The 57,671-nt window shown below is 71.6% G+C and carries 37 protein-coding genes (2 of these 37 only partly in view); 26 read left to right on the forward strand and 11 right to left on the reverse strand.

Annotated features, from left to right (window positions below; all coding sequences use genetic code 11):
• From ABGB17_RS11110 to ABGB17_RS11125, 4 genes are all read left to right on the forward strand, one after another.
• A protein-coding gene (locus ABGB17_RS11110; RefSeq protein ID WP_347628163.1) for a hypothetical protein crosses the window boundary here: on the forward strand, window positions 1-235 show its 3' portion. 947 nt of this gene lie to the left of the window's left edge; 235 of the gene's 1,182 nt are visible here — the last part of the coding sequence; its start codon lies off the left edge, out of view; its stop codon occupies window positions 233-235.
• A gap of 42 nt (window positions 236-277) precedes the next feature.
• Entirely contained in the window at window positions 278-1,183 is a 906-nt protein-coding gene (locus ABGB17_RS11115) for an SMP-30/gluconolactonase/LRE family protein (protein WP_347628165.1), read from the forward strand.
• Window positions 1,184-1,226: 43 nt separating this feature from the next.
• Window positions 1,227-2,192, forward strand: a complete 966-nt coding sequence (locus ABGB17_RS11120) for an alcohol dehydrogenase catalytic domain-containing protein (RefSeq protein WP_347628167.1) — start codon at window positions 1,227-1,229, stop codon at window positions 2,190-2,192.
• A gap of 78 nt (window positions 2,193-2,270) precedes the next feature.
• Window positions 2,271-2,651, forward strand: coding sequence for a DUF488 family protein (locus ABGB17_RS11125; RefSeq protein ID WP_347628169.1), 381 nt, complete (start codon window positions 2,271-2,273; stop codon window positions 2,649-2,651).
• Between the two features lie 19 nt (window positions 2,652-2,670).
• Here the strand turns inward: ABGB17_RS11125 and ABGB17_RS11130 are convergent, their stop codons facing one another.
• On the reverse strand, window positions 2,671-5,193 hold the full coding sequence (locus ABGB17_RS11130; protein WP_347628171.1) for a GH116 family glycosyl-hydrolase: 2,523 nt from the start codon (window positions 5,191-5,193) through the stop codon (window positions 2,671-2,673).
• Between the two features lie 100 nt (window positions 5,194-5,293).
• Here ABGB17_RS11130 and ABGB17_RS11135 point away from each other — a divergent pair, with 100 nt between their 5' ends.
• From ABGB17_RS11135 to ABGB17_RS11175, 9 genes are all read left to right on the forward strand, one after another.
• Entirely contained in the window at window positions 5,294-6,280 is a 987-nt protein-coding gene (locus tag ABGB17_RS11135) for a LacI family DNA-binding transcriptional regulator (protein ID WP_347628173.1), read from the forward strand.
• A gap of 129 nt (window positions 6,281-6,409) precedes the next feature.
• A complete protein-coding gene (locus ABGB17_RS11140; protein ID WP_347628175.1) occupies window positions 6,410-7,738 on the forward strand; it encodes a sugar ABC transporter substrate-binding protein in 1,329 nt (442 codons plus the stop codon).
• Between the two features lie 8 nt (window positions 7,739-7,746).
• Window positions 7,747-8,694 (forward strand): sugar ABC transporter permease, encoded by a 948-nt coding sequence (locus tag ABGB17_RS11145; RefSeq protein ID WP_347628177.1) that lies wholly within the window; start codon window positions 7,747-7,749, stop codon window positions 8,692-8,694.
• Entirely contained in the window at window positions 8,691-9,530 is an 840-nt protein-coding gene (locus ABGB17_RS11150; RefSeq protein WP_347628179.1) for a carbohydrate ABC transporter permease, read from the forward strand. The genes ABGB17_RS11145 and ABGB17_RS11150 overlap by 4 nt, the downstream gene beginning before the upstream one ends.
• A complete protein-coding gene (locus ABGB17_RS11155; RefSeq protein ID WP_347628181.1) occupies window positions 9,530-10,177 on the forward strand; it encodes a hypothetical protein in 648 nt (215 codons plus the stop codon). The genes ABGB17_RS11150 and ABGB17_RS11155 overlap by 1 nt, the downstream gene beginning before the upstream one ends.
• Window positions 10,178-10,200: 23 nt before the next feature.
• Window positions 10,201-11,175: a LacI family DNA-binding transcriptional regulator gene (locus ABGB17_RS11160; RefSeq protein WP_347628183.1), complete on the forward strand. Its 975-nt coding sequence runs from the start codon at window positions 10,201-10,203 to the stop codon at window positions 11,173-11,175.
• Window positions 11,172-12,644 carry an FGGY-family carbohydrate kinase gene (locus tag ABGB17_RS11165; protein ID WP_347628185.1) on the forward strand — a complete coding sequence of 491 codons (1,473 nt, stop codon included), beginning with the start codon at window positions 11,172-11,174 and terminating at the stop codon, window positions 12,642-12,644. The genes ABGB17_RS11160 and ABGB17_RS11165 overlap by 4 nt, the downstream gene beginning before the upstream one ends.
• 21 nt (window positions 12,645-12,665) lie before the next feature.
• Window positions 12,666-14,306, forward strand: a complete 1,641-nt coding sequence (locus ABGB17_RS11170; RefSeq protein ID WP_347628187.1) for a hypothetical protein — start codon at window positions 12,666-12,668, stop codon at window positions 14,304-14,306.
• Window positions 14,307-14,395: 89 nt separating this feature from the next.
• Window positions 14,396-14,905 carry a DUF6194 family protein gene (locus tag ABGB17_RS11175; protein WP_347628189.1) on the forward strand — a complete coding sequence of 170 codons (510 nt, stop codon included), beginning with the start codon at window positions 14,396-14,398 and terminating at the stop codon, window positions 14,903-14,905.
• On the opposite strand, the gene ABGB17_RS11180 is transcribed toward ABGB17_RS11175, so the two are convergent.
• Window positions 14,902-15,600, reverse strand: a complete 699-nt coding sequence (locus ABGB17_RS11180; RefSeq protein WP_347628191.1) for a DUF4386 domain-containing protein — start codon at window positions 15,598-15,600, stop codon at window positions 14,902-14,904. The two genes, ABGB17_RS11175 and ABGB17_RS11180, sit on opposite strands and share 4 nt — an antisense overlap.
• A gap of 153 nt (window positions 15,601-15,753) precedes the next feature.
• Window positions 15,754-16,596 (reverse strand): SDR family oxidoreductase, encoded by an 843-nt coding sequence (locus ABGB17_RS11185; RefSeq protein ID WP_347628193.1) that lies wholly within the window; start codon window positions 16,594-16,596, stop codon window positions 15,754-15,756.
• 104 nt (window positions 16,597-16,700) lie between these two features.
• Here ABGB17_RS11185 and ABGB17_RS11190 point away from each other — a divergent pair, with 104 nt between their 5' ends.
• Window positions 16,701-17,279, forward strand: coding sequence for a TetR family transcriptional regulator (locus tag ABGB17_RS11190; protein ID WP_347628195.1), 579 nt, complete (start codon window positions 16,701-16,703; stop codon window positions 17,277-17,279).
• Between the two features lie 29 nt (window positions 17,280-17,308).
• Here the strand turns inward: ABGB17_RS11190 and ABGB17_RS11195 are convergent, their stop codons facing one another.
• Both ABGB17_RS11195 and ABGB17_RS11200 read right to left on the reverse strand, forming a co-directional pair.
• Window positions 17,309-17,911, reverse strand: coding sequence for an anti-sigma factor (locus ABGB17_RS11195; protein WP_347628197.1), 603 nt, complete (start codon window positions 17,909-17,911; stop codon window positions 17,309-17,311).
• A gap of 70 nt (window positions 17,912-17,981) precedes the next feature.
• Window positions 17,982-18,563: a sigma-70 family RNA polymerase sigma factor gene (locus ABGB17_RS11200; protein WP_347628199.1), complete on the reverse strand. Its 582-nt coding sequence runs from the start codon at window positions 18,561-18,563 to the stop codon at window positions 17,982-17,984.
• Window positions 18,564-18,843: 280 nt separating this feature from the next.
• On the opposite strand from ABGB17_RS11200, the gene ABGB17_RS11205 reads away from it, so the two are divergent.
• Entirely contained in the window at window positions 18,844-19,308 is a 465-nt protein-coding gene (locus ABGB17_RS11205; protein ID WP_347628201.1) for a transcriptional regulator, read from the forward strand.
• Window positions 19,309-19,314: 6 nt separating this feature from the next.
• Here the strand turns inward: ABGB17_RS11205 and ABGB17_RS11210 are convergent, their stop codons facing one another.
• Window positions 19,315-20,175: a hypothetical protein gene (locus ABGB17_RS11210; protein WP_347628203.1), complete on the reverse strand. Its 861-nt coding sequence runs from the start codon at window positions 20,173-20,175 to the stop codon at window positions 19,315-19,317.
• 189 nt (window positions 20,176-20,364) lie between these two features.
• Between ABGB17_RS11210 and ABGB17_RS11215 the strand changes: the two genes are divergently transcribed.
• The 4 genes from ABGB17_RS11215 to ABGB17_RS11230 all read left to right on the forward strand — a co-directional run bounded on the left by ABGB17_RS11215 (window position 20,365) and on the right by ABGB17_RS11230 (window position 26,548).
• Window positions 20,365-21,918, forward strand: coding sequence for a S8 family serine peptidase (locus tag ABGB17_RS11215; protein ID WP_347628205.1), 1,554 nt, complete (start codon window positions 20,365-20,367; stop codon window positions 21,916-21,918).
• A gap of 61 nt (window positions 21,919-21,979) precedes the next feature.
• Complete coding sequence (locus ABGB17_RS11220) at window positions 21,980-24,064, forward strand: hypothetical protein (protein ID WP_347628207.1); 2,085 nt, start codon at window positions 21,980-21,982, stop codon at window positions 24,062-24,064.
• Between the two features lie 277 nt (window positions 24,065-24,341).
• Window positions 24,342-26,231 (forward strand): hypothetical protein, encoded by a 1,890-nt coding sequence (locus ABGB17_RS11225; RefSeq protein WP_347628209.1) that lies wholly within the window; start codon window positions 24,342-24,344, stop codon window positions 26,229-26,231.
• Window positions 26,232-26,344: 113 nt separating this feature from the next.
• Complete coding sequence (locus tag ABGB17_RS11230) at window positions 26,345-26,548, forward strand: group II intron maturase-specific domain-containing protein (protein ID WP_347628211.1); 204 nt, start codon at window positions 26,345-26,347, stop codon at window positions 26,546-26,548.
• Between the two features lie 81 nt (window positions 26,549-26,629).
• On the opposite strand, the gene ABGB17_RS11235 is transcribed toward ABGB17_RS11230, so the two are convergent.
• The 3 genes from ABGB17_RS11235 to ABGB17_RS11245 form a co-directional block, all read right to left on the reverse strand.
• Window positions 26,630-33,865, reverse strand: a complete 7,236-nt coding sequence (locus ABGB17_RS11235; protein ID WP_347628213.1) for an RHS repeat-associated core domain-containing protein — start codon at window positions 33,863-33,865, stop codon at window positions 26,630-26,632.
• A 564-nt stretch (window positions 33,866-34,429) separates the two neighbouring features.
• Complete coding sequence (locus tag ABGB17_RS11240) at window positions 34,430-34,936, reverse strand: hypothetical protein (protein ID WP_347628215.1); 507 nt, start codon at window positions 34,934-34,936, stop codon at window positions 34,430-34,432.
• A gap of 5 nt (window positions 34,937-34,941) precedes the next feature.
• Window positions 34,942-35,523: a DUF4352 domain-containing protein gene (locus ABGB17_RS11245; protein WP_347628217.1), complete on the reverse strand. Its 582-nt coding sequence runs from the start codon at window positions 35,521-35,523 to the stop codon at window positions 34,942-34,944.
• 299 nt (window positions 35,524-35,822) lie between these two features.
• On the opposite strand from ABGB17_RS11245, the gene ABGB17_RS11250 reads away from it, so the two are divergent.
• The 7 genes from ABGB17_RS11250 to ABGB17_RS11280 all read left to right on the forward strand — a co-directional run bounded on the left by ABGB17_RS11250 (window position 35,823) and on the right by ABGB17_RS11280 (window position 56,986).
• The gene (locus ABGB17_RS11250) at window positions 35,823-36,377 is read left to right on the forward strand and encodes a hypothetical protein (RefSeq protein WP_347628219.1); all 555 of its coding nucleotides are present in this window, start codon (window positions 35,823-35,825) and stop codon (window positions 36,375-36,377) included.
• 69 nt (window positions 36,378-36,446) lie between these two features.
• Complete coding sequence (locus ABGB17_RS11255; protein ID WP_347628221.1) at window positions 36,447-37,478, forward strand: Glu/Leu/Phe/Val dehydrogenase dimerization domain-containing protein; 1,032 nt, start codon at window positions 36,447-36,449, stop codon at window positions 37,476-37,478.
• Between the two features lie 92 nt (window positions 37,479-37,570).
• Window positions 37,571-37,786, forward strand: a complete 216-nt coding sequence (locus ABGB17_RS11260) for a hypothetical protein (protein WP_347628223.1) — start codon at window positions 37,571-37,573, stop codon at window positions 37,784-37,786.
• A gap of 50 nt (window positions 37,787-37,836) precedes the next feature.
• Window positions 37,837-40,749 (forward strand): AAA family ATPase, encoded by a 2,913-nt coding sequence (locus tag ABGB17_RS11265; RefSeq protein ID WP_347628225.1) that lies wholly within the window; start codon window positions 37,837-37,839, stop codon window positions 40,747-40,749.
• A gap of 135 nt (window positions 40,750-40,884) precedes the next feature.
• Window positions 40,885-41,925, forward strand: a complete 1,041-nt coding sequence (locus ABGB17_RS11270; RefSeq protein ID WP_347628227.1) for a class I SAM-dependent methyltransferase — start codon at window positions 40,885-40,887, stop codon at window positions 41,923-41,925.
• Window positions 41,926-42,241: 316 nt separating this feature from the next.
• Window positions 42,242-49,717, forward strand: a complete 7,476-nt coding sequence (locus ABGB17_RS11275) for an RHS repeat-associated core domain-containing protein (RefSeq protein WP_347628229.1) — start codon at window positions 42,242-42,244, stop codon at window positions 49,715-49,717.
• A 117-nt stretch (window positions 49,718-49,834) separates the two neighbouring features.
• Window positions 49,835-56,986 carry an RHS repeat-associated core domain-containing protein gene (locus tag ABGB17_RS11280; protein WP_347628231.1) on the forward strand — a complete coding sequence of 2,384 codons (7,152 nt, stop codon included), beginning with the start codon at window positions 49,835-49,837 and terminating at the stop codon, window positions 56,984-56,986.
• Between the two features lie 116 nt (window positions 56,987-57,102).
• Here the strand turns inward: ABGB17_RS11280 and ABGB17_RS11285 are convergent, their stop codons facing one another.
• Together ABGB17_RS11285 and ABGB17_RS11290 are read right to left on the reverse strand one after the other, a co-directional pair.
• Window positions 57,103-57,621 (reverse strand): DUF6529 family protein, encoded by a 519-nt coding sequence (locus ABGB17_RS11285; RefSeq protein WP_347628233.1) that lies wholly within the window; start codon window positions 57,619-57,621, stop codon window positions 57,103-57,105.
• Between the two features lie 47 nt (window positions 57,622-57,668).
• Window positions 57,669-57,671, reverse strand: the final stretch of a protein-coding gene (locus ABGB17_RS11290) for a hypothetical protein (protein WP_347628235.1). 696 nt of this gene lie beyond the right edge of the window; the window shows 3 of its 699 coding nt (coding positions 697-699); its start codon lies beyond the right edge, outside the window; it ends in the stop codon at window positions 57,669-57,671.

A 57,671-nucleotide genomic window follows, 5' to 3' on the forward strand; every position in this document is an offset into this window, starting at 1 on the left:
CGCCGACGTGGTCGTCACCCCGGCCGGCACCCTCATCCTGCACGCCGAGGACGGCGTCTACCGCAGCGAGGACGGTGGCCGGACGTTCAGCAAGACCGCCGGCGGCCCCACGCCCGGCACGGTGACCTGGACACCGATCGGCTACGTGTGGTCCCACGACGGGGGGCCGGGCGAGTACAAGGTCTCCCTGGACGGCCTCACCTGGCACACCTTCGTCCTCGGCGGCTCCGGCTGACGCTCTTCTCCAACCGATCATCCGACGCCTAATATGTGGCGAATGTCCCCTCATGACGTAATAGACGCCGTCCCGCGATGGCCCGCCGCGGTCGCCTCCGCCGAGGTCTTCGGCCTCGGTGAGGGCCCCGTCTGGGACCCGGCACGCGACCGCGTGCTGTGGGTGGACATCGACGCGGGCACCGTCCACGAGGGCCGCCTCGACGGCGACCGCATCGTGTGCACCGGCTCCCACCACGTGGACCGGACGGCCGGCGCGGTCGCCGTCGCACCGTCCGGGGACCTGCTCGTCGCCGGCACGCACGCCCTGGTCACCGTGACCACGGAGGGCGCCCGCGTCTCCGGCCCGGTGATCCTGCCGCCCGGCTCCGGCCGCCGCCTCAACGACGGCGCCTGCGACCCCGCGGGCGCCTTCCTCGTCGGCAGCATGACCCTGGACGAGGAGGCCGCCGGCACCACCGAGGTGCTCGTGCGTGTGGAAAGGGACGGACGCGTCACCGTGCTCGACGACGACCTCGCCCTGTCCAACGGCCTCGCGTGGAGCGCCGACGGCACTGTGCTGTACAGCGTCGACACCCTGCCCGGCCGTGTCTGGGCCCGCCCGTACGACGCCGCCACCGGCGCCGTCGGCCCCCGCCGCGAGTGGCTCCACCTCGCCGGCGGCCTGCCCGACGGCCTGTGCGTGGACGCCGAGGACCACGTCTGGGTCGCCGTCTGGGGCGGCGGCCAGGTCCGCAGGTACACCCCGGACGGCGTGCTCGCCGGGGTCGTGGACGTGCCCGCCCCCCACACCACCAGCATGGCGTTCGTCGGCGACCGGCTGCTCATCACCACCGCCGCCTTCGGCCTCACCGAGGAGCAACGGGCCGAGTACCCCGACTCCGGCCGCCTCTTCCTCGCCGACCCCGGCACCACGGGCCTGCCGCCCCGCCAGTGGTCCGGCGGCTAGCGTGCGCGCCTTCGTCGTCACCGCGCCCCGCCGGGGTGCCGTCATGGACGTGCCGGCGCCCGTCCCGCCGCGCGGGGAGGTGGTGGTGGACGTCGAGCGGGTGGGGTTGTGCGGCACGGACGCCGAGTTCTTCTCCGGCGCGATGTCCTACCTGCACACCGGCCAGGCCCGCTACCCGCTGCGCATCGGCCACGAGTGGTGCGGCGTGGTGAGCGCGCTCGGCGAGGGTGTGGATCCGTCGTGGCTCGGCCGCCGTGTCACCGGAGACACGATGCTCGGCTGCGGACGTTGCGGGCGCTGCGCCGCGGGGCGTCACCACGTCTGCGCCGACCGGTACGAGATCGGCATCAGGAACGGCCGCCCCGGCGCCCTGGCCGAGCGGCTCCCCGTCCCGGTGACGGCCCTGCACGCGCTGCCCGCCGCGGTGGACGCGACGCTCGGCGCGCTGGTCGAACCCGGCGCCAACGCCCTGCGCGCCGTCCGCGCCGCCGCCCTGGCGCCGGGGGAGCGCCTGCTGGTGCTGGGCCCCGGCACCATCGGCCTGCTGGCCGCCCAGACGGCCGCCGCGCGGGGCGCCGAGGTGCACCTGCTCGGCGCCACCGAGCCGTCCCTGGCCTTCGCCCGCTCCCTCGGTTTCCGGCACGTGTGGACCCGGGACACGCTGCCGTCCCTGCGCTGGGACGCCGTGGTCGACGCCTCCAACGCCCCGGGCCTGCCCGCCCTCGCCGCCGACCTGGTCGAGCCGGGTCGCCGCGTGGTCTACATCGGCCTGTCCGCGGACCCCAGCCTGCTCGACACCCGTGCCATCGTCCTGAAGGACGTCACGGCCGTCGGCGTCCTCAGCGGCTCCGGCGCCCTCGCCGACACCATCGCCCTGTACGCCTCCGGCGCCGTGGACCCCCGCCCCCTCGTCGCCGCCACGGTCCCCCTCGCGCAGACCGCCGCCGTCCTGTCCGGCGACCGCCCGCCCACCGGCGCCCCCAAGATCCACGTGGACCCCCGCCGCTGACGCGTCACGTCGACCCCCCGTCGAAAGCGCCGGTGTGGCGCCACCTACCCCCGGGTACGGCCGGTCGCGAGGTGAGACATGTCAGGTACGGATCCCGGCGCCGAGACGCCCTGGCCGACCAAGCATGTCTACGACCCTCCTGCCCCGGAGGACGGCCATCGCGTGCTGGTGGACCGCCTCTGGCCCCGCGGCCTGACCAAGGAGAAGGCCCAGGTGGACCTCTGGCTGAAGGACATCGCCCCCAGCACCGCCCTCCGCCAGTGGTTCGCCCACCGCTCCGACCGTTTTGAGGAGTTCGCTCGGAAATACACCGCCGAACTCGACGACAACCCCGCCGTGGCCTCCCTCCTCCGCCTGGCCGCCGAACACCCGAGAATCACGCTCCTCCACGCCGCCAAGCACCCCACCATGAACAACGCCACCGTGCTCTCCCACTACCTGACGACCTCACCCCGCTGACCGCCGCACCCGGCCCGCGTCAGGGCAGCCAGGCGGATTCGACGGTCAGGTCCGCGGGCAGTTCGCCGCCGAGGACCTCGATGGTGGCCGTGCCGTCTTCGGTCACCGTGACGGTGCCCCAGGCGGTGCCGGCGACGAAGGGGTGGCGGCCGGGGCGGTGCGCGACGGTGACGCGGCGGGTGGGGGCGTCGTAGGTGAAGCCGGTGTAGGCGTTCAGCAGGGACCAGCCGGACATGGCTCTCACGTAGTGGTCGCCGCATTCGATCTCGTTGAACGGGTTGCGGCGGGTGCCGTCGTGGCGGGCCTGGATGGCCTCGACGATGCGCAGGGCCTCGGTGGTCAGGCCCTCGTAGAGGCAGTGGGCGGCCACCTGGTACTCGACGCCGGTCCAGACCTCGTCGCAGTAGCGCAGGGGGACGGCGGGGCGGCCGCCGTGAGGCCAGGCGCAGACGACCAGGCCGGTCTCCGTGCCGTCGGCGAAGACGCGGTAGCCGTGTTCGGTGAAGCCGGTGCGGAGGTTGTGGCGGACGATCGAGGCGAGGGCGGTGCGGACGCGGTCCGGGGGGAGGATGTGGCCGAGGCCGAGCTGGTGGGCCCACCACTGGCCGAGGAGCTGGTCGGACAGGCAGCCCTGGCCGAAGTCGTGCGGCTCGTCGGTGACGGGCTGGGCGTAGTACTCGCCGTTCCAGAGCAGTTTGTCGTAGGTGTCGCGGGCGGTGGCGAAGCGGGCGGCGTAGGACGGCGCCGCGGGCGGGTCCACCAGCTCGGCCATCGCGCGCATCGCCTGGAGCGCGGCCAGCCACAGGCCGCCGACGAACATGTTGGGGCCGTGCAGGCTGATGTCGTACGTGACGGGCTGGTCGCCCTGGAGCACACCGTCGCCGTCGGGGTCCCAGGTCGTGGTGATGTGGTCCATGAGGCGGAGCAGCGCGGGCCAGTGGCCACGCAGCCAGCCCGGGCCGGCGCCGTCGAGCACCGAGCGGTAGGTCTTGAGCACCGCGCCGAGCATGCCGTCCAGGGCGGGCCGCTCGGGGCCGCCGATCGCGACGTCGTGCAACTGGGGCAGGTACAGCGGCAGCACCACCCGGTGCGGCAGCGAGCCGTCGGGGGCCTGCACCGAGAACTCGGTGTCCCGCATGTCGCGGCCGAGCTCGGGGAAGACCCGGGCGAGCGCCTGCTCGTAGTTGAACACATGGTTGCAGTTCAGCGGGCACGAGCCGCCGGCGTCGCCGTTCCAGTTGCGGGTGGACGCCCCGAGTGTGCCCTCGAAGCCGAACGTGTGCCCGTCGGCGGTGCGGAACAGGCTGGGGGAGCGCACGAGGGCGCCCTGCGCGGAGATCGCGTCCCGGATCGGCTCCGGCAGGTCGCTGCCGGCCACCGCGTCGGCCCACGTCCGCGACGCGCCGTCCAGGTACTCCCGGTCGGCGAGATAGGTGTCGAGCACGTCGAGCGCGCCGCCGAACCGGCGGGCGTAGTGGTTGCCCACCCAGAACCGGCTGCGGCCGTACGACCGGGCCGGGCCGAACCGGTCGAAGTCCGCGTACCTGTTGGGGAACCACCAGGTGTGCACGAAATCGATCGTCGTCGTCTCCCCGGGGGCCAGCGCGAACGCGACCGCGACGGCGGCGTCCCAGGTGTGCCCGGGAAGGCTCGGCCCCGAGGGTGCCCGCATCGGCGACACCCCGTCGGCGACCGCAGCGCGCAGGGCGGCCTCGCTGAAGTCGCCGAGTTGCACCGGGGTCACCAGCTTCGCGGTCTCCACGAAGCGCAGCATCGCCTCGGTGCCGGCCGCCCGGGGCAGCGCGGCGGCCGGGCCGTCGGTCCACAGCAGCATCTCGCCGTACGCCGGGTCGTCCTCGGTGAGGCCCGGGTTGTCCATGAGCACACCGGTCTGGCCGGGCCGCCGCAGCAGGCGGTTGACGTTGCCGCCGTAGCCCGCGCCGCGCGTGCCCTCGATCGGGGTGACGCCGTCCCAGCCGACCGCGTTCTGCAGCGTGCCGAGCAGCCAGCCGTGGCGGAACTCGCCGCCGGTGTTGGTCACGGTGAAGCGGTAGCGCACCAGGGGCAGGGAGCTGGCGTCCGCGTCGAGCGGCACGAACGGGGTGAACGCCGACAGCGACACGGCGACGGGAAGCTCTTCGTCCAGGTACGTCACCTCGGCGAACGGGTACGCGGCGCGGAACTCGGTGGTGGTCACCGGCGGCCATGACGGCAGGTGCCCGGCGTCCGGCACCTCGGCGTCGGAGACGTTCGGCGCCGGGCGCTCGTGCGGCGGCAGCGGGGCCGAGCGCAGCAGCCGGACGGTGTCCGCCGGCGGCTCGGTCGAGGAGACCCGCAGCGCGAAGAAGCTGTCGGGCAGGAACCCGAGGTGGTTGGCCACCCCGGAGAGCTGCCACTGGCGCAGCGCGCCGTCGCCGCCGAGAGCCACGTGTCCGGTGCCGAAACCGCCGAGCGGGAACGCGACCGCGCGCCGTGCCTCTCCGGTGTACCGCCTCACCGACGCCTGCCCTTCACGGGGAGCACCCCGCCTGATCTTGATCATGAAATCGATTTCACACAAGCTAGACCGAGGTCACAGGTGGTGTCAAGCGCGAGCTCCGCCGGCCGGGACGGTTCGTCCGGGGCCGGTAAAGTTGGGGGTCATGGCCACGATCTACGAGGTAGCGGCGCTCGCGGGGGTCTCACCCGCGACCGTCTCGCGCGTCTTCAACGGGCAAACGGTTTCAGCGGAGAAGCAGCGCCTCGTCCGCGACGCCGCCGCGCGCCTGGCCTTCACGCCGAACAAGACGGCCCGCAGGCTGCGCAAGCAGAGCTCGGAGATCATCGCCCTGCTCATCCCCGACATCGAGAACCCGTTCTTCACCGCCCTCGCCCGGGGCGTGGAGGACCGCGCCCAGGAGTCCGGCTTCTCGGTCGTGTTGTGCAACACCGACGACGACCCCGCCAAGGAGCTGCGCTACCTGGAGATCGCCGCGTCCGAGCAGATGGCGGGCGTCATCCTGTCGCCGGCCTCCGACGAGGTGGACCTCGGCGCCATCGTGTCCCTCGGCCGCCCGGTGGTCGCGGTGGACCGCACGACGCCGTACCCGGTGGACGCCGTCAAGATCGACAATCGCGCCGCCGGCATCGCGGCCACCAACGCCCTGTTCGACGCCGGGTACCGCAGGATCGCCTGCATCGCCGGCCCGGCCGGCATCGAGAACACCGAGGACCGTTTCCTCGGCTGGCGCCAGGTGGTCTCCGCCCGCGGCGCCGGCGTCCACGAGGGCTATCTCAGGCACGCCAACTTCCGGGTGGACGGCGGCCACGCGGCGATGCGGGCCCTGCTCGCCCTCGGCACCCCGCCCGACGCCGTCGTGACCACCAACAACCTCATGGCCATCGGGGCGCTGCGTGCCCTGGTGGAGGCCCGCGTCCCGCTGGAGACCTTCGGCGTCGCCGTCGTCGGCGAGCTGCCCTTCATGCCGCTGGACCCCGCCTCCGTGGTGCAGGTGCGCCTGCCGGCCCGCCATCTCGGCAGGACCGCCGCCTCGATGTTGCTCGAACGCATCGCGGGTGACGCGCAGCCGCTGCGCACCGTCGTGCTGCGCGCCGAGGTCAGCAGGCCAGGCGAGGACTTAGCCCTGTAATCGATGCCACCAGGACATCCCCCTGATCAGAGCGGGGCGGTAACGGCTGGGTTGCGGCTATTGACGAAATCGATTTCTTAGACTTCACTGTGGCGCACCCCACAGCCGTATGGAGAGGGATGCAGGCCTATGAACGTCCCCAACCGCAAGGTCGCGCTGGCCTGCGCGACCGCCGCGTTGGCGGTGACCGCCCTTGCGGGTTGCTCAAGCGACGCCGCCCCGTCAGGGTCGTCGGCGTCCGGTGACAAGTCGCTGGAAATCGTCTACTGGAACTACGGCCCCGCCGCCGAGAGCGGCAACAAGGCCACCGCGGACGCCTTCATGGCGGCCCACCCCGATGTGAAGGTCACCCTCACCCCGGTCACCGGGGAGAACTGGGGCACCTACTACGCGAACGCGGCGACGCTCATCGCCTCGGGCAAGCACCCCGACCTCATGGTGATCTCGGGGGAGGGTGCCCAGTTCGTGCACTCCAACAACCTCGTGCAGCCGATCAACGCCTACCTCGGCAAGGACCCCGAGGCCAAGGCGATCGTCGACGACATCGCCCCCGGCCTGATCAACGGCTTCACCGTCAAGGGCGACGTCCTCACGCTGACGTACGGCTGGAACGACATGGTCGTCTACTACAACACCGACGTCTTCGAGAAGGCCGGCATCGAGCCGCCGGCCGCCGACTGGACCTGGGACGACTTCAAGGCCACCGCCAAGAAGCTGTCCAAGGACACCGACGGCGACGGCAAGCCCGACCAGTACGGCTTCACCTGGGCCAGCAACGAGATCTTCCCCGGCATCATGCCCTGGGTGGCGAACGCCGGCGGCAACCTCACCAGCGACGACGTCTGCACGGCCACCGCGGACACCCCGCAGGTCACCAAGGCCGTCTCGTTCCTCAAGGGCCTGATCGACGAGGGCATCTCCCCGGCGCCCATGCCGATGAGCGACGTCTTCACCCGCTTCCAGAACGGCCAGGTCGCGATGTTCGGCGCGGGTCGCTGGCCAATCGCGACATTCCTCCCAGCAGGTTTCAAAGCCTTCGATATCCAGCTCTACCCTAAGGGCGACACCTACAAGACGGTGTTCGGCGGCGCCGGGTACCCGATCCTCAAATCGTCGGAGAACCCCGACCTCGCCTGGGAGTACCAGAAGTTCACCGTGAGCAACGAGATCGAGAAGCAGTACGTCGGCACGCCCGGCAAGCCGGGCGACTCGATCCCGTCCCGCCGCTCGGTGGCCGAGACGATCTCCAAGGTCGGTGTTCCCCCCGCCAACTCCGACCTCTACTACAACAGCATCGACAAGTACCCGACCCTCGTGCCGTACCCCGCGCCCGCGAAGTACAGCACGTTCGAGTCGACCGTCCTCCGCCACCTGCAGCAGATCTTCGCCTCCGAGACCTCCGTGCCGGACGGCCTCAAGAGCTTGCAGGGTGAGCTGGGCGGCATCGTCACCTGCTAAGGCGGACCATGACCACCAGTAGCACGCTACGGCCCGAGGCCGGTGACCGAACGGTCACCGGCCCCGGGCCGGCGGCCCCGCGGCCCCGGGGTGACGGGGCGGCCGCGCTCGCGTTCCTCACGCCCGCGATCATCACGTTCCTCGTCTTCGTCCTCGCCCCGACGGCCGGCGTGCTCGTGCTGAGCTTCTTCAACTGGAACCTGCTCAGCGACGGCACGTTCGTCGGCCTCGACAACTTCGCCCGGCTGTTCAAGGACGGCCGCCTGCTCGGGGTCTACGGCTCCACGACGTACATGGCGCTCGCCATCCTCGCCGTCAACGTCGTCCTCGGGCTCCTGCTGGCGGTGCTGCTCGAATCGCGCATGCCGAGCTGGCTGCGCGGCTTCTTCCGCCTGTCGTTCCTGTTCCCGTTCGTCGTGTCGGCGTCGGCGGTGGCCCTGATCTGGCGGTTCCTGCTCAACAAGGACCTCGGCCTGGTCAACTACCTGCTCGGCCTCGCCGGGGTGGACCGCGTCGACTGGCTCGGGTCGTCGGCGTTCGCGCCGATCTCGGTGATCATGGTCAACTCCTGGAAGACGATCGGGTTCTCGATCCTCGTCTACATCGCCGGCCTGCAGTCGATCCCCAAGGAGATGCGGGAGGCCGCCATCGTGGACGGCGCCGGCGCCTGGACACGGTTCTGGCGCATCACGTTCCCGCTGCTCTCGCCGACCATCTTCTTCCTCGTCGTCATCAACACGATCAACTCGTTCCAGATCTTCGCCGAGCCGCGCGTGCTCACCCAGGGCGGCCCGGGAGACTCCAGCCGCACGATCGTGGAGTACCTCTACGACCGGGCGTTCGGGGACTTCGACCTCGGCTACGCCTCCGCGATCGGCATCACCTTCGCGCTCGTCCTCGTCGTGCTGACCGCCGTCCAGTTCTGGTTCTCGCGCAGATGGACCTTCTACTCATGAGCCCCGCGATCTCCCGTGCCGCCGCACGCGTCGTCACCTTCCTGGTGCTGGCCGTCGCCGCCCTCGCCATCACCGCGCCGTTCCTGTGGATCTTCCGCGGCGCGTTCTCCGGCTCGGACGCCGAGCTGTACCGCCTGCCGCCGACCCTCCAGCTCGGCAACCTCACGGTGGACAACTTCGGCCGCGTCGCCGAGCAGGTGCCGTACTTCCGGTTCTTCCTCAACTCGATCATCGTGTCGACCGTCGTCACCGCGGCGCAGCTCGTCACCTGCTCGACCGCCGGGTACGCCTTCGCGCGCCTGCACTTCCGCGGCAAGAACGCGATGTTCGCGGTCGTCATCGGCTCGCTCATGATCCCGATCCAGGTCACGATCGTGCCGTTGTTCCTGGTCATGTCGAAGATCGGCCTCACCAACACGTTGTGGGCGCTCATCCTGCCGGGCGTGTTCAGCGCGTTCGGCATCTTCCTGCTCCGCCAGCACTTCCTCGGGCTGCCGCGCGAGCTGGAGGAGGCCGCCAAGATCGACGGCGCGGGGCGGCTGCGCACGTTCGCGGGGGTCATCCTGCCGCTCTCCGGACCGTCCATCGCGACGCTCGGCATCCTGTGCTTCACCTACTGGTGGAACGACCTGCTGCTGCCCCTGGTGATGATCAGCGACACCGAGCGCCAGACGCTGCCGGTCGGCCTCGTGCTGCTCGCCGGCCGCTTCTCCACCGGGTCGCTCGGCACCATCGCGGCGGGCATCGCGATGGCCATCGTGCCGGTCCTGATCGTGTTCGTGCTGGCGCAGCGCTACATCGTGCAGTCCATCGCCTCCAGCGGGCTGAAGCTCTGATGTCTGCCCGGCCCAGCACCGCCGCCGCGGCGTCGCCGTGGCTCGCCTGGCGCGGTGTGCGCGCGTTCTGGCGTGAGCTGCCCCGCGGGCTCGCCGCCGGGGTGTGCGGCCTCGCGGCGGCGGTCCCGCTCACGGCGGCGCTGCTCTTCGCGGCCCCGGGGTGGATGCGGGTCATCGCGACGGTGCCGCCGGCCCTCGCGCTGACCGGTCTCGCCCGGTTCGCCGCCGCGACCGCCCGTGGTGACGGCCCGCGCCTCGCCCTGCTGCGCCGCATCGACCCCGTGCTCGCGCTGCTGCTCGCGGCCGGCGCGTCCCTCGCCGGGCTCGCCCTGGCCGCCGGCGGCGCCGCCACCGTGGCCGGTGCCGCAGGAGCCGCCGCGCTGATGCTGGTCTTCCCGTACGCCCTGGTCTACGGCGCGCTGCGGGACCGGCGCGGCGTGCACGCCCTGCGGGGCGGGGCGATCCTCGTCGCGTTCCGGCCGTCGCAGGCGCTCACGCTCGTCGCGCTGTACTGGCTCGGCGGCTTCGCGGTCGCCGCGTCCACCGGTGTGCTCGCACCCGTGGTGGCGCCGCTGCTGCTCGCCGTCACGGCGTCGATGACGATCGGCCTCCTCGACGAGATCGACGCGTTGCAGGGCCGCGCATGACCGGCGCCGCCAAAGGCGCGAACGTGACGATCTACCAGGTGGCCGCCCGCGCCGGCGTCTCCCCGGCCACCGTGAGCCGGGTCATGAACGGGGCGCGCGTGTCCGCCGAGTCGGAACGCCTGGTGCGGGCCGCCGCCGCGGAGCTGGCCTTCACCCCCAACCGCACCGCACGGCGGCTGCGCCGCAACCACTCCGAGGTCATCGCCCTGATCATCCCGGACATCGAGAACCCCTTCTTCACCGCGCTCGCCCGCGGGGTGGAGAACCGGGCCAGCGCGGGCGGCTACTCGGTGGTGTTGTGCAACACCGACGACGACCCGGCCCGCGAGTCGACGTACATCGGCATCGCGCTCGCCGAGCACATGGCCGGCGTCATCCTCGCCCCCGCGGGCGACGCCAGCGACGTCGGCCGCCTCGTCGCGTACGGCCGTCCCGTCGTCGCCGTGGACCGGAGCCTCGCCCGGCCCGGCGTGGACGCCGTCACCGTCGACAACCGGGCCGGGGGGCAGTCCGCCGCGGAGTCGCTGTTCGCCGCCGGGTACACCCGGGTGGCCTGCATCACCGGGCCGAGCACCGTCGAGACCGCGCAACTGCGCGTGGAGGGATGGCGGCAGGCCCGCGACCGCCACGGCACCGGCGGCGACGAGCTGCTGCGGTACGCCGACTACCGCGTGGACGGCGGCCGCGCCGCGATGGCGGACCTGCTCGCGCTCGGCGAGCCGCCGGACGCCGCGGTCGTCGCCAACAACCTCATGGCCGCGGGCGCGCTGGACGCGTTGCGCGACGCCGGGCTCACCCCGCCCGGCTTCGGACTCGCCGTCTTCGGCGACCTGCCGTTCGCGTCGTTCACCCGCCAGGGCATCCGCGTCGTGGACCTGCCCGCCCGCGAGCTCGGCGAGGCCGCGGCGGACCTGCTGCTCGGCCGCATCGCGGGCGACGACGGCCCGGCGCGCACGGTCGTCCTGCGCACCGACCGCTCACCGAGGGAGAAGAAGTGACCCCCAAGGCCTTCCTGGGCGTGGACATCGGCACCTCCAGCAGCAAGGGCGTGCTGGTGGACGCCGCCGGCCGCCTGCTGGCGTCCGCCGTGCGTGAGCACGAGCCCGCCCGCCCGCGCCCCGGCCACGTCGAGATGGACGGCGAGCTGTGGTGGACGGAGTTCCGTGACCTCGCCGCGGAACTGACCGCCGGTGTGGACGTCGCGGCGGTCGGCGTGAGCGGCATGGGCCCCTGCGTGCTGCTGACCGACGAGCACGACCGGCCGTCGCGCCCCGCCATCCTGTACGGCGTCGACACCCGCGCGGCCACGCAGATCGAGGAGCTCACCGCCGAGCTCGGCGGCCCGGAGGCGATCCTGGCCCGCTGCGGCTCGCTGTTGTCCTCGCAGGCCGCCGGCCCGAAGCTGCGCTGGGTCGCCGAGCACGAGCCGGACGTCTGGCGCCGCGCCCGCCGCCTGTACATGCCCGCTTCCTGGCTCGTCCGCCGCCTCACCGGCGCGTACACCCTGGACCACCACTCGGCGAGCCAGTGCACCCCGATGTACGACACCGAGGCCCTCGACTGGTACCTGCCGTGGGCGGGCCGCGTCGCGGACGGGCTGGAACTGCCGGCCCTGGCCTGGTCCGACGAGGTCGCGGGCACCACACGGGAGCCGGTCGCGGGCATCCCGGCGGGCACCCCGGTCGTCACCGGCTCCATCGACGCGTGGACCGAGGCCGTCAGCGTGGACGCCCACAACCCCGGCGACCTCATGCTGATGTACGGCACCACGATGTTCCTGATCGCGACCGTCGACCGGCCGCTCCGCACGCCGTCCATGTGGGGCACCGTCGGCACCTACCGCGGCTCACGCAACCTTGCGGGCGGCATGGCCACCTCGGGCGCCCTCACCGGTTGGCTGCGTGACCTCGCCGGCGCACCGGACTACGGCACGCTGCTCGCCGAGGCCGAGGCGTCCGGGCCGGGGGCCCACGGCCTGCTCGTGCTGCCGTACTTCGCGGGGGAGCGCACGCCGCTGCGGGACCCGGACGCCCGCGGCGTCGTCGCCGGCCTGACGCTCAGCCACACCCGGGGCGACCTCTACCGCGCCCTGCTGGAGGCCACCGCCCTCGGGGTGCGGCACAACGTCGAGGCCCTGCGCGCCGCCGGCGCGTCCGTGCGGCGTGTCGTCGCGGCCGGCGGCGGCACCCGCGGCGGCCTGTGGACACAGATCGTCAGCGACGTCACCGGCCTGCCCCAGCTCATCCCCGCCATCACCGTCGGCGCGGCGTACGGCGCGGCCTACCTCGCCGCGCGCACCACCGTCGCCGCCGGCATCGCCGGATGGAACCCGCCCGCGCGGACCGTCACGCCGGACCCCGCGCTCCGCCCCGCCTACGACGAGCTCTACACGCTGTACCGCGAGCTCTACCCGGCCACCCGAACCATCTCCCACACCCTCGCCGCCCGGCAACGGGCCCTCGCCTGACCATCGCGAAAGGACATGTCCATGACCGGCTACGCCTTCCCCGCCCCGCCGAGCCGCCCGGCCGCGCCGCCCAGGACCGCCTACCTGATCGCCAGCGGTGACCTGCGGCCCGCGGCCAACCTCGCCGGCTGGCCCACACAGGTGAGGATGGAGGCCGACGTCACCGCCGCCTTCGCCGAGCTCGGCTGGACCGTGGTGCGGGCCCACCCGCTGGACCCCGCCACCGGCCACGGCTTCATCTCCAGCCAGCGCATGGGCCTGGAGGTCTTCAAGACCATCCCCGCCGACGCGCCGCTCATCGTCGCCGAGGCCGTCTGGCAGTACAGCCACCACGTCCTCGCCGGCCTGCGCACCCACCGCGGCCCCATCCTCACCGTGGCGAACTTCGCGGGCGACTGGCCGGGGCTGGTCGGCCTGCTCGGCCTGAACGCCGGGATGGCCAAGATGGGGGTGCCGTACTCGACCATCTGGAGCGTCGACTTCACCGACGACTGGTTCAGGGCGGGCATCAAGAGCTGGGTCGAGACCGGCGCCATCGAGCACGACGGGTCCCACGTGCGTGACCTGCCCGAGCTGCCGGAGAGCCCGGAACGCGACCTCGGGCAGGCGCTCGCCCGGCAGCTCCTCGCCGACAAGGCCATCATCGGCGTCTTCGACGAGGGCTGCATGGGCATGTACAACGCGATCATCGACGACGAGCTGCTCAACCCGATCGGCGTCTACAAGGAACGCCTCTCGCAGAGCGCGTTGTGGGCGGAGATGCAGAAGGTGCCCGACGAGGAGGCCGACGCGGTCGGCGACTGGCTCGTCGCCAAGGGCATGACGTTCCGCCTCGGGGTCGACGAGGCCACCGAGCTCACCGCGGCGCAGTTGCGCTGGCAGTACAAGATGTACATCGCGGCGCTGCGCATCAGCGACGACTTCGGCCTGGACGCCGTGGGCATCCAGTACCAGCAGGGCCTCAAGGACCTGTCCCCGGCGTCCGACCTGGCCGAAGGCATACTCAACAACGCCGACCGCCCCCCGGTCACCTCGCGCGACGGCTCCCGTGTGTTGTGGGAGGGGCGGCCGCTGCCGCACTTCAACGAGGCCGACGAGGGTGTCGCCGTGGACGCGCTCGTCACCAACCGCCTGTGGACCGCCATGGGCCTGGACCCGGCGACCACCCTGCACGACGTTCGCTGGGGCGAGGAGTACGACGGCCGGTTCGTCTGGGTCTTCGAGATCTCCGGCTCGGTGCCGCCGTCCCACTTCGCGCGCGGCTACGCCGACGCGGTCGGCCGGCGGCAGGACCCGGTGTACTTCCCGCTCGGCGGCTCCACCATCAAGGGTGTCTGCAAGCCCGGCGAGATCGTCTGGAGCCGCGTGTTCGTGCAGGGCGGCCGGCTGCACGTGGACCTCGGCCGTGCCTCCGCCGTCTCCCTGCCCGACGAGGAGACCGAGCGCCGCTCCAAGGCCACCACCCCCGCCTGGCCCATCATGCACGCCGTACTCCACGGCGTCACCCGCGACCAGTTCATGGCCCGCCACAAGGCCAACCACCTCAACGTCGCCTACGCACCCGACGCCGAGACGGCCGGCAAGGCCCTCGTCGCCAAGGCGGCATTCTTCGCCGGCCTCGGCGTCGAGGTCCACCTGTGCGGGGACACGAGTATCGCATGAGCATGTCCCCGCGTTGAAAGTTCCGCCGAGTTCGTCTGGTCAGATCCGGCGGAAGTCTCACTGGGTGATGCAATGAAACAATCGAAGGTATGGATTCTCCCGCACACCGGTCCACGGCCGGGCCCGCCGTCGGCCTGACCGAGGCCGACGTCATCGCCGTCGCGTGCGGCCTTCCCGGCGTGACCGCGTTCACCGCCGGGAAGGCCGACGGCGCCCCCGAGATCGCGTGGGGCGACACGTTCATCTACTACGAGCCGGACGGGCGGACGGCGACCAGCCGCCACATGCCGTTCGCCACGATCGTCACCAAGGACTACCCGGGCTTCGACACCACCTCGGACCTCGACCGCCCCGGCGTCTTCCGCGTGAACGTCAACGCCGGCCGGGCGGCGTTCGAGCAGCTCGTCGGCTACCCGCCCGCCGCCCACGCCGACCGGCACGGCGACTGGGACTACACCGCCCTGGACCGGCTGCTCCCGCACCCCGTCTACGCCCCCCAGTCGTGGGTCAGCGTGCTGAACCCCGGCGAGGCGACGGCCGAGCACCTGCGTTCGGTGCTCACCGCCGCCCACGCCCGGGCCGTCCGGCGATACCGCTAGGCGGACAGCGCCGTCACGCTCTCCTCCCGAGGACCGGGCACCCGCGCCCTGAACCCCTTGAACACCATCCACCCCGCGAAACCCAGCTCCCAGGCGAACACCGGGACCGCCGTCAGCACCCCCCAGCCCGAGACCTGCTCGTACACCCCGAACAACACCGCCACGGCCGACCCGAACACCAGCGGCCCGCCGACCAGCCCCAGCACCGGGATCACCCGCGGCACCAGCCGCGAGCGGTACATCAGGTACGCCATCAGCACCGTGTTCACCCCGAGCACGAAGTTGGGCCCCAGCAGGAACGTCCAGTCGTGCACCGCCACCAGGGCCGCCCCCACGGCGACGAGCCCGTCCGCCCCCGCCGCCTCCTGCCGCAGCGTCACCACCGAGAGCAGCGCGACGATCCCCACGACGATGACCCCCGCCTCCAGCACCCGCAGCCCCACGTACCCCAGCGCGATCCCCTCGTTCACCCTCTTCGCCACCGGGAACAACGCGACCGCCGTCCCGACGACGGCGACCGCGGTGACCACTTCGAGCAGCGCCCCCCAGAAGATCTGGGCGTCGGCCCCACCCCCGGTGACGTACCCGCGGTCGCCCAGCACCGGCCCGTACAGCACGAGCCCCGCTATAGAAGCGACGTGCGTGACGAAGTACAGAATCCCCGCCGCCGTCGCGTTGCCCCTGTCAGCACCCACCGTGATCTCCCCTTGCCGCCGACCGGTTCTCTCCATGCACCGATCGTCGCGATCCGGCCCGTCCCCCCTCATCGCCAGAAGGGCCCGCTTCCGATCAGCCGATCGGCCGATGACAAGCGGGCCCCGCTGTCCCGTGACGACGGGTCGCGAACGCTACGCGGCGGCGAAGTCCGTGGAGAACGCGGTGTCCCTGGCGGCTTCCAGTTCCCTGAGGCGGCCGGTCAGCGCGGAGTGCACGTACCGGTAGGCGTCGCTGCCCAGGGTCAACCGGCGAGGGGCCGGTGTGACGTCCGCCGAGGCCACGATGGCGGCGGCGATGCGGTCAGGGTCGCCGGGGCCGCCGGCGGTGACGCCCCCGGGGCTCTCCATGTGCCGGCGCGCCTCCCCTACCGGCGTCGCGGCGTAGACGTCGAGGCCCGGTGCGATGTCCATCGAGGTGCCGAACGCGGTGCGCGCGACTCCCGGCTCGACCAGCGTGACCTCGATGCCGAACGCACCCACCTCCTGGGCGACGGCGTCGAAGAACCCCTCGACCCCCCACTTCGTGGCGTGGTAGAGACTGCCGCCGGGGAACGCCGCCTGGCCGGCCGCGCTGGACAACTGGATGATCCGCCCGCCGCCCTGTGCCCGCAACGGCGGCAGCACCGCGCGCAGAAGCTGGATGGGCGCGCTGAGGTTCGTGGCGATCTGCCGGTCGATGGCCTCGTCGCTGAACTCCTCGGCCGCGCCGAACGCCCCGTACCCGGCGTTCGACACGACCACGTCGATCCGCCCGAGCCCGGCGAACGCCCTCCCGACCACTTCCCGCAGCCGCGCGGTGTCGGTGACGTCGACCTCCGCCGCCCACAGGCGGTCGCCGTACACCGAGACGAGGTCACTCAGCCGGTCCGGCCGCCGGACCGCCGCGGCCACACGATCCCCGCGCTCCAGCAGCAGTTCGGCCATGGCACGCCCGAACCCGGAGGTGGCGCCGGTGATGAACCAGGTCTTGCCCATTGTCGTTCCCTTCATATCCAACCGTTTGGTTTAGTCGGTGAGGCAGTTCTACACCACCCCGGCCGAAGATTCAACCAGACGTTTGGATTGCTATCGTGGTCCCCATGCCGTACGACTCAGCCGCCACCCGCGCCCGCCTGCTGGACGCGGCGTTCAGCGAGTTCTCCGAACGCGGCCTGGCCGGCGCCCGCGTCGATCGCGTCGCCGCCGCCGCGTCCGCTAACAAACAGGCCATCTATGCCTACTTCGGCTCCAAGGAGGCCCTGTTCGACGCGGTGCTCGAAACGCGGCTGCGTGTTCTCGCCGACGCGGTCCCGTTCACCCCGGACGACCTGCCCTCCTACGCCGGCGCCCTCTTCGACGCCCTCCAGCAGACCCCCGAGCTCGTCCGTCTCTCCCAATGGCGCTGGCTGGAACGCGGGGACGCCTCCCCCGGGGAGGTTGCCTCCCACCGTGACAAGGCCAGGGAACTGGCAGGCGCGATGGCAGGCGCGGTGTCGGAGTCGCGCGCCATGGACATCTTGCAACTGGTCGTCGCCCTGTGCACCACCTGGTGCACCACCTCCCCCGGCCTCCGCGCCATCGGCGGCCTCGCCCCGGCGGCCCGCACCCGATCCCACCGCGCCGCCGTGGTCACGGCGGTGAGGGCCGTCGTCACCAGCCTCTCCGGCCTGGGTGACTGAGCCGCACACCGAGGGCAGCCGGTGCGGCGTCAGGGGGTGAGTGCGGCGGTCGCCACGACCTTTCCCGAGGAGGCGGGGCCTTTGCCCTCCTGCTGCAAGGTGATGGTCATCAGGGGGTACCCCTGGACGTCGACGCCCGCCCAAAGGACGACGGGTTCGCGGGAATCGCGCAGGTGGAAGGTGCCGATGGTGACCGTTCCCGCGGTGCCTTTCACCCAGCCCTGGTAGTACCGGCCGCGGCCCGCGGGGGGAAGCCCGGCCACCTCCAAGATGATCTCCACTCCCGAGGGTGTCTCGCGCACCAGGACCTGACCCGAGACGCGGGGGGCGAGATCCGTGCCCGCGAGCGCGACCGTCTTCGTGCCGCCGGGTACGGTGTCGCGTGCCGACAGCAGTCCGAGGCCGTAACCGGCCGCCATGGCCAGGGTCGCGGCGGCGAGGGTCGTGACGACCGCGCGGCGCCGGCGCGTGCCGGGCGGCGCCGGGGGCGGCCCGGGGGCGTGCAGGGTGGCGTCGAGGACGCGGCGCCGCAGGTCGTCCGGAGGAGGAGCCCACATGGCGTCACTGGCAAGCGCGTCGCGCAGCCGCCGGTCCAACGGGGGAGGCTCGTCGGCGTGAGCGCGGTCCTTCACAGGTCCCCCACGGCCGTCACCGACAACCTTGCTTCGCTGGTCACATACATACTACGCACCCGGGTGGTATTCAGTTTCGAGTGGCGGACGGTGAGTCCCCGGCCGTGAGGAAATCGGCGCCGAGGGTGTTCAGGAGTCGTTTCTGTGCGCGGGAGACGCGGCTTTTCACGGTACCGATCGGGATCCCCAGCCGCTGCGCGATCTCGTTCTGGGTCAGGGACTCGAAGTACGCGAGGTAGAGCACTGTGCGGTCGTCCGGCGACATGCGCTCCAGCGCCTCCCTGACGCACCATACCGTCCAGAGGCGCTCCAGGCTCTGCTCGTCGCCGGAGGCCGATTCGTGCGCGACGTGGTCGAGCGACACCGTGCCGGAGAACCGCCGCTCGCGGCGGTAGACGTCGATCGCGGTGCGCCGGACGATGGCGTAGAGCCAGGGCCGCAGGGATCTGCTGGGGTCGAAGGACGACGCGGCCTGCCACGCCTGCACGAAGGCCTGCTGCACGGCGTCGGCGGCCAGCTCGCGGTCGCCGAGCAGGTTCAGGGCGGCCGCGAACATCGGCGCGGCGAACCTGTCGTACATGTCGGCGAACGCGGCATGATCGCCTTGCCCGAAGCGCTCGGCAAGCGACGAGTCCGCATCAGGATCGGGCAATTCACTGCTCCACTCGTGCGGGTGCCGCGGTCCACGCACGCGGCTCGAAGGTGCTGACCCAGGAAAGCCGACGCGGCTACCGGCGCCCTCCCACCCGCCTGTCACCCGCATACCGTCCGGCGCGGCGCGGCCGCGAGCCCTGGGCCGCCGGAACAGGGAATTGTGTATTTTGACCACTAAGGGGAACGGCGCCGGCCCGAGACGCGTAACCATTGGTGAAATCGACACCGATAAGGGCGTCACGCAATCGCCCCCAAGCGTCGGAACGGACTCTTGCCGAATGGAACCCTCCGCGACCACGTTCGCCGTCACCCTGGCCGTGATGTACGGCGTGCACCCGGTTGCCGATCACTGGGTGCAGACGCACCACCAGGCCAGCACGAAAGGCGCGTACGGCGCGAACGCCTGGCGTGGGCGGGTCGCCGCCGCCGCCCACGTGCTGACGTACACGGCCACGCTCGCCCTCGCCCTCCTGCTGGTCGGCTGGCGGTTCGGCGTCACCTACGAGCCGGTGAAGATGACGCTGGGGCTCGGCCTGAACGCCGTCTCCCACTGGTGGGCCGACAGGAGGGCACCGCTGGCGTGGCTCGCCCACCTGGTCGGCCCACCAGTCGGCGAGTTCCACCGGCTCGGCGCCCCCCGCCCCGGCGGCACCGACCCCTCATGCCTCGGGACCGGCGCCTACGCCCTCGACCAGTCCTGGCACATGGTCTGGCTGGTCATCGCGGCCGCCGTCATGGTTTGAGCCAGGTCACCGCCCGGAGGACTCGTCCGGATACAGGAACGACCGGAAACCGGCGAGGTCGTCGGTGTTCAGCAGCACCGGCAGGGGCCGGTTCCAGGAGACGTCCCCCAGGGGGGCGAGCAGGCGCTGCCAGGTCGGACGGTCGCTCGGGCCGCCCCAGAACCTCACCCGCTGGCCGTTGGCCTCGGCGAGCTCGTAGATGCGGGCCAGCTTGGCCACCTCGTCGCGCTCCAGCCCGGTCTGGAACCGGAAGTTGAGGTCGTACCGCCCGCTGACGAGCGGCACCAGGCTGGAGGGCATGCGGAAGTCGGAGTCGTCGACCCGCAGGAAGCTCAGCACGCCGTCCCCGGCGGCGTGACGTTTGGGGCGGTCGAGGATGTAGCCGAGCCCGGGACGTTCCCCGGTGAGCACGACGTTGACGGCCCGCTGCACCGAGACACCGTCGCGGTCGTACTCGGTGAGGATGTCGGCGTAGTCGGCGAGCACCTCTTCGAGCTGGTCGTACAGGCGCCGCCGCTCGGTCTCGTCCCCGTCGTCGTTGCTGCCGGACACCCCCGCCTTGACGTCGATGAGGAGCTGCAGCACGGTGCCGGGACGGTGCGGGTACGGCTCGAACCCCGTGGCCCGCAGGTGGGCGCGCAGCGGATCCAGGTAGAGGCGTTGCATGGTCCGCCGTGGGTCGGGTGGGCTGACGTCCCCCCAGCGGTTGCCGACCTGGAGCAGGTCCGGTGCCTCGATCGTGCGCCAGACGTCCACCTCGACGCTGGTGTAGCCGAGCTCCAGCGCGTCCACCAGAGGCCGGTGGAGGTAGTCGTTGTGCGAATGGTGGTGCACGAGTCTCTCAGGTGTGCGGAATTCCTGGGTCATCGCTCCACTCCGGTGAGAAGTCATTCGGCCTCCTGGGCCGCCTTCACCAGTACGGATCGGCCGGTTGATCCGTTCCTGATGGCGCCCGGTATTTGTGAGAAATTACCGGTTGGGCGTTGCTGAGGAACCCTGACCAAATTTGCGCGCGTACAGGTCTGTACGAATTCCACCTTTGTGAAGGGAACTCAAGTGAGAGCCTGTACGGCTTTGGCCGCGGCGCTGCTACTGACGCTGACCGCCTCGCCCGCCCTGGCCGTCACCGGGACGCCCGCCGGGGAGATCCGCGGCGCCGGCGGCGCGGACGTGGTGCCGGGCAGCTACATCGCCGTCCTGCGGGACGGCGCGGCCACACGGTCCGGCGACGTCGCGGCGCTCGCGGCGAGGTACGGCGGCACGGTGGCGGGCGAGTACCGGCACGCGTTGCGCGGCTTCTCCGTGAAGACGTCCGAGGACGGCGCGCGGCGGCTGGCCGCCGACCCGGCGGTCGCCTACGTCGAGCGGAACCGGATCGTGCGCGCCACCGGTGAGCCGGAGACATCGGCGGCGCAGCCGAATCCGCCCTGGACCCTGGATCGGCTCGACCGGCGCTCGCCGGAGCTGGACCGCACCTACCAGTACATGACCACGAGCGACGGCACCGGGGTCCGGGCCTACGTGATCGACAGCGGGGTGCGGATCACCCACCAGGACTTCGGAGGCCGGGCCGAGTACGGCTGGGACACCATCGGCCACGACCCGGTCGCGGACGACTGCACCGGGCACGGCACCCATGTCGCCGGGACGATCGCGGGCACGACCTACGGCGTCGCCAAGGACGTGAGGGTCGTCGCGGTCCGCATACTCAGCTGTGAAGGCCACGGCACCCTGGACAGCTTCCTGCAGGGCATCGACTGGGTGGCGGACAACGCCGTCCGGCCCGCGGTGGTGAACGCCAGCGTCGGCGGCACGTCGTCGGGCGCCGTACGGGCCGCCGTGCGCGGACTGGTCGCCCGGGGGATCCCCTTCGTCGCGGCCGCCGGCAACGACAACGGGGACGCGTGCGCCGTGAGCCCTGCCAACACCGCCGAGGCCATCACGGTGGGCAGCGCGACCGCGCAGAACCGCAAGGCGGACAGCTCCAACTACGGGCGCTGCCTGGACATCTTCGCTCACGGCGTCGACGTGACGTCCGCGGGCCACGAGACCGACACCCAGGCCGTCGTCCTGTCGGGCACCTCGATGGCCGCGCCGCACGTGACCGGCGTGGCCGCGCGCTACCTCGACGACCACCCGCTCGCCACCCCGGACGAGGTCGCGCTCGCCCTGAATCGCAACGCCTCCGACGTGATGCAGCAGCCCGGTCTGCACTCCCCGCTGGAACTGCTCCACGCCAGCGTCGGACGTCAGCCCGACACCGACTGCACCGTCAATCCGGCCGCGAACAACAACGTCGGCATCCCCGACATCGGCACCGCGCACAGCATCATCCAGATCTCCACCTGTGACGGTGCGCTTTTCTACGGCGAGGTGCGCGTCAAGATGGGCATTCTCCACCCCCACCCCGAGCACCTGCGCATCAGCCTGGTGACCACCGGCGGCGACACCGTCCTGCTGAAGAACCTCGGGCAGCCCCTGTCGTCCGGCCAGATGTTCACGACTCCCGTGGAGGGCGCCCCCCGCGACGGCTTCTGGAAGCTGAAGGTCGAGGACCTCCACACCGGCGACGTGACCGGCCAGATCGACCACTGGAACATCGAGTTCTGAGGATCACCGTCATGAGCAACCCATTCGGTTCCTTTGAGTCGGCCGCGGACAGGCCACGCTGATGTGGTCGCGGCTCTGGACGACCACCCTGGTCATGGTGATGGTGGCGGGTTTGGTGGGGGCGGTGACGCCGGCGGGTGCGCTGGTGGAGCCTTCGCCCTCGCCCAGTGGTACGGCGGAGGTTCAGGGGCCGCCGGATGTGGGGGCGTTGCGCCGGTCGGCGGTGCCTCCGACGTGTTCGTCGCCGGGTGATCACGGCTGGTATCTGCTGGGGGAGAGTGACGCCGATTTCGGGGATCTGTATTTCGCCAACTGCCTGCCGAACCCGATGTACGGGTGGCGGTATCCGGCGAAGGTGTGGGCTCAGCGTACCGACGCGCCCGACTACCGGGTCTGTGTGCCGTTCGGTACGGCGACCACCGAGCCGGTGGGGTTCATGCGGATCCCGTGGAACTATCCGTATCCGCCGGAGGGTGAGCCGTACGAGTACGGCGAGATCTGGCTGCACGGGTACTCCAACAACCACCCGACCTGCACCGTGCCGCCCGACAGCGGGGAGCCGATCCCCCGGCCGCCGTGTGAGACGTGCGACCCGCCGCCCTACACCCCGCCGTGCCCGGCGTGCCTGCCGCCGGTCGTCACCGTGACCGGCACGATCAAGACCAAGGTCAACGCGGGCGCGCCTGAGCGTACCTTTCCTGGGGCCCGCTACAGCCTGGTCTACATCGACCGGGACGGGAACGAGCGGCCGGTGCTGGACGGCATGGACCAGATCGGCCGGCCGTCCGGGGGCGAGGTCACCGGCTTCTTGGACGAGCAGGGACGGTACAGCCTGACGTTCGTCTACCCGCAGGAGTACGCACTGATGGACGGCACCCGCTGGGAGGAGGGCTGCACCCCCACGGACGTGGTCTTCATGTTGTCCCACGCCTGCGCCGACGACGACCTGCGCTTGGTGGTCTACGCCGAGAACGCCGCCCACGACGTCAAGGTCATGGACAAGGAGAACAGAGAGGTGCAGGTGGCCGTGACGGTGCCGCTCGGCCTGTACTACGACCGCACCCCGGCACAGGAGACCGTGGTGGCCACCAGCCCCGAGGCCTACGCCTACGGCGGCGCACACACCTTCAGGGAGATCTGGCCGCAGGGCCTGCCCACGTCGTCGGCACGGTTCCTGATGACGGACGAGGACGACGCGTCATACGACCCCGACACTCAGGAGATCGAACTGGGCCGGGGGCTGGCGAGCGACAGCGCACCCGAGCACGAGATGGCGCACCTGTTCGTGTCCCTGCTGTACGAGCAGGGGTGGCCGCCGGCGGACGGATGCGAGGAGCACAGCTTCACCGTGCCGAGCAACCCCAAGTGCGCCTTCCAGGAGGGGACGGCCGAGTTCCTCGCCCAGGTCGCGGAGAGCCGTTACACCGGGTCCACGGTGTATCGCTACTGGGACATGGAGAGCTGCCGGTTCCTCGGCGACGAGGACTACCCGGCCGAGGACTGCCGGCCCGGGCCCGCGGTGGAGGGCCGGGTCGCCGCGGCGCTGTGGGACCTGCACGACGCCACGGGCGAGGAACGGGACGGCTTCGTCGACGACGTGACCGTTCCCCTGATCGACCTGCTCACTGTCATCGCCGCGTCCGAACCGCTCACCGTGGACGAACTCATCGAGGCCTGGCCCGATGTCCGCGACGACAAGCGGTTGCTCATGTTCATGAACACGCTGTCGACCCACGGCGAACCGGTGGACGCCAAGCCCGGTTCGGAGATCCGGGGGGACTGGATGGAGACACCGTGCCCGTCCTGCCGCGGCGGCTCCTACCTGCGCTCCTCGTCGGCGCGGCTGCCCAGCCTGCAGTGGAGCCTGCCGGCGATCGAGGCGTACGGACGCTACGACCTGTGGGTCCGGCTCCCTGCGGGGGACCCGGGCCTGGACAAGAGCGCGGTCTACGAGATCGAGCGAGCCCACGGGTTCCACGTGCTGCGGGCCGACCAGTCCGCCGCCGTGGACGGGTGGCTCAACCTCACGCCCGACGGCATCGTGCTCGACCCGGTGGACGCGGTCCACATCGTCCTGCGCCAGGAGGACCAGCCGCTGCGTTCCCTGGCCGCCGACGCGGTCATCCTGGCGCCGCACCTCGGCTGAGACCACCCTCTGGTCCCCGCCCGCCGTCCGGTCACCACCGGCGGCGGGCGAGGCGCTGTCATTCGACCGGAAACGGAGCACAGAAATGCGTTTATCGATGTCACGACTAGCCCTGGTCATGGTGATGGTGGCGGGTTTGGTGGGTGTGGTGACGCCAGCGGGTGCGCTGGCGGAGCCTTCGCCGTCGCCCAGTGGTACGGCGGAGGTTCAGGGGCGGCCGGATGTGGGGGTGCTGCACACGGGGACCGTGCCTCCGACGTCGTGTACGTCCACGGGCATGCACGGTTTCCATCTGATCGGTGCCGCCGATGATGATTTCGGGGATCTGTATTTCGCCAACTGCGCGCCGTATCCGGTGTACGGGTGGCAGTACCCGGCCAAGGTCTGGGCTTACCGGACCGACGCCCCCGACTACCGCGTCTGTGTGCCCTGGAACACCGTGACCCCGGTCTCGGTCGGGTTCAAGCGGTTCCCGCTGAACCACCCCTATCCGCCGGAGGGCGAGCCGTACGAGTACGGCGAGATCTGGCTGAACGGCTACTCCAACAACCACCCGACCTGCACCGTGCCGCCGGACAACGGGGAACCGATCCACCGCCCGCCGTGCGACACGTGCGACCCGCCGCCCTACACCCCGCCCTGCCCGGCGTGCCTGCCGCCGGTGGTGACCGTCACCGGCACCATCAAGACCAAGGTCAACTTGTCCGGCCCGCAGCGGACCTTCCCCGGGGCTCGTTACCACCTGGTCTACATCGGCCGCGACGGGTATGTGCGGCCGGTGCTGGACGGTATGGACGAGATCGGCCGGCCGTCCGGGGCAGAGGTCACCGGCTTCCTGGACGAGCAGGGACGGTACAGCCTGACGTTCGTGTATCCGCAGGAGTACGCGCTGATGGACGGCACCCGCTGGGAGGAGGGCTGCACCCCCACGGACGTGGTCTTCATGTTGTCCCACGCCTGCGCCGACGACGACCTGCGCCTGGTGGTCTACGCCGAGAACGCCGCCCACGACGTCAAGGTCATGGACAAGGCGACCGAACTGGTGCAGGTGGCCGTGACGGTGCCGCTCGGCCTGTACTACGACCGCACCCCGGCACAGGAGACCGTGGTGGCCACCAGCCCCGAGGCCTACGCCTACGGTGCCGCGTACACCATGCGGGAGATCTGGCCGGCCGACAAGCTGGTCCCGTCATGGATCCAGATGAAGGACGAGGGCTCCTCGGCATACACCCGTGGCACCCATTACATCGAACTGAACCGGGAGAGGGCGGACACGAACGCCCCGGAGCACGAGATGGGGCACCTACTGACCGACTTCCTGTACCAGGGCGGATTGCCGCCGCCGTACGGATGCCAAGAGCACTACTACACCTGGACGACCACTCCCAGTTGCGCCTGGGTGGAGGGAATCGCCGAGTTCGTCGCCCAGGTAGGGGAGAACCGCTACAACAACTCCACCCATCACGGCAGATGGGACATGGAAAGCTGCCAGACGCTTGGGAGTCAGCAAACTCCGCCGGAGCCGTGCGAGAACGGCCCATCGGTGGAGGGCCGGGTCGCCGCGGCGCTGTGGGACCTGTACGACGAAGGGCTTGAGCTGGACGACGGCCTCACCGACCTGGTGAGCATCGACCTGGAGCACATCGTCGCGGCCATCGACGAGTTCGAGCCGACCACCGTGGACGAGTTCATCGCGGCCTGGCCGGAGTTGCGGGACGACGACCGGCTGATCATGTTCATGAACACGTTGTCGATGCACGGCGAGGTCGCCGACGCCAAGCCGGGCTCGGAGATCCACGGCACGTGGCGGCCGATCCAGTGCGCGGCCTGCCGCGGCGGTTCGTACATGCGCGCGTCGAACACAGGCCTGCCGAGCCTCCGGTGGACCTTCCCCGAACCGGAGGAGCCCGGCCGGTACGACCTGTGGGTCCGGCTCCCCGGCGGCGACCTGGGGCTGGCCAGGGACGCGGTCTACGAGATCGAGCACGCCGACGGAAGCCATGTGCTGCCGGTCGACCAGTCAGCCGCCTCGGACGGGTGGGTCAACCTGACCCCGGCGGGGATCATGCTCGACGACGACGATATCGAGGTGGTCCTGCGCCACAAGAGCCTCCCGCTCTTCGAGCTGGCCGCCGACGCGGTGATCCTCGCACCGCACCTCGGCTAGCGGTGCCTCGGGCGCCTCTCCCGCCCGTGGCGGGGAGGCGTTCAAGGTGACCATCCGGTAGAACTCCACCACGAACGGGGGCGGAGCCACTCGGCTCCGCCCCCGTTCCCGTGGTGTGCCCGGCATGGGCGAGGCTGAATGCGTGCATTCGCGGGTGGATGAGCTACTTCGTCTTGGCGGACCTGGGACGCAGGCTCCGCGATGTGGACGAGTGGTTCCGCCGCCGGATGCGGCAGATCCGCTGGAAGGAGTGGAAACGCTACTCGGCCAAGCGCCGGATGCGGGGCCGCATGTCCGGTGGTGTGAGAGGAGGGTGAGGCGACTTCACCCTCCTGCTCGATCGGGGAGCCTCGTGGCCGCGCGGCGTCCGGGGCGTGCGATCGGGAGACCGCCGTGGGTCAGGGATTGAAGACGCGTCTGCCATTCGCCACGAGCCAGTCGAGGAACTCTTGTTTGCCCGAAGGCACGTTGACGCCACCGGCGGCCAGGATATCGCTGGCATAAGTGACGCAGTCGTTGCAGCCCAGCTCGTATTCGCCCAGGTCTCCGACCGACTCCCGCTGTGCCTTCTGCGCCCCGGCGACATCCGGGACGGAGACCTCGTAGATGGTCTTCCTCATGTCGGTCTCGTTCGTGTTGTCGCTCAGCACTCTGCCTTTGGCGTTCGTGCCGTCCGGAGCGATCAGATCGCTTCTGATGCGCTCCCCGGTCTCCGGGTTGATCGTCGTGATGTTCGTGTGTTTCTCCCCCACGGCGACCCGCGCCGTTCCACCGCCGTCAGTTGACGTGGCGACGGTGACGGTCCCGTCGCCGGCGGTGCCACGCGCCGTGCCGACCCGCGCGGTGCCGGCGGGCGGGGCGTGCGGTCCCGCGTGGACGGGGCTCGACTTGGCGCTCGCCGGGGCCGGTCCGAAGCCTCCTCCGCTCGCCACGGCTATGACGAAGGTTTCGACGGCCTCCATGACCTGGTCGCCTCTGGTTCCGTTGACCGGGCCGCCGGTGTGGACGCTGTTGTACACCGTCGGCGTGTTCCACCAGTCGGCGATGGCCTGCCCGAGGGTCGGCTGCGGCGGTGGCGGGGTCGCGTCGGGGGAGCCTTTGGCGCAGGCGTAGATGCTGGGGCACAGCCCGTCGGGGTCGACGTTGCCGACGGGGTTGTTGAGGTTGTAGGTGTACAGGTTCGCCATCCGCGGCTGGGCCGGGGCCAGGTCCGGCAGGACGCGGAACATGGGGTCGGCGCTGGTCCACTGCAGGGCCAGCCCGTCGTACCAGCGGTAGGGGTAGTGGTGCAGCCCGGCGAAGGTGTCGTAGTCCTTGTCGTTGATCTGGCGGGTGTACTTGCCGGCGGGGGGCGCGGTGCCTTCGGCGGTGAGCTCAAGCAACTGGTCACCATAAGGGCCGTAGGCGGCGACGCGCCGGGTCGTGGCGCCCTGGGTGGTGCCCTGGCCGGCGGCGTCCAGCGCGAGTACGTGGTGGCCCTGGCCGTTGGTGAGGTAGTGCTCCAGGGTGCCGGTGGCGGCGTCGCCGTCGACGCGGCCGATGGTCTGGCCGGCCAGCGTCAGATAGGTGCGGTACGTGGCGGGCCCGCCTGCGGGCTTGTGGACCTCCATGGCCCCGTACCAGCGGGTGGTCGAGGTGATGTTCCCGGCGCTGTCGCGGTGCACGGCGGCGATGCGCCGGTGGCCGTCGTAGAAAAGGGTCTCGGTGGGCCGTCCCGGTGCGGTGATCCTGCGCAGGGCCGGGCCGTCCCAGGTCTGGCCGAGCTGGCTGCCGTCGGGAAGTGTCCGGCTGACGGTGTTGCCGGCCTCGTCGTAGGTGTAGGTGGCCAGGGGGGTGCCGTCCGATTTGCGTAGCCGGTCCAGCCGGTTGGGGTCGCCGGTGGCGGCACTCTGGTAGCGGTAGGTGACGTTACGGTCGGTCACCCGGAGCGCACCCGTGGAGGCGACGTTGGCGGAGGCCAGCCGGCCGCCGTCGGTGTGAGTGAACGCGGCGCTGTAACTCACCGCGGGAATGCCCGGCTCGCTGGGCTTGGTGGCGGTGACGCCGGTCAACTGGTCCCGCGCGTCGTAGGTGTAGGTGGTGGACAGCGCCGGGCGGTCGATGTCGCCGAGCGTCTCGAAGCTGTTCTCGATTTCACCGGCGTCGTTGTAGGCGACGGTCTGCAGGTAGCGGTAGACGTCCCCCATCTGGGCGGAGACGCCGGTCAGCCGGCCGTACCTGTCGTGGCCGAAGGCCATGGTGGGCTGGGCGAACCCTGCGGTGCCCGCGGTGTTCACGTTCCTCGTGTACAGCAGCCCGGCCGCGTTCCGGGTGTTGGCGATGTTCATGTCCTTGCCGGCTAGGACGAACCGGGCGGTGGACGGGGTTCCGTCGCGGTCGTAGCCGGTGTGCACCTGGACTCCGTCGAAGACCGGCGAGCCCACAGTGGAGTTGGAGAAGACCTGGGTGAGACTGGACTCGACGGTGCCGGTGGGGTCATAGGTGAGGCTGGTCTGCAGCACGTCGTCGCCCAGGCCGATGGGGTCCTTGATGATCTGCCTGGTGGTCACCGGCCGGCCGTGGTCGTCATAGCGGGTGACATTCCGCACGACGGAGGAGTCGGTGCAGGTGAGGTGGCCGATCTGGTGGAGATGGGTCGGCATCACCTCGCTTGTGGGGCAGTGGCCGGCGTCGGGGCCGTCGTAGATGTAGTGGGTGTCGATGTCGTCGGCTGGGGAGGTCCGGCCGTAGAACTCGTCGATCTCCGCGCTCGTCAGGTTCCGTACGGCGGGACGGTGGCGGACGATACGGTTCAGGTCGTCGTAGAAGTTCTCGTGGGTGTAGGCGGCGGCGCTCGCTCCGGCGGGCACCGGCTCGACGACCTTCGTCATGTTGCCGTTGTGGTCGTAGTCGTAGCTCCACCTCCGCCCGCCGGGCAGGGTGACGCCGCGCCGCTGACCGAAGAAATCATGGTCCAGTTCTGTGACGGCGCCGTCGGGGTCCTGGACGCGCTTGGTGTTGCCGTTGGTGTCGTAGCGGTAGTGGGTGACCGCGAACCGCGGGCCGCCGCCGGGGCCGCCGGTGTCCGCGACCTTCTCCTCCACCTTGACGAGCTGGTTCAGCGGGTCGGTGAGCGTGTTGGTGACCGAAACCGGCGAGCCGTCGGCGGTGGGACCGTCGCTGCTGGTGACGTTCAGGCCGTTGTAGGTGCTGGTGGCGAAGACGGCGTTGCCGGACCCGGTCTCCGCCACCTGCGTGACGCGGCCGAGCGCGTCGTAGGTGACAAGGACGTCGAAGGTGCCGGACAGGCCGTCGCCGCGAGGGCCGCGGGTCACCGCGGGCCGGCCGGCCGCGTCGTAGGCGTAGGTGATGACGTTGTCGGCCTGCGGGTCCTGCTGGGTGGTCACCTTGACCGCCCGGCCCAGCCCGTCCAGCTCGGTCGTCACGTGGGAGAAGTCGCCGTCTCCCGCCGCCTTCTCCACCGTGGCGGTGACGGGGGCGGCGTGCCCGGGGTCGTCGTGGTTGGCCCGGTCGTCGTAGGAGGCACGGGCCACCTGGACACCCGGACCGGTGCCGGCGGGGAAGGCGGACACCTCCAGCGTCCTGCCCAGCCCGTCGACCTTGGTGACCGTCCGGGACGGCAGGGCTCCGGGCGTCGCGGGGGTGCAGGAGACCGACGGCGGATCCGGATCGGTGCCGGCGTCGGCGCCGTCCGGGCACACCCAGTCCGGACCGGCGCTCTCCAGCACCGCGCCGGTGCCCGCGTCCACCGTTCGCGTGGTCACGTGGTCGATCGGCAGGTCGCCGTACGTGAGGTCCTGTCCCGAGCGGGTGACCCTGGTGACCTGGACGCCGTCGGTGTCGTAGGCGTATTCGGTGTAGCCGTCGGCGGTGTCGGTGTTGCCGTAGCGCTCCACCTGGTTCGGCGGCCACACCTTGAACAGTTGTCCTTTGTCCGCACCGGTGCCGCCGTGGTAGGCGTACCGGGTGGTGCGTGACGCCGCCCCTGAGCCGGTCTCGTCGCTGACGGTGACGTTCTCGATCCTGCGGAAGGCGGTGTCGCGGTAGGTGTAGGTCGTGGTGCCCTGTGTGGTGGCGCTGCCGTCGAGCACGCTGCGGGCGGTGACGGTGTCGGGGGCGACGGCGAACACGTCCGCTCCCGAGGCGATCCGGTAGGTGGTGTCCTGGCGGCGGGTCTCGCTCTGGCCGTCGGCGTTGACGAACTGGATGTCGGCCCGGGTGGGCAGCACCGCGGCCAGGGTGCCGGAGTCCGTGTGCGGTGTCCAGGTGACGTCACGGGTCACCCGGGGCGCGGTGCTCAGGCAGCCGTTCAGGGTCTGCCCGGTGGCGCCGGTGCACGTGTAGGACGTGGTCGCCTTCGGCAGCACCACCCGGGACGGATAGGCCGTCTCCATGCTCGGGGTACGCAGGTTCAGCTCGTGGACGTGGTAGGTGTGCTCGGCCACCGTCATCACCCGCGTGTGGGCCGCCGGGTCGAGAGGAGCGCCGAAGGCGTCGTCGCCCACGACGGTGACGGTGCGTACCGGGAGGCCGTGCGGGGACTGGTCGTAGCCGTACCGGGCCACCGTGGTCAGATCGTCGTCGTCGGCGCCGGGGGTGTCACCCCGCTTCACGGTGGCCACCTCGGTGAATCCGCGGAAGGACCGCCGGCCGTAGGGGCCGGCCGTGAAGACGGGACCACGGTAGGCGTACTGCGTGGTCATGAGCGGCTGGCTCTGGCCGGGGTGGACGTCGACCCTGGCCGCCACCCACTTGTGCGCCGTGACGTCACGCTCGTAGCTGACCTTCGTGACGGCGCCCATCCCGTTGGCGACGGTGCGAAGCAGCCGCGCCGGCGCGTTGTGCGCGTCGGCGCCGTCGACGACCCGCTTGGCGTAGCGGACCGACGGGGAGCCGCCCGCGTCGTCGGAGACCAGGTCGAGCAGCCCGTCGCCGTCCAGGTCGACGGCCTGCCTACTCTGCGTGATCCGGTACTCGCCGAGGTCGTTGAACTGGCCGGCCAGGCCGCGCGCGTCGATCGCGCCGGCCAGCGCGCCGATGACCTGGGCGTCCACCGCCACGGCCTTGGTCCACGCCCGGCCACCGCCGAGGTAGGCCGTCGCGCCGGCGCCCTGGTCGTTGTACAGCACGTCGGGGTACCCGTCGTAGTCCACGTCGATCAGCGCGCGCTTGTGGTAGCGGTGCGCGGACTGCGGGTACTCCTGCCAGGACCGGTCGGTCATGTCGGGGGAGTGCGCCGACTCCAGCGTCACGGTGTCCGGCGCGTTCTGGCTGAACTGGACCTGCCCGTCGTCGGCCGTGGTGCCGAACCCTGTGCCGGTGTTGAACCGCACCGTGCTGCCGGTGTCGGTGCCGATGTTCAGGCTGACATGGTCGGGCAGCCCGTCCGCGTTGACGTCGGCGCCGACCCCGGTGCGGTGGTAGGTGGTGTAGTCGTCGGGCCGGTCCAGGTCACCGCCGTCGATCTGCGTGCGGCCCCGCTCCGGCGCCAGTCCTTGCGGTACCGCTCCAAGGGTGATCGGCGGCTGCGCGAAGTCGAACCCGCCGCCCTTGAGGCCGGCCGAGATCGCGTTGTCGTCGTACATGAGGTCCAGGTAGCCGTCGCCGTTGACGTCCACCAGCGACTCGGAGGTGTTGTCCTCGGAGTAGGTGTTCGGCTGCGCGAAGTACCGGCCCATGAGGGACGGCTGGGGCACCTTGGCGATACCGGCGCCGCCGGGGCGGGTGGCGGGCACACGGACCGGGGTGGTGGCGAACCCGCTGCCGGTGTTGCGGTAGACGTAGATGTTCCGCTGGCGCACGGTGGCGCAGCCGATGGAGAACTCCCGCTCCCAGTGGGCGTCGCCGGTGCAGGTGGCCGGCGGTGGCACGCCCGCGGTGCTGGCGTACGGGCACTTGCGTGAGGCGATCGGCTGGGCCAGCAGGTCAGGCAGGAGGTCGCCGTCCACGTCGGTGAAGGCGTGCGCCACCTGCTGGATCGACCCCCAGGACGCCGGGAAGTCCACGCCGCCGCCGCTGCACGGCACCGCGGGGTTACCGTCAGCGCCGCCGGAGGCGTCGTTGCTGAAGGACCGGCTCAGCCCGCACAGCAGCTCCCCCGCCCCCGAGGCAGGAGTGCCCGGCGTCACCGGCACGTCGGCCATGGCGTCCCGCAACGTGAACGGCGGGAACTCGCCGCCCGCGGTCTGCTTGACGAAGCCCGCGGTCCGTCCCTTGTTCAGGTACACGTCGATGGCGCAGCCGCCGAGCGTCGGCGTCGCCGAGCCCATCAGCGGCAGGCCGGGGCGCTCCAGGATGTCCACCAGCCCGTCGGCGTCGACGTCGAGGAACATCCGGCTCACCGTCTCGCCGGTGTGCTGCCCGATCGCCAGCTCGTGCGCGAAGGTGTTCGGAGGGAGGGGGCACAGCGGTGCCGAGCACTGTTGCCAGTCCCCGGGGTTCGTGCCGCCGCCCGGCAGCCCGAGCCCGCTCACCCCGTCGATCGACTCCGGTACCCGCAGGTTGGCCGGCACCGGAGCGGCGGGGGAGTCGTAGTGGCTGTCGAGAACGTACGACGCCGCCTTGCCGTAGGTGAAGGCGACAGGCGGGAGTACGGTCGGTGGCGTCGACGACTCCGGCGGATACGCCGTCTGGGTCACCGAGGCCAGTTCGCGGAACGGGCCCGCGGCTCCGGGCGGCGACGCGCAGGACTCGGTCGTGGCGGTGTAGGCGAGGTCGTAGCGGCGCACCGAGCTCAGCGTCCCGTCGCGGCGTGCCGCGGTGGTGATCCGGGTCAGCTTCCGCGTGCCGCTCAACTGCGCGAATCCCAGCCGGTGGTCGAGTCGCGAGCCGATCGCCGGCATCACCGCCGGGGTGCCGCAGAACACCGGGGCCTGGTACTCGAAGAACACCCGGGCGTACGCCGCCGAGGCGCCCGGCGCCAGGTACTCGATGCGGTCCAGCAGAACCTCCCGCGGTTGCCCGCCCGCCGGCACCGTGTCGGAAACGCGGCCCACCACCCGGTAGACCCACTTCAGCGTGTGCCCGTCGTGATCGGTCTGCTCGACCAGCGGGGCGAATCCGTAGGGCGTCTGCGCCTTCAGCCCGTACCTTGACGTCAGGCCGTCCTTGGTGGTCGCCTGCCACCAGTACGGCGAGGAGGCCACCTCGCCGAGGTACTCGTACCGGGTGGACCCGGTGTCGCCCAACTCCCGGTATCCGGTCGCTCCCGGCGAGACGGGCAGCGTGGGGTCGGGCACCAGTGGGTCGCCGCCCGGCCCGCGGAAGTCACGCGGCGCGGCCGGGGTTCCCCCGTCCGGCCATTCCGGCCGTACGGTGCCCGCCGCGGGCTCCACCGTGATCGCCGCGCTCGCGGCCAGCGACCACCCCGCCGCGACGCCGCCGTGGACCGCGCCGGACGAGCGGTACCGCAGGGCCACATTCGGCTGCATCCCCTTGCGTCCCGGCGGCACCGCGATGTCCAGCGAGTAGCTGAAATCACCGTCCGCGGCCGCGCCGCCCGTGCCCGCGGTGGACTTCACCGGGTCCGGTGCCTGTCCCGCCTGCGCGAGCGCCCCGTCGGCGTTGCCGGGTCTGGCCGTCTCCGCGACCGCAGGGCCGCCCGGCACCACTGCCAGCGTGACGGCCGTCAGCACGGCCACTCCCGCCGCCGTCAGCCGGGGCGGCCAGGATCTCCTGTCATGTCGCCCGCGGTCGGGGGGGCGCTTTCTGAAGTGGCCCCGTACGGACCGATCAGCGGTTGTCATCACGAACCTCACCCATGTCGAAGGAGCACGCCGCGCGGTACCGCGGCAGATCTGCGGACGGGACGGTGTGCGGGAGGGAGGGGTGATCACCGGTCGATTACGTCGCATATGACGACATGCATGCGGTATTCAGGGTGTCATATGGATAAATCAACTCATTAGGGCCAAAAAAACACTAAAAATCAGGCAGTACTGGCTCTCCTCCGCCAAGCCGCACACTGGTCATTCATCGGTTTGTCTCCGCCTCGTGCGGTACCAGAGCCGGCCCACTGTTTTCCGCCTACGTTGCGGCCGTTTCGGGGGAATGCCGACGGCCCCCGCGAGGTGGTTCGCGGGGGCCGCAGGCACGGAGGCGGGACGGTGAGGAGGGGGGACGGCGCCGATCGTCACCGGCCCGTGGTCACGAAGGGCCGTGGGGACGGGCGGTGGGCCGCCAGGCGGACGGGGGGACGGTCACCGGGTGGGTGGGGTGGCGAGGCGCCAGGCGGGGTCGGTTCCGTCGCCGTTGGTCTGGCGGGGGGCGGTGTCGCCCGAGTAGCGGTAGAGCGGGTGGCCGTCGAGGGTGATCTGCTTGCCGCCGTCCTCACGTACGACGACGCCGAGGGACGCCGGTGTGATGCCCGGCAGCGCGACGGGCATGCCGCCGGGGGCGAGGGCGGGCGGCCACGTGGCCGCGCAGGCGCCCGTGCACTTCGGCGTGGCCCGCTTCCTGGCCGTGCTTCTCGGGTCCTCGGCGTAGACGTAGAGCGCGCGGCCCTCGGCGTCGACGACGATCGTGCCCTTGGGGGTGTCGGCGACGCCGATGAGCGTGGCGGGCGGCAGGGACCGGGCCGGGCCGGGGGGCGGGGGAACGGGGACGAGCGTCTCCTTGGCCGCCGGGGCGGGGCCGGCGCCGCACGCCGCCGTGAGCAGCAGGCCGCACGACCAGGCGGCGAGGGCACGAAGCGAGGAGTTCTTCACGACGCCTACGTCAGCGCGACCGTGACGCCCTCGGAGAACGGGCTGGCGTGCAGCTCGACCTCGGCCGCCTTGGTGTCCTTCGGCACGTCGTAGATCAGCACGCCCTTGACGGAGTTCCCCGGGTTGATCTGCTCGAAGAGGCTGTTGGAGTTCTGCAGGTACGCCGCCGCGGTGGAGTCCGCGGCGAACTCGCGGCCCCGGGTGTCCATCAGCTTCTGGCTGTAGCCGACGAAGCTCTGCGCCTTGTTACCCGTGTTCTTCACCGTGAAGTGCACCAGGATGAACTTGCCCTGCGCCTTGGTGTTGAGCAGTTCGCTGCCCACCGTGGTGGCGGTCCTGACCTTGTCGATCCGGAAGGTGAACTCGCCGTCGCGCACCGAAGCTCCGATGGCGGGCGGGCCGTCCGACTGCCCGACCTGACCCTGCCCGTCCTGCCCGGCCTCCGGCGTGCCGGTCTGCCGCCCCGACGTCACCGCCCCGCCGGTCAGGGGGGACGGGCCGGCCAGGCCGCACCCCGCGAGCACAAGGACGAGCGCGGGCAGGGCCGCCGCCCGCCCGATGCGCCGCCCGCGATCGTTGCCGATCATCCGATACTCCGTTCCGAGCGGTGACCGCTCTGGCTGAAACGCGAAAGTGGATCACACCGACGCCGTCGGTCTGAGAGCGATACGCACCGCCACCCGCGATCGGTTGCGTGCACGCGCCGGGCCGCGCGGGCCGTCAGCGGAGGGGCACCTTCGCGGCGCCGGGCCACACGCTCCGGAGAGGTCACGACGCGGCGGGTCCGCCGTCGTGCGGCGGAACCGGTCGTCCACGTCTCGCCGTACAGCTCTGCGGGCCGCCGGGCGCACCGGTGGCCGCCTCGACGAGACGAGTAAGGACCACCATGGACATCACTGATCACCCTCTCCGCCACCCCGCACCGGGCGACTGGGGCAACACGCCGCAGCAGCCGCCGCCACGGCCGGGAACGGTCATGGTCGCCATGGTCAGCACGGTGATCGCCGTGCTGGCCGCGCTCGCCACGGCGGTCCTCGCGCTCACCGCGGGCAAGGAGATGCTCCTGTCCTACGCGACCGACGAGTTCGGCCTTGACGGCGGGTCGGGACGCGCTCTGGCCGAGTACGCGGCGAACCTGACGTTGTCCACACTGCGCGCCCAGGCCGTCGTCTGGATCGTCTCCGCACTGATCATCGCGCTGCTCCTGCTGCCGCTGCGCAAGGCCAGGACCTGGGCGCGGGTGATCCTGACGTTGTTCATCCCCGGGATGATCCTGCTCGGGCTGCGGGACATGGCGGGGGCCGTCTCGCCGGTCATGGGCTGGCTCGGCGCGCTCATCGCGCTCGCCATGGCGGTGGCCCTGGTGGCATGGTGGCTCCCCCCGGGCAACCGGTACGCCCGCTACCACAAGGGCGCCGGCCGCGGGCAGCGCCGCGCGTAACGGAACGGAACCGATGGCCGGGGCGGTGCCGTACCGAACGCAACCGAATCTCTCTCCTTTGGAGTCGCCATGAAGCTGTCCGGTCCCGTGGTGTTCGAGCAGTTCGAGCAGGTGGTGACCCGGAACGATCCGGACACCGGCCTCGACGCGATCATCGCCGTCCACAGCACCGCCCGCGGCCCCGCGCTCGGCGGGGTGCGCCTGAAGACCTACCCCGACCACGCGGCGGCGCTGGACGACTGCCTGCGCCTCGCGCGGGCGATGACCCGCAAGACCGCCGCGGCCGGGCTGTGGCTCGGCGGCGCCAAAAGCGTGATCGTCTGTGACCCGAAGGACAAGACCCCCGAGCTGCTGCGCGCCCACGGCCGGTTCATCCAGTCGCTCGGCGGGCGCTACGTTCCCGGCATCGACATCGGTACCGGGGCCGAGGACATGCGGCTCATCGGCACCGAGGCCGACGTCGTCACGTGCACCGAGGGCGACCCGTCGTACCTCACCGCGCTCGGCGCGTACGCCGGGATCGTCGCGGCGTTCGAGCACGTGTACGGCACCGGCGACATGTCCGGCCACACGGCCGTCGTCCAGGGGGTGGGCCACGTGGGCCACCACCTGGCGAGGATGCTGACCAAGTCGTCGGCGACCGTGATGATCAGCGACGTCGTCGAGTCACGGGCACGCGCGCTGGCCGACGAGATCGGCGCCGTCGTGCTGGACCCGGCGGAGGCCATCGCCACGCCGTGCCACGTGCTCGCGCCGTGCGCCCTCGGCGAGGTCGTCAATCCCGGCACGATGGACGACCTGCGCTGCGGCATCCTCGCCGGCGTCGCCAACAACGTGCTGTCCGACGACGCTCTCGCGGTCCCGCTCGCCGAGCGCGGCGTCACGTTCGTGCCCGACTTCATCCTCAGCGCCGGCGGGATCACGTTCCTGGACGAGCAGCTCCGCGGCGGCGACGAGGACTCGGCGGTGCCCCGGGTGCTGGAGATCGGCGACCGGGTCACGTCGATCCTCACCGAGGCGGACGCGGCCGGTGTCACCCCGCTTGAGGCCGCCACGGCGCTGGCCGAGGACCGCCTGGCGGAGCCGGCCGGCCGGCATTAGGGGCACCTATGACGTCCGACCGTCCTGCCTGGCCCGGGTCCGCGCGGGGCGGCGCGGCCCCCGCACCCTGGGACAGGAGCATCATGGCACCGATGAGCAGGGAAGAGATCCTCTTCGCGAGCCCGCTGGAGCCGTCGGACGACCCGACGGACGATCAGGTGGACGCGGCGGTGGCGAACACGCTCGCCGAACTCGGGGAATTCGGCTGCGCGGCCGTCATCGCCGGCGCGTTCGCCCGCGATCCGTCGCGGGCGACGGCGCGCATGCGCTGGGCGCGGCGGCGGACGGCGGGGAAGAAGGAGGAGTAAGGGGAGCCGGGGAGATGTCCTGGGGACGGGGAATCGTCCAGACTTGAGCGGTGCGCTTCCCCGATCTGCTCGAACGCGACGACGAACTGGCCGCGCTCGGCGAGGTGATGGAGTCGGCGCGGCGTGGCACCGGCGCGATGGCGCTGGTGACCGGGGCGGCGGGGATGGGCAAGAGCCGGCTGCTTGAGCGGGCCCAGGTGACGGCGGCCGGGTTGGGGATGCGCGTGCTGACGGCGCGCGGGGTCACGCTGGAGCGCGACTTCGCCTTCGGGGTGGTGCGGCAGCTCTTCGAGCCGGCGCTGGCCGGCGCCGCGGGCCCGCCGCGCGCGGAACTGCTGTCGGGGGCGGCCGCGCACGCGGGCGGCCTGTTCGGCCCGGACACCGGGCCGTCAGGGCCGGCCTCCGGTGAGTTCGCCGGGCTCAACGGCCTGTACTGGCTGGCGCTGAACCTGTGCGGGGACCACGGCCTGGCGTTGTTCATCGACGACCTGCACTGGGCCGACCGGTCGTCCCTACGCTTCCTCGCCCATCTGCTGCCGCGGCTGGAAGGCACGCCGCTCGCGGTGCTGGCGGGCACGCGGCCCGCGGAACGGGGCACCGACCCCCACCTGCTCGACCTGATCTGCCTCGACCCGGTCTGCCGGGCCGTGCCGCTCCGGCCGCTGACCCCGCGGGCGACGTCGGGCCTGCTGGAACGCGGCATGGGCGCGCGTCCCGACGAGGAGTTCGCCCGGGTCTGCCACCGGGCCACCGGCGGGAACCCGCTGCTGCTGGCCGAGCTGGCCCGCGGGCTGGCCGAGGCGGAGGTGACGCCGGTCGCCGCGCACGCCGGCGGGATCGAGCCCGTGGGGGCCAAGGTGATCACCCGCCGGGTCGCCGTGGAACTGCGGCGGCTGACCCCCGCGGCGCGGACGCTGACCGAGGTGCTCGCGGTCATGGCGCCGCACGCGGGCCTGGAACAGGTGGCCCGGGTGGCGGGGCTGGACCCGGCGGCGGCCGCGGCCGCGTGCGCGGAGTTGTCCGCGGCCCAGCTCGTGCGCGAGGACACGCCGCCGTTCCCCGGCGCCGTTCAGGGTGGACCCGGCATGGACGGCACGTGCCTGGAGTTCACGCATCCCCTGGTGCAGAACGCGGTGTACCGGCAGATCGGCGCCGCGGGACGGCTGGCGTACCACGAGGCGGCGGCCCGGTTGCTCAAGGAGGAGGGCGCGCGTGCCGAACAGGTGGCGGCACACCTTCTGCGGCTGCCGCCGGCCGGCGACGAGGCGAGGGTGGCCGTGCTGCGGCAGGCCGCCGAGGCGGCGCTGTCGCGGCGCGTGCCCGAGCCGGCGTTCGCCTACCTGGAGCGCGCCCTGGCCGAGCCGCCCGGCGGCGACCTGCGCGTCACGGTGCTCACCGAGGCCGGGCTGGCCGGCCTGAACGTGGACAAGGAACGCGGCGCCCGCTATCTCACCCAGGCGCTCGCGGCGACCTCCGACCCCTACGAGGCCGGCCGGCTGGCCGTGGCCCTCGGGATGGCGATGCTGCACACCGGCCGCCCCGAGCAGGCGATCGATGTGCTGACGGCCGCCGTCGACGCGCTGCCCGAGACCGACGACGACCTGCGGCGGCACCTGGAGGCCGTGCTGCTCTCCGTGCCGCCCTCGACGTTCAGCCACACCGAGATCCTGCGCCGGCTGCCGGGGCTGCGGCGTCTGCCACCCGCGGGGACCGTCGGCGCGCTGCTGCTGGACGGCGTCGTCGCGGTGCTGGACGCCGACCACACCGACCCGGGGGGCCTGGAGCGGGCGCGCAAGGCGGTCGCCGACCCCCGCATGACCGACCTCGCCGCGCAGGGGGCGCCACTGGCGAGCTGCTCCTACTTCGTGATGATGTCGGGAGACCTGAACGCGGGGATCGCCGCGCAGAGCGTGGTCATCGAGGAGGCCCGCGCGCGGGGGTCGATCAACGCGCAGATCCTGCACCTCTTCTACCGGGCGATGGGGCTGCTCGGCCGGGGGGACCTGGCGGACGCCGAGGCCGATCTGCGCGAGGGGCTGCGGCTCACCGACATGATCCGCTTCGGCTTCGCGCGGTTGTCGCTGAACACACTGCTCGCCCAGGTGCACATCGAGCGGGGTGACCTTCACGCGGCGGTCACCAGCCTGGAGGGCGCCAGGCTGCCCGCCGGCTCGGTGCTGCACGAGATGGAGCCGGCGTACCTGCTGGCCTACGCCCGGGTGCGGCACGCCGAGGGAAGGCATGAGGAGGCGCTGGACGCCGCGGAGGCCGCGGGACGGCGGTTCGGGGCCATCGGCGGCGACAACCCGGCGGTCGTCGCCTGGCGCTCGCAGGCGGCGCTGAGCCTGCACGCGCTCGGCAGGAACGAGCAGGCCCGCCGGTACGCGCAGGAGGAGGTGGCGCTGGCCACCCGCTGGGGCGCGCCGCAGACCCTCGGGCACGCGCTGCGCGTGGCGGGCATGCTGCGCCCCGGCCCGGACGGCGCCGAGCTGCTCCGGCGGGCCGTCGCCGTGCTGGAGAGGAGCCCCGCCCGGCTGGCGCACGCGTACGCGCTGGTCGAGCTCGGCACGGCCCTGCGCCGGGACGGGGAACCCGCGCGGGCCCGGACACGCCTCGCCGCCGGCCTGGAACTCGCCCTTCGCTGCGGTGCCACCGGCCTCGCCGGCCATGCCCGCACGGAGCTGCGCACCGCGGGCGGCCGCCCCCGTCCCGCGTCCGCCACCGGCGGGCAGGCCCTGACCGCCGCCGAGCACCGCGTGGCCGAACTCGCCGCAGAGGGCCTGGCCAACCGCCTGATCGCCCAGCGCCTCTACATCACGGTGAAGACCGTGGAGGTGCACCTGAGCAACGTCTACCGCAAACTCGGCGTCTCCCGCCGCCACGAACTCCACCACGCCCTCACCTCCGCCTCCCACCCGTCCGCCTCCCGCCCGGGACCGTCCAGCACCTCGACCGCCTGGTAGCACCACCCCGCCCGGCACGACCGGCCCGGAGCGCACGACAACCCCGCATCCGCCCAGAACCGATGGGCGAAACCACTGCGTACCGCATGGAGGAACTCCACGCAGACCCCTCCCCCACATGTTGAAAGGTGAGCCATGAGCACCACGGCGCAGCATTTCGCCGACCGCATCTTCCGCGCCGCACTCGGCACGGCCGAGGTGCTGTCCGTCCACCTCGGCGACCGGCTCGGCTGGTACCGGGCACTCGCCGCCCACGGCCCGGCGACGTCCGGGGAACTGGTGGCTCGGGCGGGCGGCGACGAGCGGTACGCGCGGGAGTGGCTGGAGCAGCAGGCGTGCGCGGGCATCCTCACCGTGGAGCCCGACGGCCGCTTCCTGCTGCCCGAGGGCGCGGCCGAGGTGCTGACCGACGAGTCCAGCCTCAACTACCTCGCCCCGCTGGCGCGCATGTTCGCCGGCGCCGCGGCGCAGATGCCCGCGCTCGTCGAGGCGTACCGCAACGGCGGCGGCGTCGGCTGGGGCGCCTTCGGCGCCGACGTGCGCGAGTCGCAGGCGGACATGAACCGTCCCTGGTTCGAGTCCGCGCTCCCCGACGCGCTGGCCACCGTGACCGACCTGGACGAGGCCCTGCGCCGCCCGGGTGCCCGCATCATCGACGTGGGCTGCGGCGGCGGATGGTCGACCATCGCCCTGGCGCGGACCTACCCGCAGGCGAGGGTCGAGGGCATCGACATCGATGGCCCCTCCATCGAGATGGCCAGGCGCAACGCCCGCGGCACGGACGTCACCTTCCACCTCGGTGACGCCGCCGACCTCAAGGAGGGCGCCTACGACGCGGCCTTCGCCTTCGAGTGCGTGCACGACATGCCCCGTCCCGTCGAGGTGCTGGCCGCGATGCGCCGCACCGTGGTCCCCGGCGGCCACGTGATGCTCATGGACGAAGCGGTGGCGGACTCCTTCCAGCCGGACGGCGACGACACCGAGCGCCTGATGTACGGCTTCAGCCTGCTCATCTGCCTCCCCGACGGCCGGGCCCACCCCTCCTCCGCCGCCACCGGCACCGTCATGCGGCCCTCCACCCTGCGCGGCTACGCCGTCGACGCGGGCTTCCGCGACATCGAGGTACTCCCCATAAGTGATTTCGGGTTCTGGCGTTTCTACCGGCTCGTCGCCTGACCCGTGATCGCCCTCGGCGCGGGGGTGGATCCACGCCCGCCCCCCGCGCCGAGCCCCGCCGGCGGCACGCACCCGCGTGCCGCCGGTTCCTCGCCCGGCCGGTGCCCGGGGCCGCCGTGCGCCGGCCGGGCGAGCGTGGGACCTGACGGGGGGCAGGCTGTCCGGCCCGGCACCGGTGTTCCGCGTGACCTCGGCGCGAAATGCGCGTGAGGGGCCTGACAGGGAATTGGGAGCCGACCGACAGGCGGGGTTTCTACGCTCCGCCGTGTCGCCTCATTTCTGTCGTGGCTAGCCCCACCGCCCTGACGAGGTACCTATGCGCAGTTCTCCCGTTCCCCCCCGGCGCACGCGGCACCTGTGGACGGCGCTGGTCGCCGGTCTGCTCGCCGCCCTGATCCATGTCCCAGCGATGGCGGTACCGGCGGCGGCGTCGGTCACCAGCCCGGGAAACCTCGACGGACTCGCGGCCGCGACGCCCACGGCGCCGGCGGCGGTCGGCATGCCCGGTGGCGCCGGCCAGGCGAGCACCCGGGGAGACTACACGTTCACCTACCCGATCGAAGTGCCGCCGGGCCGCAAGAAGATGCAGCCCGCGTTGTCACTGGCGTACTCCTCCGCCGGTGACGTGCACGGCGGGATCGCCGCCGGCTGGTCCCTGCCCATACCGGCGATCACGGTCGATCCCCAGCCGGGCGCGGTGCACCCCGTCGAGCCGGGCGGGGACGGCCCTGCCATCCCCCGCGATTTCGTCGCGCCCGACGGCAGCCCGCTGGTGGCCGACGCGACCTTGCCGAAGCGCACCGGCGGCATCGCGTTCCGCGCGCTCGGGGACGGGCGGTTCACCCGGTACGAGTACCTCGGCCAGGTGAGCGGCTCGGCGTACTGGTGGGAGGCGTTCACCCAGGACGGCGACGTGGTGCGGTTCGGGCGCAAGGACCAGAGCCCCTACTCGTACGCGCCGCTGGTGGAGCAACTCGACGGTGACGGGCACACGCTGAAGTACGTGTGGCGGGTGGTCGGCCGGAACTCCGACACCACGCCGGCGGCCGGTCTTCCGCGGGAGTTCCTGCTGGACCGCATCGACTACCTCTCCCCAGGGGCGACCGTCCCGTACGCGCGGGTGTTCTTCTACTACGACGCCCCGGTGTTCTGCGGGAACGACACGACGATGCCTCCGGTGGGATCACGGCTGGACTACCGGCAGGGATTCGGCCGGCTGACCGGCACGAGGAAACTGACCCGGATCAGCACGGCGGCGACGCGGAACGGCGCGCTGAGCGCGATACGCCGCTACGACCTCGGCTACACCGCGGCCACGGAGCAGTGCGCGAACAACCAGGCGGGGCCGTTCCGCGAGCTGGCGTCCGTGTCCCAGACGGGTTTCGCGCCGGGCGGCGGCACCACCGTGCTGCCGCCGACGACGTTCACCTACGGCAAGGCCGCCACCTACACACAGGACGCGCACTACGAGACACCGACCACTCTGGCGAACCTGCGGGTGCCGGAGTCGGTGCACACCTTGCAGAACGGCGGCAGTCACGACGGCGATGGCGATCTCCGGGTCGACAGGGACCACTTCCATCCCGACATTCCATTCGTGCGCTGCGACGTGGCCTTCTGCGACGTTCCTGGGAACGCCGGGTCCACCCGGTTGCCCTCGTCCCAAGGCGGGTACACCACCAGCCGCGACGCCAGCCAGATGGCCTGGCGCATGGCGCAGACGCAGGCCACCGGCGAAAGCGTCTCGACGCTCTATCTCGACGTCAACGCCGACGGCCGGCCGGACATGCTGCGCCTGACGGCGTCACCGCGACTGGTCGCGTCGCCGCCCGTCACCGGCAACTGCCAGGTCCAGGTGTGGGTCAACAAGGGCGACCCGGGGTTCGTCATGGACTCCACGGTGTTCTCCGGTTTCAGCCTGCGTGACGCGATGGCCGACATCCCGGTCGCCTCGCTGCCGGGCTCCGCAGGCACCGGGGAACTGCTGTGCTCGCTGTCGCGGTCGTTCAGCGCGGTGCCGGGAGGCTGGCGCGGCGTTGTCGACTACAACGGCCCGGAAGGTTCCGCCCGGATGGGTGACGGTACCGAGCCCTGTTCCGACTACTGGGAGGCGAACGCCGCCTGGGGATCGATGCACCAGGTCATGCACGGATTCTTCGACGTGGACGGGGACCGGGACCCCGATCTGGTGTCCCAGCCGGTCACGCCGAGAGACTGCCCGTACGACAGCACCCAGGACGTGCCGTGGAACCTGGATGACCCGGACCCGACCTGGGTGACCCACGCCCAGCACTCGATCCCCGGAGGGATCCCCGACCCGGAGCTCAACCCGTGTCAGTGCCGGCCGGTGATCGACACGGTGCGGCAGAGCTACTGGTACGTGTACAAGAACACCGGCACCGGGTTCTCCACCACACCCACCCGCGTTCGCGTGCCCAGCAGCGCCACCCTGCCGGACACCACGGCGCCGGAGCGGTTCTGGGCCAACGGACGCAGCCCCATCGTGCCGCAGCAGCAGGTCGCCGCCGGCTACAAGGTCGTCGTCACCGATTCACCGCACACTCCGGAGATCGACGGGGCCGCCGTCCAGTCCTTGGTCAGCGATCTCACCGGGGACGGCTACCTGGACTACGTCACCCCGTCGAACGTCAACGGCACCGTGCGGGTGCACCGAGGCACCGGCAGCGGTGGTTTCCACAACAGCTACACCCACAACGGCGAGGACCTGCGCCTGCCCGTGCACGCCGGTGTCGAGTCCGGTGACGGCGAACTCGGTTATCTCAAGAAGGGGGTGACGCTGGACGTCAACGGCGACACTCTGCCCGACCGCGTCGAAGTGCTGGACAACGGCACCGAGGTCCGGTTCAACAAGGGCTACGGGTTCGGCACGGCCGCCGACGGCGGCCAGGTGATGTTCAGCGACGGCGCCCCGCAGACCACCAAGATGAACTCCACCTACACGGAGACCTACGACGACGACTGGCGCAACTATCCCACGCACAGCGAACGCCACCACAGGACCCGGACGGCCGACCTGGACGGCGACGGCCACCTCGACGTGCTGTACTACACCCCGGACGGCCAGTCCAAGCTGTATCTCGGCGGCGGCACCCAGTGGAACACCGTAGCCGACGCCGACGCCTCGGTGGCGCCCATGCTCGCCGGCCGCATGATCACGGGAGAAGAGGCGATCGGCCAGTCCCCCGACCGCTCCGACTACCGCCAGCGGCTGACCCACCAGGCCGTCGACCTCAACGGCGACGGACTGCTGGATCTGCTTCAGGACCCCGATGGGGACGGCATCCCCACGGTGCGCCTGGCCAAGCAGATCATCGACACCTCCGCGCCCCACAACGCCCCCGCTCGGCTGCTGCGCACCGTCGCCAACGGTTTCGGCGCCACCGACACCGTCACCTACACCCGCGACAGCGCCGCCGGGAAGTGGCTGGCCAGCGAGGTCAAGACCACTCCGGGGCAGAGCGAGCCGGCCATCACCATGCGGATGGCGTACCGCGGCCCCGCCTACGTGGCCGGCCCGTACGGCCAGCACGTCTTCCGCGGCTACACCGAGGTCGCCACCCTCACCGTGGGCAACCCCGGCAGCACCGGGGACGACCTGACCACGCTCAGCCAGTACGCCTACGACCTGCAACCGGGTGGCACCCTCACCCGCACCGTCACGGTCCGCGGCAACGCCGCCTTCACCTCGGGGCTCGACCCCGCCACCACGCCCGGCGTGGCGACCGTCACCGAGCACACCTACCACGTCCACCAGCTCGACCTGCTGGTCCCCGGCATGCGCACCGACTACCCCTCCCGGGTCGTGCTGCCGAAGCAGACGACCCGCCGCACCTGCACCGGGGCGGGCGGGCAGACCCTGAACGCCTGCGTGGCCAGTGCCCCGTTCGCGGTGGAGGAGACGTTCTGGACGGCGGAACAGGCCGGTGGCGAGTTCGTGCTGCTGGTCCCGGAGAAGACCGAGACCCGCTTCACCGACGCCGACGGCGTGCCGGAGATCCGCCGTACCGAGATGGACCACAGCCTGGCCTGGGACGCCGACACCTACGTCATCGCCCTGGTCCAGCGGGACGTCTCCGGGGTGACCGGCGGCACGCCCGTGCCGTTGTCCACGACCGTCTACGACTACTACGACGCCGACCTGCGCCGGGTGGAGACCATCACCTCCACCGATGAGACCGACGCCGGGGCGCCGGCCCGGACCGTCCGCTACGCCTACCATTCGAGCGGGACCGCCACCGGGCAGGTCAAGCGGACCTGGGCGCCCCAGCAGGTGTCCCGGTACGGGGTCGACTCCGACAACGACCCCGGCTACACCGACTACGCCTACGACACACAGGGTGTGCACGTCACCACCACGACGTTCCACAGCGGGTCCACCATCGGCGCGGACGCGGAGATGCCGTTCGACCACGTGGTGACCCAGAAGGTGGACGGGGGTACCGGCGCGGTGACCGAGTCGGCCGGCCCCGACTTCGTCTGCCCCGACGGCACCGACGCCGGCAGCGACCCCGAGCCGCCGTCCGCCACCTGCACCCCCACCACCGCCGGGGTGCTGCGGCAGCGCACCGTCACCTCGATCGACGGCCTCGGCCGGGCGCTGGAGGTCACGGCCTACCCGGCGGGGCCCGGCGCGGGGGTCGTGGTCGCCCGGGCGTCCTATGACGACATGGCCGCCTACAACACACCCGGCACTCCGGTGTCCTCGGTCACCGAGACCCCCGCGGGGGACGGCGAGCTCACCCACGCCAAGGCCGAACTGGACGGCCTCGGCCGCACCGTCAAGACCACGGTCCAGCAGGACCCCCAGGCGGACAAGGTGGTCACCTACGACTACGACGCCGTGGGCCGGATGGCGGCCGTCCACAGCCCCCGCCCCGACGGCCAGCCGGGCACGGTCGGCATGGCCGTCACCTACGACGCGCTGGGCCGCACGGTGCGGTTGGACGAGACCGGTTCAGGCACCAGGCAGTTCACGCACACCAGCTACAACGGCCTCACCACCAGCGTCACCGAGGTCGTGCAGGACGGCTCGCCCGAGTCGGTCACCAGGTCCACCGTGGACCCGCTCGGCCAGGTCGTGCTGGTGGAGGAGAAGACCGCGGAGACCGGCGGCCCGGGGGGTGGCGGGACGTACGCCACCACCCACTACCGCTACGACACCGCGGGCAACACCCGCCGCGTGCAGGACCCAGACGACGCCGTCACGGTCATGACCCACGACGGGTTCGGGCAGCGGCACGAGATCACCACCGGCGGCACCGGTGCGGGCCGCACGTGGACCTACGACTACGACCGCAACGGCAACCTGGTCAAGGTCACCGAGCCGGTCCCCGCGGGAGGGACCGCCGCGGACTACGCCCGCACGATGACCTACGACGACCTGGACCGTGTGCTGACCGAGACGCCCGCGCCCCGGGACCTGGAAGCCGACGACCCGGGGACCCCGGCCGACGACCTGGCCAACCTCGACGCTCTGAAGATCGGCGTCAAGAGGTACGTCTACGACCGGCCCCACCCCTCGCTGTGCGCCAGCAGCACCGCGCTGCCCATCGCCCTGTTCCAGATCGGGCGGCTCACCTGCACGGACTCCGCGATCGCCAAGGACCGCACCCGCTACGACGGGCATGGCCGCCCGATCACCACATGGCAGCGGCTGGACGCCATGGACGGGCTCGGGCTGGCCGTCCACGATCTGCAGACGAGTGTCACCTACCACTCGACAGGCACCGTCGAGTCCACCCAGGTTCAGGCGTTCGCCGCCCTGGGCGGCAGCCCCACCTACGACGGCCCGGTCCTGTTCACCGACTACGACCGCGACGCCACCCCCGCCGTCACGTACACAACGCTGGGCGGCAAGAACATGACCATCGCCAACACCCGCAACGCCGCCGGGCTGCTCACCCAGCGGGACGTCAACACCGGCGCGACCTCCGGCTTCGCCCGGCCGGTCATGAACTGGGGCCACGACAGGTACGGCCGCGTCACCGGGATGACCGCCGCCCTGGGCTCCACACTGCGCTACGTGGCCACCTACGAGTACAACGAGGCCGGAGAGATCTGGCGCACCGACGAGGTGCACGGCGACGGCAGCGAGCCGCCGGTCACCAGCTTCTACACCTACGACCTGCGCGACCAGTTGCTCACCGCGAACTCCGGCGACAGCTCCGGCATGTTCTACAACGGCGAGTTCTCCTACACCCCCGGCGGCCGGCTCGCCTCCGCCAACATCACCACCGCGGGGGCGTTCCGCGCCACCGCGCGCAACGTCACCTACGAGTACCAGGACCCGGCCACCGGCGACCCGCAGCGGCTGGACGCGCTGCGCAAGCCCGACACCACCGACCTGGCCACCTACGTCTACGACGAGGCGGGCAACACCACCAGTCGTACCCTGCCCGACGGCACCCAGGCCACCCAGGTCTGGGACGGGCCCAACCTCCGCCTGATCACCAAACCCGGCGGCGGCAGCGAGACCGTCTTCTACGACGGACACCGGCGCGTCGCCGCCGTCCACCGCGACGCGGCCGGCACCGTCACCGGCGCCACCCGCTGGTACGGCGCCGTCGAGGTCCAGTACGCCCCCGGCGCCAACAACGGGTACCGCACCTACCTGACGCTGGCCGGCCAGTCGATCGGCCGCATCGACGGCGACAGCATGACCGGCACGCTGGAGCACTACCTGACCAGTCCGCAGGGCCACCACGTCCTGGCCCTGGACGCCGCGGGCACCGGCACCACCAGCGGCGCCACCACCCGCCGCGCCGCCGCCTACACCCCCTTCGGCGACGAGCTCATCGCCAAGACCGCCACCACCACCCCACCCCCGGCAGGCAGGTACTCCCGCCAGATCAACGACAAGGACCACGACTCGTTCGCCGGCCTGAATTACTACGGGCACCGCTGGGCCGACCTGCACGCCATGCAGTGGACCAGTGCCGACCCTCTCTTCCGGTTCACCCCGGATCTCGACAAGGCCAATCCGCGCACTTCCAATCTGTACACGTTCACCCTCAACAACCCCGTCAGCAACGTCGATCCCAACGGGCTGTGCATTTTCGGGGTCCGTTGTTTCTGGGACGTGACCGCCAAAAATGCTCGCCGCGACGCCAACGGTTCCGCCGGAGACGTGCACTACGCCATGAAGAACGCACCCAGCCCGCATGAAGCCGGCTCGTTCCTCCTGAGAGAGACCGCCATGAGTGCCACCATGGCCGGAATGGGCGTACGAACGTTGCGCGCCGTCGGTATCTTCCTGCTGGCAGGCCAGGTCGAAGACGACCAGGGCTACACCGCCAGCACCATTGACCCCGAAAGCACGGGCCTCGGTTTCGAGCTCTTGCTCGAATCCCTCCCTGGACCCAACCTCCATGCCGACGACGCGGCCGACGCAGGTGGCCGCGCGGGACGAGGCGGCGGCGGAGACGGCGACGGCCCTACTGGTGCCACCAGTGACACGCAAGGCGGCCCCAAACCAGGACATGGAGGTTATGGTTCCGCTGAGGATGACATTTTCAATGATCTGAGCGGCAAGCTGCGGTCCGCTCGCCCGGAAGACAGAGAGAAAATACTGCTGGACAAACTGAGCGAGGTCAGCGGCGCGGAGAACCTTCGCTCACGCAGGTTCGATGACGGATCGGTTGTCATAGCCGACGACGCGACAGGTGCACTCTGGCAGATAACACCGGATCATGAAGTGATGGTCATGAATTCGCAAGGCAATACTCCGCTGACGCCGGGCCTGGACGGGCCGTGGCTTCCTGATACCTGGTGATTTGCCCACTATCGGCGCATTGACTGATAGATGCCGCCGATAGGGTTAAGGAATCCTTCATGCCCTGGACGTCCGTACTGCTGATTGAGCCGGACGTTCAGGGCATGAGGAGCAAAAATGCTGAAACGGGTACTGGCCCAGGCGCTGGCCGTAAGTGTCGCGGTCAGTGGATTCATCGTCGCCGTTCCCCCCGGCGCGGCGCACGCGGCGGACGGGCGGGGAAACGTGGAAGCCCTCGCGGACGCCACCTCGCCGAAAGGGGTGACGCTGCCCGGGGGGAGTGGCGGGGCGTCGGCGTCGGGGAGTTTCCGGTACGAGTACCCGATCGAGGTGCCGCCGGGGCGGAAGGGGCAGCAGCCGCGGGTGGCCCTGGAGTACGACTCGTCGGCGCCGGTGCATGGAGGGGTGGCGGCGGGGTGGCGGTTGCCGGTGCCGGTGGTCGTGGCGGATCCGGAGGCCGGGGGGTTCGGGGGGACGGGGGAGGACGAGGCGCGGGAGCCGCGTAACTTCCTCGGGCCGGACGGCAGTCCGCTGGTGCGGGACGCGAAGCTGCCGGTGGCGGAGGGCGGGGCAGGGTACCGGGGGCTGGGGGACACCTCGTTCACGCGGTACGAGTACCTGGCGGGGATCGAGGACGAGCCGTACTGGTGGCGGGCCTTCCGTAGCGACGGGGTGGTGCTGAACTACGGGCTGAAGAGCGAGAACCCCTACACCTACGCGCCGCTGGTCCGTGTCGTGGACCCGGACGGGCACGAACTGAGGTACGACTACGACGTGGTGGGGCGCACGTCGGACGCCGTCCCGGCGGACGGGCGGGCAAGGGAGTTCCTGCTCAGGACCATCCAGTACCACGCGCCGGGCGACACGTCGGCGTACGCGCGGGTGCGTTTCGACTACGCGGCCCCGGCGTTCTGCGGCACGGTGACGGACAGCACGCCGGCCATCGGGAGCAGGCTCGACCACCGCCACGGGTTCGCGCTGCTGTCCGGCACGCGCAAGCTGACCGGCGTCACCACCTGGGCCAAACGCCAGGCGGCGGGCAGCCCGCTGACGCTGGCCCGCGACTACACGCTGAGCTACTCGGGCACCGACGCCTGCGGCGGCACGGTGACGCCGTACCGCGAGCTCGCCCGGATCGAGCAGAAGGCGTACGCCCCGGGCACGGGCGCGGTGACGGCGCTGCCCCCGGTCACGTTCACCTACGGCGCGGCGGCGTCGTACGTGCGCACGCAGAACTACACCTCGGCGCAGGACCTGCCGGGTGCCGCGCCGCCCACCTCGATCCGCACGGTGCAGGCGGCCAGGGCGTGGGAGTACGTGCCGGGCAAGCCCTTCTTCCGGTGCGACTTCCCCTTCTGCCCGAACCCGGGCACGCAGAACTCCTCAGCCAAGCCCAAGGAGGAGGAGGTGTCGAACCTGCTGTCCCGGGCGCAGGCCAACGGCGAGAGCATGACGGCGATGTGGCTCGACGTCAACGGCGACCACAAGGTGGACCTGCTGCGCCGTACCGGGCAGGTGGAGCTCGGCAGGCCCGCACCGGGCACCGGCGGCTGCCAGGTCGAGGTGTGGGTCAACAAGGGCGCCGCCGGGTTCGCCAAGGACCCCGCGGCCTTCTCGTTCAGTCTGCGGGACGCGCTCGCCGACGTCCCGGTCGCCGCGCCCCCGGGCTCGGACGGCGACGGCGAGTTGTTGTGCACGCTCAGCCGCTCCTTCAGCACGGCGAACTCCGGCTGGCACGGCGACCCGGGCAAGCCGTGCGCGGACCAGGACGCCAAGGGCTGGACCGCCGAGCGGGGCTGGGGCTCGATGCAGCAGGTGACGCACCACTTCGCCGATGTCACCGGGGACGAGAGACCAGAACTGATCTCCGTCCCGATCGCCTCGATCCACTGCCCCTACGCGAGCACCCACGGCACCCCGCCGCCGGGCACAGGGAGCTCGGCCGACGCCGACTGGGCGGACCACGTCACCATCGGCGGTGTCAAGCTGACCAAGCGCCAGCGGTGGGTCTACGTCTACCGCAACACCGGCACCGGCTTCGAGACGACGCCGTCGCGGGTCAAACTGGAGGACTTCGGCCAGGTCGGCCCGGTGGTGCTCCCGCAGGCGTCGGTCACCGAGGTCGTGCGGGCGGCCAACCCGTACCTGACGTCGGACCAGCCTGTGACGCTGACCGACGTCACCGGTGACGGCCGGGTGGACGCGATGACGTCCGGCAAGCCGGGCGACGCGGCGGGCACGCTGCGGCGCGGTTTCGGCGTCCTGCGCTTCACCGGCGCCGCGACCCTTCCCTCGGGCGGCTCGAACCGGGACCTCGCCCCCGCGTGGAGCTACGTGCACCTGATCAACCCGCCTGTGGACAACCCGGCCTACCAGTACCGGGGCATCGCCTCGGACGTGAACGGCGACGGGCTGCCGGACGCGCTGAACGTCACGGAGACCGGCACCGAGATCAGGTACAACACCGGCTCCGGCTTCGGCACGGCGAGCACCGGTGACGCGCTGCCGTTCAGCACGAACCACCCCGACACCAAGCGGCTCGTCTCCCGGATGACCCACGCGGCGAACCCGGGCTGGAACGGCATCGCCACCGAGCAGTACGGCTACCACCAGACCCGCATGGCCGACCTCGATTACGACGGACTGCCCGACGCGCTGCGTTACGACGCGGGCGAGGGCGGCACGCTGTACCTCAACGGCGGCACGAGCTGGGTCACCTCGGCCGCCGTGGACGACTCCGTCGCCGAGGCGCTGGCCGGCCGCGCGGACCTGCGCGGCGTGGCCAGGGACGGCGCGGGACAACCCAACGAGTCCGGCGACCGCAGCGACTACCTGTGGTCGCGGGAGGCCGAGGCGCTCGACGTCAACGCCGACGGCCTGCTCGACCTGGTGGCCGACTTCGACGGCGACGGCGGCATCGAGGTCCGCTACGCCAGGCACATCGTGGACCAGGCCGCGGACCGGGCCGCCCCCGCCCGCCTGATGCGCACGATCTCCAACGGCTACGGGGCCAGGACCACGGTCAAGTACGGCCGTAGCACGACCGCCTCGAAGTGGGTCGTGGACGAGTTGACCACCTCACCGGGGCAGGGCGAGCCGGACGTCCGGCAGAAGTTCTCCTACGGTGCCGCCGTCCACCGGCCGAACCCGTACGGGCAGCACAGGTTCCGCGGCTTCGCGACCACCGTGACGCTGCACCCGGGCGACCCCGACGACCAGGGCGACGACCTGTCCGCGGTGACCGTCCACCGCTACGACCAGGACCCCGCGGGGCGGCCCGGCGTCACCGCCACGGTGCTGGGTGACGACGCCTACGAGTTGCGGGGCGGCCTGGGCAGCGTCACGACGGTGATGTCGGTGGTCAGGCACACCCACCACGTCAAGGAGCTGAACCTCTACGCGGGCGGCATGACGAGTGAGTACCCGTCGAACGTGGTGCTGCCGGGGACCGTCACGTCGTACACCTGCGACGGCGCGACGGGGCAGACCTACGCCGACTGCCTGGAGTCCCCCGCCGCCTCCGTCACCGAGGAGATCATCTGGCAGAGCCGGTCGTCCGGCGGCGCGTACGTGATGGAGACGGTGTCCGCGGCCGAGCGGCGTTTCGTCAACGCCGACGGACGGCGGGAGAACCGCAGGACCACCTCCACCCACAACCTCGCGTGGTCCGCCTCGGCGTTCCACCTCGCGCCCGCGACGGTCGCCGACGCCACGGTGCTGGACGGGCAGACCGGCGTCGCGCACGGCTCCGTCGCGTTCGCCTACCACGACGCCGGCTATCACCGCCCGCGCACGGTGACCGTCACCGATCCCCGGGCCGAGACCCGGGTGACCAGATACACCTACCACGCCGGTGGCGCGGCGAACGGCCGCGTGCGCAAGGTGTGGCGGCCCGAGCAGGTGCACCGGCACGGCGACGGCGACGACGCGCCGGGAGCCACCGAGGTCGGCTACGACAGGTTCGGCCTGTACCCCGTGCGCGTCACCGGCGCGGCCGGGCACGTCGTGACGTCGGTGACCGATCCGGCGACCGGCGCGGTGCTGGAGTCCAGCGGGCCCGGGTACGTGTGCCGGGACGGCGCCGACCAGGGCACCACCCCCGATCCGGCGTCCGCTTGCCCGTTCGACGACGCACTGCGTCGCGAGGGCACGATCGCCGTGGTCGACGGGCTCGGACGAGTGCGCAGCGTGAGCAGACGCCCGCAGGACGGCTCCGCCGCCGTCGTGGTCGCCGAGGCGGTGTACGACGACCGGGCCGCGTACGACAGCGGCGGCGTCACCCCGGTGTCCGCCACGATGAAGACCCGCGTGTCGCCGTACAACCTGAGCAGCCGGAAGGTCGAGACCGACGGCCTCGGCCGTGCGGTCAAGGAGACGACCAGCCAGTTCCCCAACCCCAGCCGGGTCGTCACCCACGACTACGACCACGGCGGGCGCGTCACGCGCGTCCCCCGAGGCGACGGCCAGACGGGCACGGTCGACGTGCGGACCGTCCAGGACGCGCTCGGCCGCGTCACGTCGGTGCACGAGATCGGCCGCAGCTTCATGCCGTTCGCCGAGTACACCTACTCGGGCACGCGGATGACGGTCCGCCAGGGCACCCCGGGCGACGGGTCCCTGCCCGCGGAGAGCACACTGACCTACGACCCGGCCGGGCAGCTCGTCACCGTCGCGGAACGCAGCGGGACCGACGGGCAGGGCGCGCCCGTCCACGCGACCACGTCGTACCGGTACGACGGGCTCGGCCGGACCGTGTCGATGATCGACCCCGACGGCGTGCGCACCGAGATGACGCACGACTACGCGGGCAACCGGCTCACCGTCACCGCCGCCGGGCGTACGTGGAAGTACGGCTACGACCGCAACGACAGCTTGGTGTCCATCACCGAGCCGGTTCCCGCGGGCGGCTCCGAGGCCGCCCACACCCACCACCGGGCGTACGACGACATCGGCAGGGTCACCTCGGAGACCGACGCGGTCCGCGACCTGGACCAGGACGAGCGGACGCGGCTCTGGCTCGGCACCACGGAACACCACTACGACCGGGCGCACCCGTCGATCGCCACGACCGGGGCCGCCGCGCTCTACCAGGTCGGCATGCCGTCCTGGTCCACCGGGCCGGGCGGCACGATCGTGCACACCTACGACGCCTTCGCCCACCGGGCCACCACGGCGGAGACCCTCCCCGCGCTTCCCGGCGCGCCGGAGGAGACCGTGACCGTCACCACCACCCACGACGCCGCGGGCAACCCGCTGACCACCGCCTACGGCGCCACCGCGGGCGGGGCCACCACGTTCACCGGCCGGACGATCGAGACCGGCAACGACGTCGACGGCACACCGGCGACGCTGAGGTTCGCCCCCGAGACCGGCAAGACGATCACGGTGGTGCAGGACCGTGACGACTCCGGAGCGGTCACCCGCCGCACCGTCGGAACGGCTCAGGCCCCCGGCTTCTCCGGCGCCACCGTGGACTACGGCCGTGACACGTACGGCCGCCTGAAGTCCCTGCTGGTCACGGCCGGTTCGGCGCAGCGGTACAAGCAGTCGGTGCAGTACTTCGACAACGGCCAGGTCAGGTCGATCCAGGAGCAGCTCGGCGACGCGAGCATCCCGGTCGCGACGACGTTCCACACCTACGACCACCGCCGTCAGCTGACCTCCGCCACGCAGTTCGGCGGGGCGGGGTACCGCGGGACGTTCACCTACACCGCGGGCGGGCGCATGGCGTCGGCGGACGTCGACACGGGCGGGGCGGCGCGGGCCCTCACCCGCGACGTCGAGCACGTCTACCAGAGCGCCGGCGCGCCGGGCGGCGACCCGCGGCGTCTCGACGCGTTGCGCCGCGCGGACGGCACCGAGCTGGCGTCCTACGAGTACGACGAGCCGGGCAACATGACCAGCCGCACGCTGCCCGACGGCGGCACCGTCCGCCAGCGGTGGGACGGCTTCCGGCTCCGTGAGGTCGCCGCGCCCGATGGCGAGAAGGAGACCTACTACTACCGCGGGTACGACCGCGTGGCCGCCGTCCGGCACGGTGTGGACGGCGCGGTCGTGGAGACCAGGCGCTGGTCCGGCGACCTGGAGATCGTCCACACCGCGGGACAGGCGCCGCGGTACCGTCAGTATCTCAGGCTCGGCGGTGAGACGGTCGGCCGGCTGGACCACTCCGGCGGCGCGGTGTCACTGGAGCACTACGTCACCACCCCGCAGGGCCACCACGTCCTCGCGCTGAGCGGCACCACGGGAACGGCCACCCGCCTGGTGTCGTACGGCCCGTTCGGCGAGGTGCTGAGCGAGAGCGCCGCCGAGGACCGGTACGACCGGGAGTTCAACGGCAAGACCTTCGACCCCCTGGGCGGGCAGCTCTACTACGGCTTCCGCTACTACGACCCGCTGGCGTTGCAGTGGACCTCGGCCGATCCGATGTTCCGCCCGGCGCCCGACCTGGACCCGGCCGACCCCAGGGCGGGGAACCTCTACACCTTCACCGGCAACAACGCGGTCGGCATGGTGGACGGCACCGGCCTGTGCACCGGGGACGCCTACTCCGACGACTGCATCCCGGGGGGCTGGAGTCCGGGCGACTTCTCCCCGGCCGCCGGCCCGGATCACTTCACCCGGACGCAGGACCAGGTGTTCGCCGGATTGGCGGGTGCCGCGGCCGAGGGACTCCTGTTCATGACCCCCTATGTCGGCAGCCTGTACCAGGGCCTGTACCGGGGGGACTGGTCGCAGTTCAAGATCGAGCTCGCCATCGGCCTGGCCGGTGGGATCATCGCGAAGGGCGCCAGGGTGGCCGTGCTGGCGAAGGCCGCCTCCCACGTGCCGGGGCGGACGCTCCAGCGGGTGGTGCACGGGACGGCGGCCGTGGTCGCGAGCCCGGCGGACGATGTCGTCGGGGCCGCCGCCGCCAAACCGGTCAGCCGGGTCGTCGGCAAGGCGGACGACCCCCTGGTGAACGAGATCATCGAGGCCATCGAGACCCGGTACCCGGGGCATGTCAGGGCGCAGGGCATCGCGATCATGAAGCCGGAGGGCGGCGTCTTCACCGACTTCGACATCGTGACCGGCAACGCGGTGATCCAGGTGAAGACCGGGTCAGGGAGGCGAGCACTCGGCCAGGCCGTGCAGACCCAGGCACTCACCGACCTGCCGGTGATCGTCCACCTGCCCGACGCCTCGAAGTACGTGGTCAGGGAACTTGAGAAGGCCGGATTTCTCGTCACCCAGACGATGGAGGACCTGCTCGCCGTCATCGCGCCGTGACCGCCGGCGGGGCGGCCCGGCGCACGGCCGGCCGCCCCGGCCGGTGAGGAGGAAACGGAGCGGGCGGGACACCGGGTGCCGGTGGCCCGCCCGTCCCCCGTGGGAGTCGCGACCGCTCAGAAGGTGACCCCGATGGTGGTGAAGAACCACACCGAGGAGGTCAGCCAGAGCCCGGCGAGCGCGGTGAAGGCCAGCCCGCCCGCGACGGGCAGGGCCCAGCCCGGGAGGCCCTTCCTGGGCAGGGCCAGCATCTTCGTGACGAACAGGCCGTAGAAGAAGCAGCCGAGGACGGAGTGGATCATCACCCGGGGCGAGTCGTAGGCCGCGCCGAGCGCGTACAGGCAGTGGAAGGCGACCGGGAGGGACAGCAGGAAGGCCAGGCGGCCCGACCAGCGGTGCACGGCGCCGATCCAGGGCAGGTCCAGCGTGATCCTGCCCCACATCACCAGCGCGGAGAAGACCTGCGCCAGGGCCAGGACGAAGACGCCGGTGGTCAGCCAGGCCTTCATCGCGAGCGGGCCGGAGAAGCCTGCCACGCTGACGGCGTAACCGGTGGGCTTGTGCAGCTCGCCGTACACGCCGAGGCTGACGCCGGTGAGGACACCGGCCAGGGCGGGTACCAGCAGAGCCGTCACACCGGGTGAGAGACGGCTTCCCGGCCGGGGCCCGGGGATGGTCCCGGTCA

Origin of the sequence: Sphaerisporangium sp. B11E5, assembly GCF_039871875.1 — a bacterium.
In the GTDB taxonomy this organism is placed as follows: domain Bacteria; phylum Actinomycetota; class Actinomycetes; order Streptosporangiales; family Streptosporangiaceae; genus Sphaerisporangium.

What these genes read in the sequence shown, in the direction of transcription:
- ABGB17_RS11125 (WP_347628169.1), top strand. Translation starts at nt 2,271, where the DNA reads ATGTCAGGTACGGATCCCGGCGCCGAGACGCCCTGGCCGACCAAGCAT.
- ABGB17_RS11145 (WP_347628177.1), top strand. Translation starts at nt 7,747, where the DNA reads ATGACCACCAGTAGCACGCTACGGCCCGAGGCCGGTGACCGAACGGTC.
- ABGB17_RS11170 (WP_347628187.1), top strand. Translation starts at nt 12,666, where the DNA reads ATGACCGGCTACGCCTTCCCCGCCCCGCCGAGCCGCCCGGCCGCGCCG.
- ABGB17_RS11255 (WP_347628221.1), top strand. Translation starts at nt 36,447, where the DNA reads ATGAAGCTGTCCGGTCCCGTGGTGTTCGAGCAGTTCGAGCAGGTGGTG.
- ABGB17_RS11260 (WP_347628223.1), top strand. Translation starts at nt 37,571, where the DNA reads ATGAGCAGGGAAGAGATCCTCTTCGCGAGCCCGCTGGAGCCGTCGGAC.
- ABGB17_RS11130 (WP_347628171.1), bottom strand. Translation starts at nt 5,193, where the DNA reads ATGATCAAGATCAGGCGGGGTGCTCCCCGTGAAGGGCAGGCGTCGGTG.
- ABGB17_RS11190 (WP_347628195.1), top strand. Translation starts at nt 16,701, where the DNA reads ATGCCGTACGACTCAGCCGCCACCCGCGCCCGCCTGCTGGACGCGGCG.
- ABGB17_RS11150 (WP_347628179.1), top strand. Translation starts at nt 8,691, where the DNA reads ATGAGCCCCGCGATCTCCCGTGCCGCCGCACGCGTCGTCACCTTCCTG.
- ABGB17_RS11135 (WP_347628173.1), top strand. Translation starts at nt 5,294, where the DNA reads ATGGCCACGATCTACGAGGTAGCGGCGCTCGCGGGGGTCTCACCCGCG.
- ABGB17_RS11225 (WP_347628209.1), top strand. Translation starts at nt 24,342, where the DNA reads ATGCACGGTTTCCATCTGATCGGTGCCGCCGATGATGATTTCGGGGAT.
- ABGB17_RS11220 (WP_347628207.1), top strand. Translation starts at nt 21,980, where the DNA reads ATGTGGTCGCGGCTCTGGACGACCACCCTGGTCATGGTGATGGTGGCG.
- ABGB17_RS11270 (WP_347628227.1), top strand. Translation starts at nt 40,885, where the DNA reads ATGAGCACCACGGCGCAGCATTTCGCCGACCGCATCTTCCGCGCCGCA.
- ABGB17_RS11280 (WP_347628231.1), top strand. Translation starts at nt 49,835, where the DNA reads ATGCTGAAACGGGTACTGGCCCAGGCGCTGGCCGTAAGTGTCGCGGTC.
- ABGB17_RS11175 (WP_347628189.1), top strand. Translation starts at nt 14,396, where the DNA reads ATGGATTCTCCCGCACACCGGTCCACGGCCGGGCCCGCCGTCGGCCTG.
- ABGB17_RS11275 (WP_347628229.1), top strand. Translation starts at nt 42,242, where the DNA reads ATGCGCAGTTCTCCCGTTCCCCCCCGGCGCACGCGGCACCTGTGGACG.
- ABGB17_RS11155 (WP_347628181.1), top strand. Translation starts at nt 9,530, where the DNA reads ATGTCTGCCCGGCCCAGCACCGCCGCCGCGGCGTCGCCGTGGCTCGCC.
- ABGB17_RS11245 (WP_347628217.1), bottom strand. Translation starts at nt 35,523, where the DNA reads ATGATCGGCAACGATCGCGGGCGGCGCATCGGGCGGGCGGCGGCCCTG.
- ABGB17_RS11185 (WP_347628193.1), bottom strand. Translation starts at nt 16,596, where the DNA reads ATGGGCAAGACCTGGTTCATCACCGGCGCCACCTCCGGGTTCGGGCGT.
- ABGB17_RS11205 (WP_347628201.1), top strand. Translation starts at nt 18,844, where the DNA reads ATGGAACCCTCCGCGACCACGTTCGCCGTCACCCTGGCCGTGATGTAC.
- ABGB17_RS11210 (WP_347628203.1), bottom strand. Translation starts at nt 20,175, where the DNA reads ATGACCCAGGAATTCCGCACACCTGAGAGACTCGTGCACCACCATTCG.
- ABGB17_RS11120 (WP_347628167.1), top strand. Translation starts at nt 1,227, where the DNA reads ATGGACGTGCCGGCGCCCGTCCCGCCGCGCGGGGAGGTGGTGGTGGAC.
- ABGB17_RS11140 (WP_347628175.1), top strand. Translation starts at nt 6,410, where the DNA reads ATGAACGTCCCCAACCGCAAGGTCGCGCTGGCCTGCGCGACCGCCGCG.
- ABGB17_RS11250 (WP_347628219.1), top strand. Translation starts at nt 35,823, where the DNA reads ATGGACATCACTGATCACCCTCTCCGCCACCCCGCACCGGGCGACTGG.
- ABGB17_RS11115 (WP_347628165.1), top strand. Translation starts at nt 278, where the DNA reads ATGTCCCCTCATGACGTAATAGACGCCGTCCCGCGATGGCCCGCCGCG.